The organism is Caulobacter sp. GW821-FHT10A06 (genome assembly GCF_059415805.1).
Genome location: NZ_JBWKNY010000002.1, coordinates 1 through 52961 on the forward strand (window position 1 = coordinate 1; position 52961 = coordinate 52961).

General features: G+C 66.9%; 67 protein-coding genes and 1 pseudogene (1 of these 68 running past the window's edge). 54 read left to right on the forward strand and 14 right to left on the reverse strand.

Annotated features, from left to right (window positions below; translation table 11 throughout):
* The 3 genes from AC07NF_RS03955 to AC07NF_RS03965 all read left to right on the forward strand — a co-directional run.
* Positions 1-75: EF-Tu C-terminal domain-related protein (locus tag AC07NF_RS03955; protein WP_425991018.1), on the forward strand; the 75-nt coding region annotated here is incomplete at its 5' end.
* Between the two features lie 207 nt (positions 76-282).
* Positions 283-1239, forward strand: coding sequence for a hypothetical protein (locus AC07NF_RS03960; protein ID WP_494628675.1), 957 nt, complete (start codon positions 283-285; stop codon positions 1237-1239).
* Between the two features lie 680 nt (positions 1240-1919).
* On the forward strand, positions 1920-2546 hold the full coding sequence (locus AC07NF_RS03965) for a YdeI/OmpD-associated family protein (protein WP_494628674.1): 627 nt from the start codon (positions 1920-1922) through the stop codon (positions 2544-2546).
* A 1-nt stretch (position 2547) separates the two neighbouring features.
* Here the strand turns inward: AC07NF_RS03965 and AC07NF_RS03970 are convergent, their stop codons facing one another.
* Positions 2548-2853, reverse strand: a complete 306-nt coding sequence (locus tag AC07NF_RS03970; protein ID WP_494628673.1) for a UBP-type zinc finger domain-containing protein — start codon at positions 2851-2853, stop codon at positions 2548-2550.
* A 3-nt stretch (positions 2854-2856) separates the two neighbouring features.
* On the reverse strand, positions 2857-4500 hold the full coding sequence (locus tag AC07NF_RS03975; protein ID WP_494628672.1) for an FAD-dependent oxidoreductase: 1644 nt from the start codon (positions 4498-4500) through the stop codon (positions 2857-2859).
* 120 nt (positions 4501-4620) lie between these two features.
* Here AC07NF_RS03975 and fdhD point away from each other — a divergent pair, with 120 nt between their 5' ends.
* From fdhD to AC07NF_RS03995, 4 genes are all read left to right on the forward strand, one after another.
* Complete coding sequence (fdhD, locus tag AC07NF_RS03980) at positions 4621-5436, forward strand: formate dehydrogenase accessory sulfurtransferase FdhD (protein ID WP_494628671.1); 816 nt, start codon at positions 4621-4623, stop codon at positions 5434-5436.
* Positions 5436-7742: an FdhF/YdeP family oxidoreductase gene (locus AC07NF_RS03985; protein ID WP_494628670.1), complete on the forward strand. Its 2307-nt coding sequence runs from the start codon at positions 5436-5438 to the stop codon at positions 7740-7742. The genes fdhD and AC07NF_RS03985 overlap by 1 nt, the downstream gene beginning before the upstream one ends.
* A gap of 58 nt (positions 7743-7800) precedes the next feature.
* Positions 7801-8955: a GNAT family N-acetyltransferase gene (locus AC07NF_RS03990; protein WP_494628669.1), complete on the forward strand. Its 1155-nt coding sequence runs from the start codon at positions 7801-7803 to the stop codon at positions 8953-8955.
* A gap of 111 nt (positions 8956-9066) precedes the next feature.
* Complete coding sequence (locus AC07NF_RS03995; RefSeq protein WP_494628668.1) at positions 9067-9906, forward strand: GIN domain-containing protein; 840 nt, start codon at positions 9067-9069, stop codon at positions 9904-9906.
* A gap of 94 nt (positions 9907-10000) precedes the next feature.
* Here AC07NF_RS03995 and AC07NF_RS04000 read toward each other — a convergent pair whose 3' ends face one another.
* Positions 10001-10759, reverse strand: coding sequence for an outer membrane protein (locus AC07NF_RS04000; protein WP_454715293.1), 759 nt, complete (start codon positions 10757-10759; stop codon positions 10001-10003).
* Between the two features lie 403 nt (positions 10760-11162).
* Here AC07NF_RS04000 and AC07NF_RS04005 point away from each other — a divergent pair.
* From AC07NF_RS04005 to rplQ, 28 genes and pseudogenes are all read left to right on the forward strand, one after another.
* Positions 11163-11380 (forward strand): annotated as a pseudogene (locus AC07NF_RS04005) (hypothetical protein).
* Positions 11381-11393: 13 nt separating this feature from the next.
* Positions 11394-11702, forward strand: coding sequence for a 30S ribosomal protein S10 (gene rpsJ / locus AC07NF_RS04010; protein ID WP_004616952.1), 309 nt, complete (start codon positions 11394-11396; stop codon positions 11700-11702).
* 13 nt (positions 11703-11715) lie between these two features.
* The gene (rplC, locus tag AC07NF_RS04015) at positions 11716-12483 is read left to right on the forward strand and encodes a 50S ribosomal protein L3 (protein ID WP_492809528.1); all 768 of its coding nucleotides are present in this window, start codon (positions 11716-11718) and stop codon (positions 12481-12483) included.
* Positions 12483-13121 carry a 50S ribosomal protein L4 gene (rplD, locus tag AC07NF_RS04020; protein WP_492809530.1) on the forward strand — a complete coding sequence of 213 codons (639 nt, stop codon included), beginning with the start codon at positions 12483-12485 and terminating at the stop codon, positions 13119-13121. The genes rplC and rplD overlap by 1 nt, the downstream gene beginning before the upstream one ends.
* Positions 13121-13417 carry a 50S ribosomal protein L23 gene (locus AC07NF_RS04025; protein ID WP_172265586.1) on the forward strand — a complete coding sequence of 99 codons (297 nt, stop codon included), beginning with the start codon at positions 13121-13123 and terminating at the stop codon, positions 13415-13417. The genes rplD and AC07NF_RS04025 overlap by 1 nt, the downstream gene beginning before the upstream one ends.
* Positions 13418-13420: 3 nt before the next feature.
* The gene (gene rplB, locus AC07NF_RS04030) at positions 13421-14260 is read left to right on the forward strand and encodes a 50S ribosomal protein L2 (protein ID WP_492809533.1); all 840 of its coding nucleotides are present in this window, start codon (positions 13421-13423) and stop codon (positions 14258-14260) included.
* A gap of 3 nt (positions 14261-14263) precedes the next feature.
* Positions 14264-14542, forward strand: a complete 279-nt coding sequence (gene rpsS / locus AC07NF_RS04035) for a 30S ribosomal protein S19 (RefSeq protein WP_252634387.1) — start codon at positions 14264-14266, stop codon at positions 14540-14542.
* A 2-nt stretch (positions 14543-14544) separates the two neighbouring features.
* Complete coding sequence (rplV, locus tag AC07NF_RS04040) at positions 14545-14925, forward strand: 50S ribosomal protein L22 (RefSeq protein WP_010919132.1); 381 nt, start codon at positions 14545-14547, stop codon at positions 14923-14925.
* Positions 14925-15677, forward strand: a complete 753-nt coding sequence (gene rpsC / locus AC07NF_RS04045) for a 30S ribosomal protein S3 (RefSeq protein WP_223394543.1) — start codon at positions 14925-14927, stop codon at positions 15675-15677. The genes rplV and rpsC overlap by 1 nt, the downstream gene beginning before the upstream one ends.
* A 13-nt stretch (positions 15678-15690) precedes the next feature.
* On the forward strand, positions 15691-16122 hold the full coding sequence (gene rplP, locus AC07NF_RS04050; protein ID WP_172265579.1) for a 50S ribosomal protein L16: 432 nt from the start codon (positions 15691-15693) through the stop codon (positions 16120-16122).
* 2 nt (positions 16123-16124) lie between these two features.
* Positions 16125-16316 carry a 50S ribosomal protein L29 gene (rpmC, locus tag AC07NF_RS04055; RefSeq protein ID WP_047413099.1) on the forward strand — a complete coding sequence of 64 codons (192 nt, stop codon included), beginning with the start codon at positions 16125-16127 and terminating at the stop codon, positions 16314-16316.
* A gap of 10 nt (positions 16317-16326) precedes the next feature.
* Entirely contained in the window at positions 16327-16566 is a 240-nt protein-coding gene (gene rpsQ, locus AC07NF_RS04060; protein WP_354073205.1) for a 30S ribosomal protein S17, read from the forward strand.
* Between the two features lie 17 nt (positions 16567-16583).
* Complete coding sequence (gene rplN, locus AC07NF_RS04065; protein ID WP_125159663.1) at positions 16584-16952, forward strand: 50S ribosomal protein L14; 369 nt, start codon at positions 16584-16586, stop codon at positions 16950-16952.
* Positions 16952-17266 (forward strand): 50S ribosomal protein L24, encoded by a 315-nt coding sequence (gene rplX / locus AC07NF_RS04070; protein ID WP_492809538.1) that lies wholly within the window; start codon positions 16952-16954, stop codon positions 17264-17266. The genes rplN and rplX overlap by 1 nt, the downstream gene beginning before the upstream one ends.
* Complete coding sequence (rplE, locus tag AC07NF_RS04075) at positions 17259-17816, forward strand: 50S ribosomal protein L5 (protein WP_492809540.1); 558 nt, start codon at positions 17259-17261, stop codon at positions 17814-17816. The genes rplX and rplE overlap by 8 nt, the downstream gene beginning before the upstream one ends.
* Positions 17817-17837: 21 nt before the next feature.
* On the forward strand, positions 17838-18143 hold the full coding sequence (gene rpsN, locus AC07NF_RS04080; RefSeq protein ID WP_454715308.1) for a 30S ribosomal protein S14: 306 nt from the start codon (positions 17838-17840) through the stop codon (positions 18141-18143).
* 10 nt (positions 18144-18153) lie between these two features.
* Complete coding sequence (gene rpsH / locus AC07NF_RS04085; protein WP_099579526.1) at positions 18154-18552, forward strand: 30S ribosomal protein S8; 399 nt, start codon at positions 18154-18156, stop codon at positions 18550-18552.
* An 18-nt stretch (positions 18553-18570) separates the two neighbouring features.
* Entirely contained in the window at positions 18571-19104 is a 534-nt protein-coding gene (gene rplF, locus AC07NF_RS04090; protein ID WP_454715310.1) for a 50S ribosomal protein L6, read from the forward strand.
* Positions 19105-19107: 3 nt separating this feature from the next.
* Entirely contained in the window at positions 19108-19458 is a 351-nt protein-coding gene (gene rplR / locus AC07NF_RS04095; protein ID WP_172265558.1) for a 50S ribosomal protein L18, read from the forward strand.
* 10 nt (positions 19459-19468) lie between these two features.
* The gene (gene rpsE, locus AC07NF_RS04100; protein ID WP_096051657.1) at positions 19469-20074 is read left to right on the forward strand and encodes a 30S ribosomal protein S5; all 606 of its coding nucleotides are present in this window, start codon (positions 19469-19471) and stop codon (positions 20072-20074) included.
* A gap of 3 nt (positions 20075-20077) precedes the next feature.
* Positions 20078-20263, forward strand: a complete 186-nt coding sequence (gene rpmD / locus AC07NF_RS04105; RefSeq protein WP_099579521.1) for a 50S ribosomal protein L30 — start codon at positions 20078-20080, stop codon at positions 20261-20263.
* 183 nt (positions 20264-20446) lie between these two features.
* Complete coding sequence (rplO, locus tag AC07NF_RS04110) at positions 20447-20932, forward strand: 50S ribosomal protein L15 (protein ID WP_492809544.1); 486 nt, start codon at positions 20447-20449, stop codon at positions 20930-20932.
* A 222-nt stretch (positions 20933-21154) separates the two neighbouring features.
* Complete coding sequence (gene secY, locus AC07NF_RS04115) at positions 21155-22510, forward strand: preprotein translocase subunit SecY (RefSeq protein ID WP_492809546.1); 1356 nt, start codon at positions 21155-21157, stop codon at positions 22508-22510.
* Positions 22511-22646: 136 nt separating this feature from the next.
* Positions 22647-23216 carry an adenylate kinase gene (locus AC07NF_RS04120; protein ID WP_492809548.1) on the forward strand — a complete coding sequence of 190 codons (570 nt, stop codon included), beginning with the start codon at positions 22647-22649 and terminating at the stop codon, positions 23214-23216.
* Between the two features lie 174 nt (positions 23217-23390).
* Positions 23391-23759, forward strand: a complete 369-nt coding sequence (gene rpsM, locus AC07NF_RS04125) for a 30S ribosomal protein S13 (RefSeq protein ID WP_252634399.1) — start codon at positions 23391-23393, stop codon at positions 23757-23759.
* A 12-nt stretch (positions 23760-23771) separates the two neighbouring features.
* Positions 23772-24161: a 30S ribosomal protein S11 gene (rpsK, locus tag AC07NF_RS04130; protein ID WP_004616890.1), complete on the forward strand. Its 390-nt coding sequence runs from the start codon at positions 23772-23774 to the stop codon at positions 24159-24161.
* 77 nt (positions 24162-24238) lie between these two features.
* Positions 24239-25255, forward strand: coding sequence for a DNA-directed RNA polymerase subunit alpha (locus AC07NF_RS04135; protein ID WP_184720769.1), 1017 nt, complete (start codon positions 24239-24241; stop codon positions 25253-25255).
* 188 nt (positions 25256-25443) lie between these two features.
* A complete protein-coding gene (gene rplQ / locus AC07NF_RS04140; protein ID WP_295106236.1) occupies positions 25444-25857 on the forward strand; it encodes a 50S ribosomal protein L17 in 414 nt (137 codons plus the stop codon).
* Between the two features lie 5 nt (positions 25858-25862).
* Here the strand turns inward: rplQ and AC07NF_RS04145 are convergent, their stop codons facing one another.
* Together AC07NF_RS04145 and AC07NF_RS04150 are read right to left on the reverse strand one after the other, a co-directional pair.
* Positions 25863-26234: a hypothetical protein gene (locus AC07NF_RS04145; protein WP_494628687.1), complete on the reverse strand. Its 372-nt coding sequence runs from the start codon at positions 26232-26234 to the stop codon at positions 25863-25865.
* 74 nt (positions 26235-26308) lie between these two features.
* Positions 26309-27157 carry a DUF6624 domain-containing protein gene (locus AC07NF_RS04150; RefSeq protein ID WP_494628667.1) on the reverse strand — a complete coding sequence of 283 codons (849 nt, stop codon included), beginning with the start codon at positions 27155-27157 and terminating at the stop codon, positions 26309-26311.
* A gap of 191 nt (positions 27158-27348) precedes the next feature.
* Between AC07NF_RS04150 and AC07NF_RS04155 the strand changes: the two genes are divergently transcribed.
* Positions 27349-27999, forward strand: coding sequence for a carbonic anhydrase (locus tag AC07NF_RS04155; RefSeq protein ID WP_494628666.1), 651 nt, complete (start codon positions 27349-27351; stop codon positions 27997-27999).
* 9 nt (positions 28000-28008) lie between these two features.
* Here AC07NF_RS04155 and AC07NF_RS04160 read toward each other — a convergent pair whose 3' ends face one another.
* The 3 genes from AC07NF_RS04160 to AC07NF_RS04170 are packed head-to-tail and all read right to left on the reverse strand — an operon-like array spanning position 28009 to position 30285.
* On the reverse strand, positions 28009-28554 hold the full coding sequence (locus AC07NF_RS04160; RefSeq protein ID WP_494628665.1) for a sugar O-acetyltransferase: 546 nt from the start codon (positions 28552-28554) through the stop codon (positions 28009-28011).
* 7 nt (positions 28555-28561) lie between these two features.
* Positions 28562-29389: a DUF2705 family protein gene (locus AC07NF_RS04165; protein ID WP_492809555.1), complete on the reverse strand. Its 828-nt coding sequence runs from the start codon at positions 29387-29389 to the stop codon at positions 28562-28564.
* Positions 29389-30285: an ABC transporter ATP-binding protein gene (locus tag AC07NF_RS04170; RefSeq protein ID WP_494628664.1), complete on the reverse strand. Its 897-nt coding sequence runs from the start codon at positions 30283-30285 to the stop codon at positions 29389-29391. The genes AC07NF_RS04165 and AC07NF_RS04170 overlap by 1 nt, the downstream gene beginning before the upstream one ends.
* Before the next feature lie 169 nt (positions 30286-30454).
* On the opposite strand from AC07NF_RS04170, the gene AC07NF_RS04175 reads away from it, so the two are divergent.
* Positions 30455-31693 (forward strand): alkaline phosphatase family protein, encoded by a 1239-nt coding sequence (locus AC07NF_RS04175; protein ID WP_494628663.1) that lies wholly within the window; start codon positions 30455-30457, stop codon positions 31691-31693.
* Here the strand turns inward: AC07NF_RS04175 and AC07NF_RS04180 are convergent.
* Positions 31690-32346 (reverse strand): class I SAM-dependent methyltransferase, encoded by a 657-nt coding sequence (locus AC07NF_RS04180; protein WP_494628662.1) that lies wholly within the window; start codon positions 32344-32346, stop codon positions 31690-31692. The genes AC07NF_RS04175 and AC07NF_RS04180 overlap by 4 nt on opposite strands.
* Positions 32347-32418: 72 nt before the next feature.
* Here AC07NF_RS04180 and AC07NF_RS04185 point away from each other — a divergent pair, with 72 nt between their 5' ends.
* Genes AC07NF_RS04185 through AC07NF_RS04215 form a run of 7 tightly spaced genes read left to right on the forward strand, consistent with a single transcriptional unit; the run spans position 32419 to position 37514 of the window.
* Complete coding sequence (locus AC07NF_RS04185; RefSeq protein ID WP_494628661.1) at positions 32419-33102, forward strand: helix-turn-helix domain-containing protein; 684 nt, start codon at positions 32419-32421, stop codon at positions 33100-33102.
* A 50-nt stretch (positions 33103-33152) separates the two neighbouring features.
* A complete protein-coding gene (locus AC07NF_RS04190) occupies positions 33153-33611 on the forward strand; it encodes a VOC family protein (protein ID WP_494628660.1) in 459 nt (152 codons plus the stop codon).
* On the forward strand, positions 33608-33931 hold the full coding sequence (locus tag AC07NF_RS04195; protein WP_494628659.1) for an MmcQ/YjbR family DNA-binding protein: 324 nt from the start codon (positions 33608-33610) through the stop codon (positions 33929-33931). Before AC07NF_RS04190 ends, AC07NF_RS04195 begins: the two co-directional genes overlap by 4 nt.
* Entirely contained in the window at positions 33928-34269 is a 342-nt protein-coding gene (locus AC07NF_RS04200) for an ArsR/SmtB family transcription factor (RefSeq protein ID WP_494628658.1), read from the forward strand. Before AC07NF_RS04195 ends, AC07NF_RS04200 begins: the two co-directional genes overlap by 4 nt.
* Positions 34266-34760, forward strand: a complete 495-nt coding sequence (locus AC07NF_RS04205) for an SRPBCC domain-containing protein (protein WP_494628657.1) — start codon at positions 34266-34268, stop codon at positions 34758-34760. The genes AC07NF_RS04200 and AC07NF_RS04205 overlap by 4 nt, the downstream gene beginning before the upstream one ends.
* Complete coding sequence (locus tag AC07NF_RS04210) at positions 34757-36010, forward strand: TCR/Tet family MFS transporter (RefSeq protein ID WP_494628656.1); 1254 nt, start codon at positions 34757-34759, stop codon at positions 36008-36010. Before AC07NF_RS04205 ends, AC07NF_RS04210 begins: the two co-directional genes overlap by 4 nt.
* A 58-nt stretch (positions 36011-36068) precedes the next feature.
* Positions 36069-37514, forward strand: a complete 1446-nt coding sequence (locus AC07NF_RS04215) for a Do family serine endopeptidase (protein WP_494628655.1) — start codon at positions 36069-36071, stop codon at positions 37512-37514.
* Here the strand turns inward: AC07NF_RS04215 and AC07NF_RS04220 are convergent.
* The gene (locus AC07NF_RS04220) at positions 37492-38691 is read right to left on the reverse strand and encodes a glycosyltransferase family 87 protein (RefSeq protein ID WP_494628654.1); all 1200 of its coding nucleotides are present in this window, start codon (positions 38689-38691) and stop codon (positions 37492-37494) included. The two genes, AC07NF_RS04215 and AC07NF_RS04220, sit on opposite strands and share 23 nt — an antisense overlap.
* A gap of 81 nt (positions 38692-38772) precedes the next feature.
* Between AC07NF_RS04220 and AC07NF_RS04225 the strand changes: the two genes are divergently transcribed.
* Genes AC07NF_RS04225 through AC07NF_RS04235 form a run of 3 tightly spaced genes read left to right on the forward strand, consistent with a single transcriptional unit; the run spans position 38773 to position 41409 of the window.
* Positions 38773-40074 carry a replication-associated recombination protein A gene (locus AC07NF_RS04225; protein ID WP_494628653.1) on the forward strand — a complete coding sequence of 434 codons (1302 nt, stop codon included), beginning with the start codon at positions 38773-38775 and terminating at the stop codon, positions 40072-40074.
* Positions 40071-40886, forward strand: coding sequence for an RluA family pseudouridine synthase (locus tag AC07NF_RS04230; protein WP_494628652.1), 816 nt, complete (start codon positions 40071-40073; stop codon positions 40884-40886). Before AC07NF_RS04225 ends, AC07NF_RS04230 begins: the two co-directional genes overlap by 4 nt.
* A 13-nt stretch (positions 40887-40899) precedes the next feature.
* Positions 40900-41409, forward strand: coding sequence for a CC0125/CC1285 family lipoprotein (locus AC07NF_RS04235; protein WP_494628651.1), 510 nt, complete (start codon positions 40900-40902; stop codon positions 41407-41409).
* A gap of 2 nt (positions 41410-41411) precedes the next feature.
* On the opposite strand, the gene AC07NF_RS04240 is transcribed toward AC07NF_RS04235, so the two are convergent.
* Complete coding sequence (locus tag AC07NF_RS04240) at positions 41412-42644, reverse strand: hypothetical protein (protein ID WP_492809581.1); 1233 nt, start codon at positions 42642-42644, stop codon at positions 41412-41414.
* Between the two features lie 163 nt (positions 42645-42807).
* Here AC07NF_RS04240 and crcB point away from each other — a divergent pair, with 163 nt between their 5' ends.
* Together crcB and AC07NF_RS04250 are read left to right on the forward strand one after the other, a co-directional pair.
* Entirely contained in the window at positions 42808-43191 is a 384-nt protein-coding gene (gene crcB / locus AC07NF_RS04245; protein ID WP_291875291.1) for a fluoride efflux transporter CrcB, read from the forward strand.
* The gene (locus tag AC07NF_RS04250; RefSeq protein WP_494628650.1) at positions 43188-44186 is read left to right on the forward strand and encodes an RluA family pseudouridine synthase; all 999 of its coding nucleotides are present in this window, start codon (positions 43188-43190) and stop codon (positions 44184-44186) included. Before crcB ends, AC07NF_RS04250 begins: the two co-directional genes overlap by 4 nt.
* Before the next feature lie 2 nt (positions 44187-44188).
* Here AC07NF_RS04250 and AC07NF_RS04255 read toward each other — a convergent pair whose 3' ends face one another.
* Both AC07NF_RS04255 and AC07NF_RS04260 read right to left on the reverse strand, forming a co-directional pair.
* The gene (locus AC07NF_RS04255) at positions 44189-45451 is read right to left on the reverse strand and encodes a DUF1501 domain-containing protein (protein WP_494628649.1); all 1263 of its coding nucleotides are present in this window, start codon (positions 45449-45451) and stop codon (positions 44189-44191) included.
* Positions 45448-46881 carry a DUF1800 domain-containing protein gene (locus AC07NF_RS04260; RefSeq protein WP_494628648.1) on the reverse strand — a complete coding sequence of 478 codons (1434 nt, stop codon included), beginning with the start codon at positions 46879-46881 and terminating at the stop codon, positions 45448-45450. Before AC07NF_RS04260 ends, AC07NF_RS04255 begins: the two co-directional genes overlap by 4 nt.
* Positions 46882-46936: 55 nt before the next feature.
* Here AC07NF_RS04260 and AC07NF_RS04265 point away from each other — a divergent pair, with 55 nt between their 5' ends.
* The 5 genes from AC07NF_RS04265 (at position 46937) to AC07NF_RS04285 (ending at position 52766) form a co-directional block, all read left to right on the forward strand.
* Positions 46937-47659 (forward strand): ATP12 family chaperone protein, encoded by a 723-nt coding sequence (locus AC07NF_RS04265; RefSeq protein ID WP_494628647.1) that lies wholly within the window; start codon positions 46937-46939, stop codon positions 47657-47659.
* Positions 47659-47988 carry a YnfA family protein gene (locus tag AC07NF_RS04270; RefSeq protein WP_494628646.1) on the forward strand — a complete coding sequence of 110 codons (330 nt, stop codon included), beginning with the start codon at positions 47659-47661 and terminating at the stop codon, positions 47986-47988. The genes AC07NF_RS04265 and AC07NF_RS04270 overlap by 1 nt, the downstream gene beginning before the upstream one ends.
* A gap of 119 nt (positions 47989-48107) precedes the next feature.
* Entirely contained in the window at positions 48108-49640 is a 1533-nt protein-coding gene (locus AC07NF_RS04275) for an acyl-CoA carboxylase subunit beta (protein ID WP_494628645.1), read from the forward strand.
* 215 nt (positions 49641-49855) lie between these two features.
* Complete coding sequence (gene metG, locus AC07NF_RS04280) at positions 49856-51565, forward strand: methionine--tRNA ligase (protein ID WP_494628644.1); 1710 nt, start codon at positions 49856-49858, stop codon at positions 51563-51565.
* 1 nt (position 51566) lies between these two features.
* The gene (locus AC07NF_RS04285) at positions 51567-52766 is read left to right on the forward strand and encodes an MFS transporter (protein ID WP_494628643.1); all 1200 of its coding nucleotides are present in this window, start codon (positions 51567-51569) and stop codon (positions 52764-52766) included.
* On the opposite strand, the gene cysN is transcribed toward AC07NF_RS04285, so the two are convergent.
* A protein-coding gene (cysN, locus tag AC07NF_RS04290; RefSeq protein ID WP_494628642.1) for a sulfate adenylyltransferase subunit CysN crosses the window boundary here: on the reverse strand, positions 52754-52961 show its end. Its footprint extends 1700 nt past the window's final position; 208 of the gene's 1908 nt are visible here — the last part of the coding sequence; its start codon lies beyond the right edge, outside the window — the gene reads right to left on this strand; its stop codon occupies positions 52754-52756. The two genes, AC07NF_RS04285 and cysN, sit on opposite strands and share 13 nt — an antisense overlap.

A 52961-nucleotide genomic window follows, 5' to 3' on the forward strand; every position in this document is an offset into this window, starting at 1 on the left:
CAAGGCCTGCGCTTCGCCATCCGCGAAGGCGGCCGCACCGTCGGCGCCGGCGTCGTGGCCAAGATCGTCGAGTAATCTCGACCGGTCTTAGCGACAGCTGAACTAAGCGAAGGCCCCGGAGGAAACTCCGGGGCCTTTTGCTTTGCGGGCGTCTTCGATGTCCGTGGAGGGTGGTTATGCGACGTCCGAACTTGAAGGGGCGAAGGCTTCCAGTATGCGTGAGAGAGCCCTCACGAGGAGCAGGCTGGTTGCAAAACTACCGCGCTTGGCCATCTTGCCGGGATGGCAGTTAATGTTGCGGACCTCGCTGAAGAGAAATTCCCGCCCAAGTTCACCATCGAAAGCGAGAAGCTTGGGCAGCTTGGCTTTCGAGCGGTGTACGGGATCGATTCACCGTACCTAATCCATCGTACCAGCACGGGCTCGGACGAGGAGTTCACCGGCAAACTCATGGTGGCTATGGGCTGGACAATGGATGGGCCTGCAAAGCTCACTGACGGGCAGCGGTCCGTTCTAGTCCGTGCTGACATGGAAGCCTTCTGCGAAGCTCTCGTTCAAAGCGAGACCTCCATCTTTGGCGAGACACCCCAGAATGAAGGCGAGGACTGGCTAGCCTACGTGCGCCGGGTTGGGGGCGATGCAGTAGATAAGCGTCGCGGGCCTTTCAAGCACAGCGCGCTCCTTGACATGGAGGGGAGCATCAACCGGCACCTCAAATTGGCTGGGTTGGACCCGAGCTCTTCGGCGTTGTCGCGCAACCTCGGTGCATCTTCGCATTTGAAATCTATTCTAGAGGCCCGCTCGCCTAGGTTTGAGCTGCCGCCTATCCCGCGTAATCCAATCGTGGATACGAACGCGATCCTGCACCGGGTGGAGGAACAGATCAGCCGAATGGCTGAGGTGAGTGAGGCGAGCGCTGCGATGCAGACTACGCTCAATGACTATGCCCAGAGCGCCATCACGGAAATGAAGGCCGGTTCTATCCAGACGAACCGAAATTCCAATCTGGCCCTCGGCGTTGGTGTCGTCGGTGTTTTGGTGGCGGTCGTTACCATTGTCATTTCCGCTCACCAGCAGAGCAATGCGGACGCAGTGCGAAAAGAGGAAGCACGTGTCGCCTCTCAGGAGCGTCAGGCTGATCGTAGGCTGATAGAGCAGCAGCTCGAAGCCACGCGTCGGAACACCACGGTTTTGGAGAAGCTGGTCGTACGTGACGCGCCCGCCAAGGGGGCGAAATAGTCAATCTGCATGTCAAGATCACTCATCGCGTAGTGCACGTGAGCCCGCTCGGGGTGGCAACGTTCGCAGCGGGCTGAAAGCTGACCTATCCCGTCGCGACACGAGAGTAAGGCCGCCAAATCCAAGCAAACCCAACAACTTGTGCTGCCGACCCACGAGCCCATCCAAAATCGACGCATCACCCTGAAAACCTCGTCCATACTTCTCCTCGCCCCGTCGCGGGGGAGGGCGTTCAGCTGGCGACCGAAGGCGCGGCGGGGGTGGTCGAGCGGGAAGCGCTGGTCTTGGCCTTCGGGCCGCCTTCGCGACGGATCCGGACGGGCTCCCTGAAACATCGGGACGAAAGCCGGGCGGCGAAGGGGATCGGCGCGGCAGGCGCGGGCTGAAATCGCTCGCGTGGTCCGGAGGGAACGCATCTTCCTCCGCCCGTCCTGGGCCTCTTTCGGAAGCGGGTTAAGACCCCGCGCGTCGAGGGCTCATGCACAACGGTCACGCGGAGCGCTCCGGCCTCGGCCGAAACGGTGTTCCTCTACCCCATCATCCGGGCCCTGCCCGGACGCTCCGCCGCCTCCCCAAACCCGCCGGCCCTCGCCGGCGGAAGGGCGCCGCCGCGCGCGTCCACGAACGCGTCCCGCACGCGTCCCTTTCGCTTCGTCTGAAAAAGGTGGCAGGAGAAGGCCATGGCGATGATCACCGATCCCGATGACTTCTTCACCCTGGGCTGTGGCCGGTGCGCCCGGTTCGCAACGCCGGACTGTTCGACCCGGCCGTGGATCGACGGCCTGAATGCCCTGCGCCAGATCTGCCTGGACGTCGGACTGGAGGAGACGGTGAAGTGGGCCCACCCGTGCTACATGCACGCCGGGCGCAACATCGCGATCTTCGGGGCGTTCCGAGGCGACTTCCGGCTCAGCTTCCTGAACCCCAGCCTGCTGGTCGACAGCGAGGGCGTGGTGGAGCCGCAGGGGCCCAACAGCCAGACGCCGGGCATGATCCGCTTCACCGCCAATGCGCGGGTCGCCGAGATGGAGCCGGTGATCCGGGGCTATCTGCGCCAGCTGATGGACCACGCCGAGGCCGGAACCAAGCCGGCCAAGACCGAGCGCGAGATCGACGTGCCCGACGAGCTAACCGAGGCGCTGGACGGCGATCCGGAGCTGGCCGAGGCCTTCCACGCGCTGACGCCAGGACGCCAGAAGAGCTACCTGTTCGCGCTGAACCAGGCCAAGCAGTCGGCGACGCGTGTGGCGCGGATCGAGAAGTTCCGCGACAAGATCATCGCGGGCAAGGGCGCGCTCGAGCGCTAGCCTAGCCCTGAACGAAGCGCGGGATCGGCCCGACCTGCGGCGTCTGGTCGGGCAGCTCGACGAACTCCTCATCGACGAAGCACCAGCCCCAGCCTTCGGGCGGGTCGTAGCCCTCGATGATCGGGTGCTTGGTCGCCCGGAAGTGGGCGGTGGCGTGTTTGCTGGGGCTATCGTCGCAGCAGCCGACATGGCCGCAGGTGCGGCACAGGCGCAGATGCACCCACCAGCCGCCGGCCTTGAGGCATTCCTCGCAGCCCTTCGTGCCGGGCGTGACCATCTGGATCGAGTCGCCGTGGCTGCAGGTCATGGTTCAAGCTTCCGCGAGATAGGCGTGGATGGCGGCGACGGCCTGGGCGCCTTCGCCGATGGCGGCGCCGACGCGCTTGACCGAGCCAGCCCGGACGTCGCCGATCGCGAACACGCCCTTGCGGCTGGTCTGCAGCAGCGGATGGCCGGGCGCGAGATCCGTCCCGGTGCGGACGAAACCGTGATTGTCCAGCTCGACATGGCAGTGGGTCAGCCACGAGGTGTTGGGCGCGGCGCCGATGAACAGGAAGAGGTGGCTGATGTCCTGGACGGTCTCGACGCCGTTCGGACCACGCCAGCGGATGGCTGACAGCTTGCCGTCCTCGCCCTCCAGATCGACGATCGCGCTCTTCACCACGACCTCGATATTGGGCGTGCTCTCGATGCGGTCGATCAGGTAGCGCGACATGGTCGCCGCCAGGCTTTCGCCGCGCACGATCATCCAGACCTTCTTGACCTGGCTGGCCAGGTAGACGGCCGCCTGGCCCGCCGAATTGCCGGCGCCGACCAGGGCGACCTCCTGGCCGGCGCACAGCTTGGCCTCCAGCGGCGAGGCCCAATAGTGGACGCAGGCGCCTTCGAAGTTGTCGAGGTTGTCGACGTCCAGACGGCGATAGCGGGCGCCGCTGGCGATCACCACGGTCTTGGCTTGCGCGGTCTCGCCGCTGGCGAGGGCCAGGCGGTAACGATGCCGGCCATCGTCCTCGCAGACCAACGAGGCGACCTCGTCGGGAATGGCCAGCTCGGCTCCGAACTTCTGCGCCTGGCCATAGGCGCGGCCCATCAGGGCCATGCCGGTGATCCCCGTGGGGAAGCCCAGATAGTTCTCGATCCGCGCCGAGGCCCCGGCCTGGCCGCCGAAGGCGCGGGTGTCCAGCACCAGCACCGACAGGCCCTCGGACGCGGCATAGACGGCGGTGGCCAGGCCCGCCGGACCCGCGCCGACGATGGCGACGTCATAGAGCTTGTCGGCGTCGATCGGGCCGACCAGGCCGATGCAGCGGCCCAGCTGGTGGTTGGTCGGCTGGCGCAGGATCTCGCCGTTGGGGCACAGCACGATCGGCAGTTCGCTGTCGTCGACCTGGAAGCGCTGGATCAGCACCTTGGCGCAGTCCATCTGGTCCGGGTCGAGGTTCTGATAGGGGTGGCCGTTGCGGGCCAGGAAGCCCGACAGGCGGATGACCTGGGCGTCGGCTTCGCGGCCGATGATGATCGGGCCGCCGGCGCCGGTCTCGATCAGGCTGACCCGGCGCAGGATCAGGGCCCGCATGATCCGCTCACCCAGCTCGGCCTCGGCGACCAGCACGGCGCGCAGGCGTTCGGGCTCGATCAGCAGCGCCTCGACGGGGGTGATGGCGGTGACGTCCACGAGAGAGGGGCGGCCCGACAGCTGGGCGATCTCGCCGACGAACTGGCCGGCGGCGTGCTCGACGATCGGCTGGCTCTCGTCGTGGGCGTCGCGGCGGCTGATGGCCACGCGGCCGGCCAGCACCACGAACAGGCCGGGCGAGGCGACGCCGGCCGTGGCCAGGGCCGAACCGGCCTCGGCGTGGATCACTTTGCCGAAGCGGCGAAGGCGATCGATCTCGTCCGGCTCCAGCCGGGGAAACATCTGGGCGCGTCGGGTGTCGAAGGTAGAGCCTGCCATGGCCCTATGTTTGCTCCAGGATCGGCGTTCGGTCACGCGCCGAACGATGACGGTTTTGAACAAACCCGTCGTGACGTCATCGACTGTACCGTTGGGCGCCTGCGGAGTAGGCTCAAGGGCATGTCGCGTTCCCCATCCTCCCGCCGGCCCGGCGCGCAATGGCGTCCCGGAAAGGCCCTCGAGCCGCTCGCGCGGGTCCTGCCGCAAGAGACCGCCATCGGCCTGTCGTTCGACGGTCGTCCGCACACGGTGCTGATGGCCACGCCCGAGCAGGTCGAGGAGCTGGCCCTGGGCTTCGTGGTCACCGAGGCGATCGCCCGGGCCGAGGACGTGCTGGAGATCGTCGCCAAGGAAGAAGAGCAGGGGATCCTGGTCGATGTCCGCCTGACGCCCGGCGCGCTGATCAAGAAGGCTCGGCCGCGCAATCTGGAAGGCCGCTCCAGTTGCGGGCTGTGCGGTGTGCAGCGCCTGGCCGACGCGGTGCGGCCGCTGCCGGTGCTGGGGCAGGGCGCTCTCATCCGGCACGAAGCGATCCCGCGCGCCCTGGCGGCTCTGGAAGAGCAGCAGGCCTTGGGCCGTCTGACCCGCGCTACCCATGCGGCCGCCTTCTTCGATATTGAGGGCTCGCTGATCCTGGTTCGCGAGGACGTCGGTCGCCACAACGCCTTGGACAAGCTGGCCGGGGCCATGGCGCGCGGCGGCGTCGATGCGGCGGCGGGTTTCGTGGTCGTCACCAGCCGCTGCTCGTTCGAGATGGTCGAGAAGGTCGCGCGGATCGGCTGTCCGATCCTGGTCGCGGTCTCGGCCCCGACCGAGCTGGCGATCGCCAAGGCCGAGGAGGCGAACCTGACCCTCGTCGCCCTGGCCCGCGCCGACGGCCATGCGGTGTTCGCCGGCGGCGAGCGCCTTGTTGAATCCGAGCTGGAGCCGGCCTGATGTCCGATAAGAAGGTCGATGGCGTCCGCCCGTACCACCAGCCCGCTGGCGGCTGGGGCGCGCTGAAGGCGGTAGCCGGGGCGCTGGCCGGCCAGGAGACGATCGTCGAGGGCGGCAAGACGCTGATGCGGGCCAACCAGCCGGAGGGCTTTGACTGCCCCGGCTGCGCCTGGCCCGACCCCAAGCACACCTCGTCGTTCGAGTTCTGCGAGAACGGCGCCAAGGCCGTGGCCTGGGAGGCGACCTCCAAGCGCGCCACGCCCGAGGTCTTTGCCCAGCATACGGTCAGCGAGCTGCTGACCTGGACCGACCATGCGATCGAGGACCTGGGCCGGTTGACCGAGCCGATGGCCTACGACCCAGCCGACGACCGCTACAAGCCGATCACCTGGGAGGCCGCCTTCGCTCGGACCGCCGAGGGGCTGAAGGCGCTGGCCGATCCGAATGAGGCCGAGTTCTACGCCTCGGGCCGGGCCAGCAACGAAGCGGCGTTCCTGTACCAGCTGATGGTCCGGCGGTTCGGGACCAACAATTTCCCCGACTGCTCCAACATGTGCCACGAGCCGACCAGCGTCGGCCTGCCGGACTCGATCGGCCTGGGCAAGGGCTCGGTGACGCTGGAGGACTTCGACCACGCCGACCTGATCCTGTGCTTCGGCCACAACCCCGGCACCAACCATCCGCGGATGATGACCACGTTGCGCGACGCCAGCCGGCGCGGCGCGACGATCCTGGCCTTCAACCCGCTGAAGGAACGGTCGCTGGAGAAGTTCGCCTCGCCGCAGGACCCGGTCGAGATGGCGACTCTGAGCTCGACCCCGATCGCTTCGGCCTATTTCCAGCTGAAGATCGGCGGCGACGCCTTGCTGGTGCAGGGGATGATGAAGGCCCTGCTGGCTATGGAGGCCCGCGATGGCGGCGTCCTGGATCATGACTTTATACTGGAGCACACCGCCGGCTACGAAGCGCTCTTCGCCTCGGTCGAAGCCCAGGACTGGGAGACCATCGAGGCCGGCAGCGGCCTGCCGCGCGCCCGGATCGAAGAAGCGGCGGCGATCTACGCCAAGGCCAAGGCGACCATCCTCTGCTACGGCATGGGCCTGACCCAGCACCGCGACAGCTCCGGCACGGTGCAGCAGCTCGTCAATCTGCTGCTGCTGAAGGGCAATATCGGCCGAGAAGGCGCGGGGATCTGTCCGCTGCGGGGGCACTCCAATGTCCAGGGCAATCGCACGGTCGGCATCTGGGAGAAGCCGACGGCGGCGTTCTCGGACGCGATCCGCGACGTCTTCGGCTTCGAACCGCCGCGCGAGCACGGTCACACGGTCGTCGAGTCGATTGAGGCCATCGAGCGGGGCGAGAGCAAGGTGTTCATCGGCCTGGGCGGCAACTTCGCGGTGGCCGCGCCCGATCCGGTGCGAACCTTCGCGGCCATGCGCAAGCTCGATCTGGCCGTCCACGTCGCCACCAAGCCCAACCGCACGCACCTGCTGATCGGCAAGGAAGCCATCCTGCTGCCGTGCCTGGGCCGCACCGAGTTGGACGTCCGCGCCGGGGTGCGCCAGTCGGTGACGGTCGAGGACTCGATGTCGATGGTCCACGCCTCGCGCGGCCTGAACCCACCGGCGTCCGAGCACCTGATGTCCGAGCCGGCCATCGTCTGCGGCTTCGCGACGGCGCTGTTTGGCGAGGATCCGCTGGTGGACTGGCCGGGCCTGGCAGACGACTATGACGCCGTCCGAGACCTGATCGCCCGCGTCTTCCCGGCGGCGTTCGAGGATTATAACGACAAGGTCCGCATTCCCGGCGGCTTCCGCCTGCCAGTCGGGCCGTCTAACCGGGTGTGGAAGACGGCGACGGGCAAGGCCAACTTCATGGTCCATGATCCCAAGGGCGGCGATCCACGCCGGGGCGACCCGGACGTGATGATCCTGACCACCCTGCGCAGCCACGACCAGTACAACACGACCATCTATGGCTACGACGATCGTTATCGCGGCGTGTTCGGCCGGCGCGACGTGATCTTCGCCAATCCCGACGACATGGCGCGAATGGGTCTGGCCCAAGGCGACCTGGTCGATCTGGGCGCGGCCTTCGACGAGACCGGTGAGCGGATCGTGCGGGCCTTCACCGTGGTCGCGCGCGAGATCCCGGCCGGCTGCCTGGCGGCCTATTATCCCGAGACCAATGTCGTGGTGTCGCTGGACGATCACGACCAGCGCTCGGGCACGCCGGCCTACAAGTCCGCGCCGGTTCGTCTGCGTAAACACCAGGCGCCGTGGCCCGCAGACACACTTCGCAACTAAAGCGATTGTTAGGAGCCTTTAGGCTTAATGCCCCCAACCCGGACGGGAGTGGGGTGGCGTGAAACGCGAGGGTGTCGTCGTAGAGGCTGTCGAAGCCTCGCAGCTGGGAGCGGCCGAGCTGGAGCTCTGGCGCGCCTTCCGCGCGGCTGACCCGATCCTGGCCAGCCCCTATTTCGATCCCCGTTTCGTCCAGGTGGCCGCCCAGATCGCGCCCGGCGCTCGCGTCGCCGTGATCCGCGAGGGCGGGACGGTGCGGGGCTTCCTGCCGTTCCAGCAGCGGGGCGGGCTGATCCAGCCTCTGGCCGCGCCGCTCAGCGACTTCCACGGTCTGGTCGCCGAACCAGGCTTCGACATCGCCCATCTGCTGCCCCAGCTGGAAGGCGTGCACCGCGCGCGTTTCAGCGGCCTGGTCGCGGCGGGGGAGGCGGATCGCCCGGACTTGACGCCGCGCCGCGCCATGGCGGCCGATCTCTCAAAAGGCTTCGACGCCTATCTCGCTGGTCGCGACGCGCGGTTCCTGAAGGACAAGCGCCGCCGCCGCCGCGCGCTGGAACGGGACCACGGTGCGCTGACCTTCAGCTTCGAGCGCCCGACCCTGGCGCAGGTCGACTACGTCATCGACCACAAGCGGGCTCAGATTATCCGCACCCATCAGTATGACGTCTTCGCCTGTGGCTGGACGGTCGAGCTGATCCGCAAGCTGGCGGAGATCGACGCGCCGGACTTCGGGCTGCGCCTAGCCGTGCTGAAGGCCGGCGACAAGCTGGTCGCCGCCGAGCTGGGCCTGACCTCGGGCGCGCGGCATCACCTGTGGTTACCGATCTATGATCCCGCCTACGCCAAGTACTCGCCGGGCGGGCTGATGACCCTGGACACGCTGGAGACCGCCGCGGCGCGCGGCATCACCCGCGTGGACTTCGGTGTCGACGCCGACGCCTACAAGCACGACTTCGCGGATCCGGCCGAGGTCGTGTTCGAGGGCCTGATCGAGCGCCGGCTGGGCGCGCGCGGCCATTCCATGCGGATCGCTGGCGCCTCACGCCTGGCCCGCCGCTTCGACCGTATCGTCGCCTGTGAGCCCAGCCTGGTCGGCCAGCTGCGGGGCGGGGCCAGCTTCATGGCCGCCATGAACCGCCGCCATCCCAAGCTAGGCGCGGGGGTCGGTGTTGGCCTCGGTCTAGGGCTTGGCCTCGTCGCCCTGATGGTCGACTAGCCGACCGGTGTTAGATGACTTCGGCGTCATGACCTCGATTTAAGTCGAAGCGGTGACAAACCGCCGCTAGCTTCCCCTCATCGAATTCAACGCATCCGAGGGGAATGACCGATGCGCGCTCTGACGACCCTGGCCGTACTGGCCGCCGCTGTTTCCGCTGCTGGCGTGGCCCAGGCCCAGCCCTCCATCAAGATCAAGGACGCCGTCGCCCGCGTCGTGGTGATCCCCGAGAACCGCACGGACGTGAAGGTCGAGTTCCTGACCACCAACGCCGCCCTACCGCTGGAAGTCAGCAAGAACGGCGACGAGGTGATCGTCGACGGCAATCTGCGCATGAACCGGATCAACGGCTGCAACAGCCGCGACGGCAAGGTCTGGGTGAAGGTGCGCGGCGTCGGCCAGGTGTCCTACGACAACTTCCCGCAGATCGCCGTCCGCGTGCCGATGAACGTCAAGGTGCGGGCCGGCGGCGCGGTGTTCGGCAGCATCGGCCGCTCGGACAGCGTCGAGCTGGGCAACGCCGGCTGCGGCGACTGGACGATCGCCAACACCAAGGGCGAGCTGAAGCTTGACCAGGCCGGCTCGGGTGACGCCAAGGCCGGTACGGCCAGCTCGGTCGAGATCAACCTGGCGGGTTCGGGCGACATCAGCACCCAAGCCATCGCTGGCGATCTCGAGGTCAACATCGCCGGCTCGGGCAACGTCTCCAGCGCCAGCATCGCCGGCAAGCTGGACGGCAATATCATGGGCTCGGGCAACATCACGGTCGCCGGCGGCCGCGCGCGTTCGGTGGACGTCAATGTCGCCGGCTCGGGCGATGTGGACTTCCGGGGCGAGGCCGACACGGTCGACGTCTCGGTGGCCGGCTCGGGCGACGTGCGCATCGCCAAGGTCAACGGCCCGGTCAAGAAGCACGTGGCCGGTTCGGGCGACGTGATCATCGGGCAATAAGCTGCCCCAAAAACTTTAGAGCACCACACTCTATATATAGCGAAGGCCCCGGGATCGCTCCCGGGGCCTTCTTCATGCACGGTGTGCGGTGTCCTTAGCGGACGCCGAAGCCGAACAGATCGCCGGCCGTGGCCAGGTCGGCGCCGGCGCGGTCACGATCCTTCAGGCTGCCGCCGAAGGTGTAGCGGAAGCCGAACTTGACGGCGTCCGAGTTCAGCTTGGCCAGGTCCTTCGATTCCGCGTGGGTGTACTTGGCGAAGGTCGACCAGCCGGTGTTGGCGAACTTGTATTCGCCGCCGGCATTCACGTCCCACAGGTCGGCGTTGACGTTGGTGTCGATGCGCGACCAGCCAGCGCCCGCGTTCAGACGGAAGTTGTCCGAGACGAAGTAACGGGCTTCACCGCGGACGGTGTACAGGTCGGCGTCCAGGTCGTTCGATTGACCGTAGGCGACCAGGCCCGTCAGCGTGACGTTGTTCAGGTACTTCTGAGCTTCGGCGCCGACGGCCCACAGGGTGTCGTTCGACGGACGCGACAGGGCGGTGAAGCCGCCGACGCGGACGGTGTCGCCCAGCTTGGTGGTCAGGTGCACGGCGCCCGAGGCGACGGTTTCGTCCGACAGGTCGTTGTCCGAGATCGAGACGTCGCCGTTGGCGGTCACGGTCCAGGCGCCTTGCAGCGGGATGGCGACCGACCCGTCGATGACGACCGAGGTGCCGTCATTGCCGCCGAAGCGGGTGTTCAGGTCCGTGTAGTTCACGGCGGCGCCGACCGAGCCGACGTTTTGAGCGAAGGCCGGGGCCGAGACGGCGGCGGCGATCAGGGCGGCGGTGGCGAAAAGCTTCGTATTCATAGTGGGGTATCCCCTTACACAAGAGTGGCTCCCCGACTGGCTGGACGGTCGTTGTTGGGGGGAGGGCCGCCCAGTCCGTCGAGGAGGGCCGGCATCTATGGAGGTTCGGACTCCGCCTCAAGGCCACCGGCGGCGCTTGCGGGCCGAATAATGCATTTTTGTGACACTTGCGGAGGTGGCCATTTCGCCTACGCGCGAGCGGGCGCACGTTCTTGCTACCTAGGTCGCTGAAAGCGTTAAATGCGGACCGGTGTTATGTTTTCGAGGGGCTTGCGCAGGCAGGGCAGGGCGCCTATCCAGAACCCGCCCGACGACTCGAGTCCTTATCGGACGAGACGAACCGGACAGAGCGCTTGACGAAACCGATTCCGGAACGTACAAGCGCGCCTCTGTTGGACCGGCTGTGAACTTTCGAGTTCAAACGCGGTTCGCGAGACGCCCGGACATAGCGCCGCCAACCTCTTTCGAGAGGGTCCTCTCTCGGGAGGGGCGCAATTCTGGTCATCACCCCCGGCAGGTAACTGTTGGGGATATTTGTTTTGCGGACGCTGCGTACGGACTCCCATCTGGGGGTTCGGGTTGGTCTTTGAAATGGTTCGAGACGCGGGCGCAGCCCACTAGGAAACCGAGCGATATGGATCGTCAGAACATCCGCATCCGGCTCAAGGCCTTCGATCACCGCGTGTTGGATCATTCCACGCGCGAGATCGTCAATACGGCCAAGCGCACGGGTGCGACGGTGCGGGGCCCCATCCCCCTGCCCACGCTTATCGAGAAATTCACCGTCAACCGTTCGCCGCACGTCGACAAGAAGTCGCGCGAGCAGTTCGAGATCCGTACGCACAAGCGCGTTCTCGATATCGTTGACCCGACTCCGCAGACCGTGGACGCGCTGATGAAGCTCGACCTGTCGGCCGGCGTTGACGTCGAAATCAAGCTGTAAGGAGGGCCGATCCATGACTCTCCCCACCCAACGCACTGGCATCATCGCCAAGAAGCTCGGCATGACCCGCTTCTTCGACGAAGCTGGTCAGCACGTGCCGGTCACCGTCCTGTCGCTCGACGGTTGCCAGGTCACGGGCCAGCGCACGGTTGAGAAGGACGGTTACACCGCCCTGCAACTGGGCGCCGGCGCCAAGAAAGCCAAGAACACCTCGAAGGCCCTGCGCGGTCACTTCGCCAAGGCGGCCGTTGAGCCGAAGCGCGTCGTCGCGGAATTCCGCGTCGAAGAAAGCGCCCTGATCGAAGTTGGCGCCGAGCTGACCGCTGACCACTTCGTTGCCGGCCAGAAGGTCGACATCCAAGGCGTCACCGTCGGTAAGGGTTTCGCCGGCGCCATGAAGCGCTGGAACTTCGGTGGTCTGCGCGCCACCCACGGTGTCTCGGTCTCGCACCGCTCGCACGGTTCGACCGGTAACCGCCAGGACCCGGGTCGTACGTTCCCGGGCAAGAAGATGGCTGGTCACCTGGGTCAAGAAACCGTCACGACGCTGAACGTCACGATCTGGAAGGTCGACGTTGAGCGTGGCCTGCTCCTGGTCAAGGGCGCTGTCCCGGGCCACGAAGGCAGCTACGTGAAGGTTCGCGACGCCGTGAAGAAGGCCATCCCCGCCGATGCTCCGCGTCCGGGCGCCTTCCGCAAGGCTGGTGAGGCTGCTCCGGTGGCCGCTGAAACCCCCGCTGAGGAAGCCCCCGCGGCGACGACCGAAGAGGGCGAAGGCTAATGAAACTCGACGTCATCAAACTGGACGGCGGCAAGGCCGGTTCCGTTGATCTCGACGACGCCATCTTCGGCATCGACGACATCCGCGGCGACATCCTGCAGCGCGTCGTGACCTGGCAGCTGGCCAAGCGCCGCTCGGGTAACCACAAGATTCAAGTTCGTAACGAGGTCTCTCGTACGAGCAAGAAGATGTACAAGCAAAAGGGCACCGGCGGCGCTCGTCACGGCTCGCGTCGTGCGGCTCAGTTCGTCGGCGGCGCCAAGGCCCACGGCCCTGTCGTCCGCAGCCACGCTTTCGACCTGCCGAAGAAGATCCGGGCCCTGGCTCTGCGCCATGCCCTGTCCTCGAAGGCCAAGGCCGGTTCGCTGGTCGTGGTGGACAGCGTTGCTCTGACCGAAGCGAAGACGGCCGCCCTGCGCGCCACCTTCGACAAGATCGGTCTGAAGAACGCCCTGGTCATCGCCGGTCCGGAAGTGGACGCGAACTTCAAGCTCGCCGCCCGCAACATCCCGAACGTGGATGTCCTGCCGAACGCCGGCCTGAACGTCTACGACGTGCTGCGTCGCCAAACCCTCGTCCTGACCAAGGACGCGGTTGAAGCGATCTCGGCCCGTTTCGCTGAGAAGGAAGCCGCCTAATGGCCGCCACCGCTCGCCACTACGACACGATCCTGTCGCCGGTGATCACCGAAAAGACGACCCTGCTCTCGGAGCAGAACAAGGTTGTCTTCAAGGTGGCCAACGATGCGTCGAAGGACGAAATCGCCGCCGCCGTTGAAGAGCTGTTCAAGGTCAAGGTCACGAAGGTCAACACCATCGTCACCAAGGGCAAGACCAAGCGCTTCCGTGGCATCGTCGGGCGTCGCAACGACGTCAAAAAAGCGATCGTGACCCTGGCCGAAGGCCAGTCGATCGACATCACGACGGGGCTCTAAGACATGGCCTTGAAGAAATTTAATCCGACCAGCCCCGGCCAGCGCGGCCTGGTGCTGATCGACCGCAGCGAACTTCACAAGGGCAAGCCCGAGAAGAAGCTCGTTGAAGGTCTGACGAAGTCGGGCGGTCGTGGCGGCAATGGCCGTATCGCGGTCCGTTTCCGCGGCGGCGGCGCCAAGCGCCTGTACCGTCTGGTCGACTTCAAGCGTCGTAAGCAAGGCACGGCCACGGTCGTTCGTCTTGAATACGATCCGAACCGCACCGCCTTCATCGCCCTGATCAAGTATCAGGCCGACGGCGAGCTGTCGTACATCCTGGCCCCGCAACGCCTGAAGGTCGGCGACGAAGTCGTCACGGCTGAAAAGGTCGACGTGAAGCCGGGCAACGCCTCGCCGCTGCGCACGCTGCCGATCGGTACGATCATCCACAACATCGAGCTGAAGCCCGCCAAGGGTGGTCAGATCGCCCGTTCGGCTGGCGCCTACGCCCAGCTGGTCGGTCGTGACGCCGGCTACGCCCAGATCCGCCTGAACTCGGGCGAACTGCGCATGGTGCTCGACTCGTGCCTGGCCACCGTCGGCGCCGTTTCGAACCCCGACCATATGAACCAGAACCTCGGCAAGGCCGGTCGTTCGCGTCATATGGGCCGTCGCCCGCACGTTCGCGGCGTCGCCATGAACCCGGTCGACCACCCCCACGGTGGTGGTGAAGGTCGCACCTCGGGCGGCCGCCACCCGGTGACCCCGGCTGGTAAGCCGACCAAGGGCGCCAAGACCCGCGTCAACAAGGCGACGGACAAGTTCATCATCCGTTCGCGCCACAAAGCGAAGAAGGGCCGCTAAGCCATGACCCGCTCCGTCTGGAAAGGCCCGTTTGTCGACGGGTACCTCCTGAAGAAGGCCGACGCCGCACTGTCGTCGGGCCGCAAGGACGTCATCAAGACCTGGTCGCGTCGTTCGACCATCATGCCGCAGTTCGTCGGCCTGGTGTTCGGCGTGCACAACGGCCACAAGCACATCCCGGTCTCCGTGTCGGAAGACATGGTCGGCATGAAGTTCGGTGAATTTGCGCCCACGCGCAGCTTCCCCGGCCACGCTGCCGACAAGAAGGCCAAGAGGAAGTAATCATGGCCAAGCAGAAGCAAGAACGCCGCCTGCCGGCCGCCGAAGCGATGTGCAAGGTGCGCACCCTGCGCACCAGCCCGCGCAAGCTGAACCTGGTCGCTCAGTCCATCCGTGGCCTGAACGTCCAACGCGCTCTCAACGAGCTCGAGTTCAGCCACAAGCGCATCGCCCAGGACGTCCGCAAGGCGCTGTACTCGGCGATTTCGAACGCCGAGAACAACCACAACCTCGACATCGACTCGCTGGTCGTCGCCGAGGCCTATGTGGGCAAGAACCTGATCATGAAGCGTTTCTCGCCCCGCGCTCGCGGTCGCGCGACGCGCGTTGAGAAGCCGTTCTCCGAGATCACGATCGTGGTCCGCGAACTGGGTGAGGCCGCCTAATGGGTCAGAAAGTCAATCCGGTCGGGCTGCGGCTCGGCGTAAACCGCACCTGGGACAGCCGTTGGTTCGCCGACGGCGCCCAGTACGGCAAGATGCTGCACCAGGATCTCGCGATCCGCGCCGCCCTGAAGAAGCGCCTGTACCAAGCTGGTGTCTCGCGCATCATCATCGAGCGTCCGCACAAGAAGTGCCGCATCACGATCTATGCCGCTCGTCCGGGCGTCATCATCGGCAAGAAGGGCGCTGACATCGACAAGCTCCGCAAGGACCTGTCGATCAAGACCGAAGGCGAAGTTCACCTGAACATCGTCGAGATCCGCAAGCCGGAGACCGACGCTCAGCTGGTGGCCGAGTCGATCGCTCAACAACTCGAGCGTCGTATCGCTTTCCGTCGCGCCATGAAGCGTTCGATCCAGTCGGCCGTGCGTCTCGGCGCCAAGGGCATCCGGATCAACGTCTCGGGCCGTCTGGGCGGTGCTGAAATCGCTCGTATGGAGTGGTATCGCGAAGGCCGCGTGCCGCTGCACACCCTCCGTGCGGACATTGACTTCGGTTTCGCCGAAGCCAAGACCACCTACGGCATCATCGGCGTGAAGACCTGGATCTTCAAGGGCGAGGTGCTGGAGCATGATCCGATGGCGCTCGACAAGCGTCTCGCCACTGAGTCCGGCCCGGCCGGCGAAGGTGGTGGCCGTGAGCGCGGCGACCGTCCCGACCGGGGCGACCGTCGTGACCGTCGCGATCGCGCCTAAGGATTAGATCGCCATGCTGTCTCCGAAAAAGACCAAATTCCGCAAGCAGTTCAAGGGCCGCATCCACGGCACTTCGAAGGGCGGCACCCTGCTGAACTTCGGTTCGTACGGCCTGAAGGCCGTCGAGCCGGAGCGCATCACGGCCCGTCAGATCGAAGCCGCCCGTCGCGCCATTACCCGCCAGATGAAGCGTCAAGGCCGCGTCTGGATCCGTATCTTCCCGGACGTGCCGGTCACCGGCAAGCCGGCGGAAGTCCGGATGGGTAAGGGTAAGGGCGCCGTGGATTACTGGGCCGCTCGCGTGGCTCCGGGCCGCATCATGTTCGAAATCGACGGCGTGCCGGACGATGTCGCGCGTGAAGCTCTCCGCCTGGGCGCCGCCAAGCTGCCGATCCGCACCCGTGTTGTCACCCGCATCGATGCGGGCGTGGCTCAGGAAGCATGATCATGAAAATCGCTGACATCCGGGGCCTGACCCCCGACCAGCTGGCCGACACCCTGATCAGCCTGAAGAAAGAGCAGTTCAACCTGCGCTTCCAGGCCGCCACGGGCCAGGTCGAGAAGACCCACCGCGTCAACGAGATCCGCAAGGATATCGCGCGGATCAAGACCGTGCTGCGCGCCAAGGCCGCGGCTTAAGGAGAACGATATGCCCAAGCGTATCCTCGAAGGGGTCGTCGTCTCCGACAAGGGCGATAAGACCGTCGTGGTGAAGGTTGAACGTACCATCGTTCACCCGATCCTGAAGAAGATCGTGCGTCAGTCGAAGAAGTACCACGCGCACGACGAATCCAACGCGTACAAGGCCGGCGAAGCAATTCGCATTGTCGAATGCGCTCCGAAGTCCAAGCTGAAGACCTGGGAAGCACTTCCCAAGGCTTCCGCTTAATCTGGAAGGTTTAGACCATGATCCAGATGCAAACTAACCTGGAAGTCGCCGACAACTCTGGCGCTCGCCGGGTCATGTGCATCAAGGTGTTGGGCGGCGCAGGCCGTCGCTACGCCAGCGTTGGCGACGTTATTGTCGTCTCCGTGAAGGAAGCCATCCCGCGTGGTCGCGTGAAGAAGGGTGACGTGCTTCGTGCCGTCGTCGTTCGCGTGAACCAAAACCTGAAGCGCAAGGATGGCTCGGTCATCCGCTTCGACAAGAACGCCGCGGTGATCGTGAACAAAGCCAGCGAGCCGGTCGGCACGCGGATCTTCGGCCCGGTTCCTCGTGAACTGCGCGCCAAGAACCACATGAAGATCATCTCCCTCGCTCCGGAGGTGCTGTAATGGCCGCTAAGATCAAGAAGGGCGACCGCGTCGTCGTTCTGGCCGGCAAGGACAAGGGCAAGCAAGGCGCTGTGACCCAAGTCCTTCCGAAGGACAACCGCGTTGTCGTGGAAGGCGTGAACATGGTTTCGCGTCACACCAAGGCCACGCAAGCCGACCCGCAAGGCGGCATCAAGCACAAGGAAGCCGCGCTGCACGTCTCGAACGTCGCCATCGTGGACTCCAACGGCAAGCCCACCCGCGTCGGCTTCAAGATCGAAGGCGACAAGAAGGTGCGCGTCGCCAAGACGACCGGCGAGGTGATCAATGGCTGATCAAGCTTACGAGCCCCGGCTGAAGACCGTTTATCGCGAGCGCATCCGCGCCGCGCTGAAGGAACAGTTCGGCTACACCAACGAGATGCAGATCCCCAAGCTGGACAAGATCGTCCTGAACATGGGTATCGGCGAGGCCGTGGCCGACTCCAAGAAGGCCCAGACCGCTCTGAAGGACCTGCAGGCGATCGCCGGCCAAAAGCCCGTCGCCACCAAGGCCCGCAAGTCGATCGCCGGCTTCAAGCTGCGCGAAGGCATGGTGGTCGGTGGTAAGGTCACCCTGCGCAAGGACCGGATGTACGAATTCCTGGACCGCCTGGTCACGATCGCGCTGCCGCGCGTGAAGGACTTCCGTGGTCTGAACGGCAAGAGCTTCGACGGCCGTGGCAACTACGCCATGGGCCTGAAGGAGCACCTGGTGTTCCCGGAAATCAACTATGACCAGATCGAGCAGATCTGGGGCATGGACATCATCGTCTGCACCACTGCGAATACCGATCAGGAAGCCAAGGCTCTCCTGAAGGAATTCCAGTTCCCGTTCACGAATTAAGAGCGGGCAGGGAAAAGAACCATGGCAAAGAAAAGCGCCGTCAACCGCAACGAGGCCGTCAAGGCCCTCGTCAAGAAGTTCGCCGAGAAGCGCGCGTCGCTGAAGGCGATCGCCAACGACGAAAGCCTGCCGCTCGAGGAGCGTTTCGACGCTCGCCTCAAGCTCGCCAAGCTGCCGCGTAACAGCGCCGCGATCCGCATCCGCAATCGCTGCGAAGTCACGGGCCGTCCGCGCGCCTACTACCGCAAGCTGAAGATGAGCCGGATTGCGCTCCGCGAACTGGGTTCGCAGGGTCAGATCCCCGGCCTCGTCAAGTCGAGCTGGTAAGGACGATCAGATGTCGATGAACGATCCCCTGAGCGACCTGATCGCTCGCATCAAGAACGCCGCCACGCGCAAGCGCAACAAGGTCTCGACGCCGGCTTCCAAGCTGCGCGCCCGCGTCCTCGACGTGCTGGCCGATGAAGGCTACATCCGTGGCTACTCGCTGATCGAGAAGCCCGGTGCGTTCCCCGAATTCGAGATCGAGCTCAAGTACTTTGACGGTGAGCCCGTGATCGCCGAAATCAGCCGCGTGTCCAAGCCTGGCCGTCGCGTCTATTCGTCGATCAAGGACCTGAAGCCGATCAAGAACGGCCTGGGCATCTCGATCCTTTCGACGCCGAAGGGCGTCATGTCGGACACCGCTGCACGCGACGCTAACGTCGGCGGCGAAGTCCTCTGCCGCGTCTACTAGGCGCGGGAGGGAAAGAGCATGTCACGTATCGGTAAGAAAGCCGTCGCAATCCCCTCGGGCGTGCAAGTCACGCTCGCGGGTCAGACGGTCACGGTGAAGGGCCCCAAGGGTCAGTTGTCGTGGACCATCGCCGACGAAGTCGAAGTCAAGCAAGAGGGCGCTGAGCTCCTTCTGACTCCGCGCGTCGACACGAAGCGCGCCAAGGGCATGTGGGGCCTGTCCCGCACGCTGGTGGCCAACATGGTGCACGGTGTCACCGCCGGGTTCGAGGAAAGCCTCGAACTGGTCGGCGTTGGTTACCGCGCGGCCCTGAAGGGCACCGCCCTGAGCCTCCAGCTCGGTTTCAGCCACGATGTGGACGTTGAGGCTCCGGCCGGCGTCACCTTCGCTGTGCCGAAGCAGACCGAAATCAAGATCGCCGGCATTGATAAGCAGGTGGTCGGCGAGATTGCCGCGAAGATCCGCCGCATTCGTCCGCCCGAGCCGTACAAAGGCAAGGGTGTGCGTTATGCTGGCGAGAAGGTTCGCCGCAAGGAAGGCAAGAAGAAGTAAGCCATGGCGCTCTCTCCTCGTGAATCCGCGGCCAAGCGCGCGCAACGCACGCGTACCCGCCTCAAGAGCCTCGCCAATGGGCGTCCGCGCCTGTCGGTCTTCCGCTCGTCCAAGAACATCTACGCCCAGGTCATCGATGATGAACGCGGCGTGACCCTGGCGTCGGCTTCCACTCTGGAAGCCGAAGGCAAGGGCGCGGACAAGGATGCCGCTGCCGCTGTCGGCAAGCTCGTCGCCGAGCGCGCCATCGAAAAGGGCGTCAAGGACGTCGTCTTCGATCGTGGTGGTTACATCTTCCACGGCCGGGTGAAAGCCCTGGCCGACGCCGCGCGCGAAGCCGGCCTGAACTTCTAAGGGAACAGAAATGGCTCGTGGTGAACAACAGCGCGGTGAAGGCGGTCAACGCCGTGACCGTCGCGACCGCAACGCCCCCGAAGAGCGGGTCGACAGCGACATCGTCGAAAAGCTCGTCCACATCAACCGCGTCGCCGCCACCGTGAAGGGTGGCCGTCGCTTCAGCTTCGCTGCTCTGATGGTCGTTGGCGACCAAAAGGGCCGCGTCGGCTTCGGTCATGGCAAGGCGCGTGAAGTGCCGGAAGCCATCCGCAAGGCGACCGAAGAAGCCAAGAAGACGATGATCCGCGTCCCGCTGCGCGAATCCCGCACCCTGCACCACGATGGCGCTGGCCGTTGGGGCGCTGGCAAGGTGATGATGCGCGCGGCGCCTCCCGGCACCGGCGTCATCGCCGGCGGTCCGATGCGCGCGGTTCTCGAAACCCTGGGCGTCCAGGACGTCGTGGCCAAGTCGACGGGTTCCTCGAACCCGTACAACATGGTTCGCGCCACGTTCGAGGCCCTGAAGGTCCAGTCGTCGCCCCGCCAGATCGCCGCCAAGCGCGGCAAGAAGGTTGGCGACATCCTCGGCCGTCGCGCCGACGGCGCTTCGTCGCCGGAAGCCATCGAGGGCTAAGTCATGGCTGAAGCTAAGCAAGTCACGGTCCGCCAAACGGGCAGCCCGATCCGTCGTGAAAAGGACCAGCGCGCCACGCTCGCCGGTCTGGGTCTCAACAAGCTGGGCCGTACGTCCACGCTGGAAGACACCCCGTCGGTCCGCGGCATGATCCGCAAGGTCGCGCACCTGCTGGAAATCGTCGAGTAGTCCTTCTACACGACGACGGAATACGCCACCCCGGAGCAATCCGGGGTGGTTTTCGTTTGAAATCCCCCGATCGCTCGCTTTCGCCATTGAATTGCGAGCGGTTTTAGGGTTTTAAGCGCGCTCTATTTTTCAAAAGCCGAGTCCAGCCGCTGGCTGGGCGCAGATCTCCAAGGAGAGGCACATATGACCAAGCTGAACGAACTGGCCCCGCAGGAAGGCTCGACCAAGAACCGCATGCGCGTTGGCCGCGGTCCGGGTTCGGGCAAGGGCAAGACCGCCGGTCGCGGTGTGAAGGGCCAGAAGGCGCGCTCGGGCGTCGCCATCGCCGGCTTCGAAGGCGGTCAAATGCCGCTGCACATGCGTATGCCTAAGCGCGGCTTCAACAACCCCTTCCGCCTGGAGTTCGCCGAAGTGAACCTGTGGCGCCTGGAACAAGCCGTCGCCGCTGGCAAGTTCAAGGCCGGCGCCGAGCTGGGCGCTGCCGAACTGATCGCTGCTGGCGTGCTGCGTCGTGAACTGGACGGCGTGAAGCTGCTGGGCAAGGGCGAGATCAAGACCGCCCTGAAGCTGACCGTCTACTCGGCCACCGAAGCCGCCATCAAGGCCGTCGAGGCCGCTGGTGGTTCGGTCACCGTGACCAAGAAGGCCAAGGCGCAAGCCGAAGCCTAAGACCATATGTCATCCCGGTGAGCGCCAGGCGCTCGGCCGGGACTTTGTTTCGACCGGGATGACAGAAATAGGGGGCTCGCCGTGACAACACGGCGGGCCTCACCTATTTGTGGCGCTCTCCTCGGATCAGTCTGGTCCGAGAATCCAATTTCAGAGCGTGGTCGCCGCTTGAAAGCGGTTATCCATTTCCGGCAATCGCGCTCCTGAGTCGTGGGGATCTGAATGGCCTCGGCCGCCGAACAACTCGCAGCCAATATGAATTTCGCGTCGTTCCAAAAGGCGACCGAACTTCACAAGCGTATCTGGTTCACGATCATCGCGCTGGTGGTCTACCGCCTGGGTTCCTACGTCCCGATTCCGGGCGTCGACGTGAATGCGTTCTCGCGCCTGTTCAGCAACAATTCCGAGGGCATCCTCGGCATGTTCAACATGTTCTCGGGCGGCGCCGTCTCGCGGATGGCGATCTTCTCGCTGAACGTGATGCCGTACATCAGCGCCTCGATCATCGTGCAGCTGATGGGCTCGGTGTATCCGCCGTGGGAAAAGCTGAAGAAGGAAGGCGGGGAGGCGGGTCGCAAGACCCTCAACCAATACACCCGCTATCTGGCCGTCGTTCTGGCCATCGTGCAGTCGGCGTCGATCGCCATGGGCCTGCAGGCCCAACCCGGCGTGGTCGCCGGCGGCATCAGCCCGGCCTTCTTCGTCGTCTCGACGGTCGTCGTCCTGACGGGCGGCACCCTGTTCGTGATGTGGCTGGGTGAGCAGATCACCAGCCGCGGCGTTGGCAACGGCGTGTCCTTGATCATCTTCGCCGGCATCGTGGCCCACCTGCCGATCGCCATCGGCCAGCTGCTGGTCCAGTCGCAGACCTCGGGTAACTACACCCCGCTGTTCCTGATCCTGGTCGGTTGTATCGCCGCGATCCTGGCCATCGTGTTCATGGAGCGCTCGCAGCGCCGCCTGCTGGTCCACTATCCCAAGCGCCAGCAGGGCAACCGCATGATCGGCGGCGAAAGCTCGTTCATGCCGCTGAAGATCAACACCGCGGGCGTCATCCCGCCGATCTTCGCCTCGTCCCTGCTGCTGCTGCCGACGACCGCCCTGCAGTTCATCAACACCGCGACGCTGCCGCAGTGGGCCTCGTGGGTGCCCGGCGTGGCCGGCACGCTGCAGCACGGCCACCCGATGTTCCTGGTGTTCTACGCCCTGCTGATCATCTTCTTCTCGTTCTTCTACACCTCGGTGGTGTTCAATCCCGAGGAGACGGCCGAGAACCTGCGCAAGTACGGCGGCTTCCTGCCGGGCATCCGTCCGGGCAAGCGCACCGCCGAGTATCTGGACTACGTGCTGACCCGCCTGACCGTGATCGGCGCGGGCTACATCACCGCCGTCTGTATCGCGCCGGAATTCGTGATGATGGCGATCAAGTCGAACCAGTTCGCCCTGGGCGGCACCTCGATCCTGATCGTCGTGACGGTGACCATGGACACCGTGGCGCAGATCCAGTCGCACCTGCTGGCCCACCAGTACGAGGGTCTGATCAAGAAGTCGAAACTGCGCGGCGGTCGTAACCGCTAAGCGGGACTTCAATTTAATTAGAAGCGTCGGAAGCCGGTTTGTCACAAAACCGGCTTCCGTTTTCTTTCCCGGGGCTCTAGGTCTGCTTCGGGAGATCAGCCGGGCGTAGACTCGGCAGATGCGCGAAGGGGCTTAAATGAACTTGATCCTGTTCGGTCCGCCGGCGGCGGGGAAGGGCACCCAGGCTAAGCGCCTGGTCACCGAACGCGGCATGGTCCAGCTGTCGACCGGCGACATGCTGCGGGCCGCCATTGCCTCGGGCTCCGAGCTCGGTCAGCGCGTCAAGGGCGTGCTGGACCGCGGTGAGCTGGTCACCGACGAGATTGTCATCGCCCTGATCGAAGAACGCCTGCCTGAAGCCGAAGCGGCTGGCGGCGCGATCTTCGATGGTTTCCCGCGCACGGTCGCTCAGGCCGAAGCTCTGGATAAGATGTTGGCGGCCCGTGGACAGAAGATCGACTCTGTTCTCCGACTCAAGGTAGACGAGCCAGCCCTGATTGAGCGGATCAAGAAGCGATTCGAAGAACAGGGACGGCCGGACGACAATCCCGAAGTCTTCGTGACTCGCCTGGCCCAGTACAATGCCCAGACCGCGCCGCTGCTGCCTTACTATGAAGGGCAGGGGAAGCTTACGGAGCTGGACGGAATGGGTTCGGTCGAAGCCGTCGCCAGTTCCATCGACGAGGCCTTGAGCGTCGTCGCTTAAAGAAGCCCTGATTTACCGGATGTCCGGTGGATTCAGTTGTTGACGGAAGCGAAACGATCCCTATAACGGGGCGCTTCCGCGAAAGGGCGCGATCCGTGCGCGCCGGTTTGGTTCTCTGGACCTGGCCGGGCGCGCCGTTCGCGTCTTTAGTGCGTGACTAGGAGAACATTAGACGTGGCCCGTATCGCAGGCGTCAACATCCCGACGAACAAGCGCGTTCTGATCGCGCTTCAGTACATTCACGGCATCGGCCAGCGGTCGGCTCGTGAAATCATCACCAAGGTGGGCATCGAGGATGCGCGTCGGGTCAATCAACTGACCGACGCCGAAGTCCTGCAGATCCGCGAAACGATCGACCGCGACTATACCGTCGAGGGCGATCTGCGTCGCGAGAACTCGATGAACATCAAGCGTCTGATGGACCTGGCCTGCTATCGCGGTCTGCGTCACCGTAAGGGCCTGCCGGTCCGCGGTCAGCGCACCCACACGAACGCTCGTACCCGCAAGGGTCCGGCCAAGCCGATCGCCGGCAAGAAGAAATAAGGTAGCCTGACGATGGCCAAGGAACCGGGTCGCGTTAAAAAGCGCGAACGCAAGAACATCACCTCGGGCGTGGCGCACGTGAACGCCTCGTTCAACAACACCATGATCACCATCACCGACGCCCAGGGCAACACGATCTCGTGGTCCTCGGCCGGCATGATGGGCTTCAAGGGTTCGCGCAAGTCGACCCCGTACGCCGCTCAAATGGCTGCGGAAGACGCGGGCAAGAAGGCTGCTGAGCACGGCGTGAAGACCCTCGAGGTCAACGTGTCGGGTCCGGGTTCGGGCCGTGAATCGGCTCTGCGCGCGCTGCAAGCCGCGGGCATGACCATCACGACCATCCGCGACGTCACGCCGATCCCGCACAACGGCTGCCGTCCGCCCAAGCGTCGTCGCGTCTAGTACTTTTTAGACCACTAATCTCTTCGCCGGCTGCGCAAAAACGCGGCCGGCGAGCCGCGTTCAAGGGACCCGACCACGTGATCGAAAGAAACTGGAACGAACTGATCCGTCCTGAGAAGCCGCAAATCGAAACCGGCGCCGATGCGACCCGCAAGGCCCGTATCGTCGCTGAACCGCTCGAACGCGGTTTCGGCGTGACGCTGGGCAACGCCCTGCGCCGCGTTCTCCTCTCGTCGCTGCAAGGCGCCGCCGTCACCGCCATCCAGATCGATGGCGTGGTGCACGAATTCTCTTCGCTCGAAGGCGTTCGTGAGGACGTCGTCGACATCGTTCTGAACATCAAGCAACTGGCCGTGCGCATGCACGCCGAAGGTCCGAAGCGCATGACCCTGCGCGCCACGGGCCCCGGCCCGGTGACGGCTGGTCAGATCGAGACCCCGGCCGACATCGAAATCCTGAACCCCGACCACGTGCTCTGCACGCTGGACGACGGCGCTTCGGTGCGCATGGAGTTCACGGTCAACACCGGCAAGGGCTACGTCCCGGCCGACCGCAACCGTCCGGAAGACGCGCCGATCGGCCTCATCGCCGTCGACGCCCTGTACTCGCCGGTCAAGCGCGTCGCCTATCGCGTCGAGCCGACCCGTCAGGGCCAGTCGCTGGACTACGACAAGCTGATCCTGGAAGTGGAAACCAACGGCGCCGTCACTCCGGTGGACGCCGTGGCCTACGCCGCCCGGATCCTGCAGGACCAACTGCAGATCTTCATCACCTTCGAGGAACCGAAGGCCAAGTCGGCCGACGAGTCCAAGCCGGAACTGCCGTTCAACCCGGCCCTGCTGAAGAAGGTCGACGAGCTGGAACTGTCGGTCCGTTCGGCCAACTGCCTGAAGAACGACAACATCGTCTACATCGGCGACCTGATCCAGAAGACCGAAGCCGAGATGCTCCGCACCCCGAACTTCGGCCGCAAGTCGCTGAACGAGATCAAGGAAGTTCTCGCCGGCATGGGCCTGCACCTCGGCATGGACGTGCCGAACTGGCCGCCGGAGAACATCGAAGACCTGGCCAAGAAGTTCGAAGACCAAATCTAAGACTTCTTCGCTACCGCGCTTAATCCGGGCCGCTTCTTTTACGGAAGCGGCCTGGGCCTTTTGAAGCCGCATCCGCGGTGGAGGGCCCCGGCGCCTCGCTCTGACCCGGTCGGGAAAGACCAGGATTGGTGACAATCAGGCGCTCCTTGTCAGGACGCCGCTCGGGCTAGATGCCCAGGAGATAGAAAATGCGTCACGGTAAGGCTCACCGTAAACTCGGCCGCACCTCGGCTCACCGCACCGCCATGTTCGCTAACATGTCGGCCTCGTTGATCAAGCACGAGCAGATCGTCACCACCCTGCCCAAGGCCAAGGAACTGCGTCCGATCGTCGAAAAGCTGGTCACCCTGGCCAAGCGCGGCGACCTGCACGCGCGTCGTCAGGCCATCAGCTCGGTTCGCGACGTCGAACAAGTCGGCAAGCTCTTCGCGGTTCTCGGCCCGCGCTACAAGGACCGTCAGGGCGGCTACATCCGCGTCCTGAAGGCCGGCTTCCGCTACGGCGACAACGCCCCGCTGGCCGTCATCGAGTTCGTCGAGCGCGACGTCTCGGAAAAGGGCAAGGACTCGGGTCCGGTCTTCACGAACGACGCCGAAGACTAAGATTTTCAGGTTCGCCTGAACGCAGAGGCCCCGGAGCGATCCGGGGCCTTTTTCGTTGCGTCGAGCACGATGAGAAGTCCTTGGGCCAGGAGCCCGACCAGGACTCCCATCACGATCAGGGTCGAGACCTCCAGGATCCCGGGGGCGATCTGTTTGGCGGTGAGATCTTGGGGCAGCTTCAGGATCGTGCGCGCCATGTGGAAGCTGTTCATGCCGCCCATTAGCAGGCCCAGCAGCGGTCCGGCCAGGCGCAGCTCGGCCAGCGCTCGGCGTTGCGCGAGAACAGCCAGGGCAGGGGCCAGCAGCAAGGCGGCGGCCAGGACGATGAAGACACATTTCTGGGGCGTCGCCGCGCTGGCGAATACCGACTGGAGCACTGGGATCAAGTTTCATCCGCCGCCTGGGATGTGAAACTACGCGCGTAATCCTTATGGTCAAATACCTCGGACGTCTAAGGCCGCTTGCACGCCCGTGTGGAAATCGACGCGACATAGTCGGCCGCCGGCTGCAGGCCCGTGGACGCGCGGCGCTGGTCCAGGTGGGCGGGGTCCTCGGTCTCGAAGGCCGTCCAGACGTTCCCGCCGTTGCAGCTTCCCTGGCTGCCGTAGCGCTGCGGGCGCTTCTGGGCGACGGCGACGCGGTCGTAGAGCATGGCGTAGCCTGCTGGTCGCGTCTCGCCCTTCAAGGCCAGCTTCTCCAGCAGAGGCAGGACCTCGGCCTGGAAGTCGGGATCGCGGTCGGCGTGCTGCACCAACAGAAACGCGGCGCTGTCAGCTTCCTTGCCGTACTCGCCGATGGTGAACCAGCCGTGGGTCTTGAGCCGCGCCTTCAGCCAGGCGGTGTTGCCTTCGTCCACCCCGCAGCCGTCCCGCAAGACCACCACATAGGCATAGTTCAGGGCGAGGTCGGACAGGCCCGTCGCCCAGTCCTTGCCGGTCATGCGAGCGATGCCTTGATAGCGGATCAGCTGATCCTTGGCGACGCGCCGGTAAAGTTCCGCCACGTCCGGCGACGAAGCTTGGCTGGCCAACCTGGCCAAGCGCGAAGGCCCGTCATACGGCGCGGGAACTTCGCGGCCGGCCAGGGTGTCGTCGCGCGTCTTGGCGGCCGAAGCGATCGCCGCCTGGGCCGCCGCGAGGTCGGCGTCGGGCGTGGCCGAGGACTGCTTGAGCTTGAGCAACGCATTCTCGCGCAGTTCGGCGCCACAAGGATCGAACCGCGCCACGCCTTGGGCGTGGGCCGACGTCGCGCCGAGGACGCAGGCGAGGGCGGCGGCGAGGAACAATGGCGAAGCTTTCATGCCGCCAAGCTTGTCCGCTTTTACGGCGAAGTTGTGTTCCTGGCGGCCTGGATCCTGAGGTGGAGTATTGGCCTTTCGCACCCGGTGCAGCCACACTTGCTAACATTTGCGTATGTCACGAAAGCGCTGCGAGAACGTCGTTCTTCCGTGGCTGGATGCGGACCTCTTCCACGAGCCGGGACGGGGGAAACGTGCTCCAGTTTGGAAAGAAGGCGGCCAAGGCCGCGCCGCTGCCAGCGTTCGTCGCGGACGCTCCCGAGCCAGATCAGGCGCTTTGGCGGCTGATCGAGGGCAATGCGGCCTTCGTCGAGGGGCGGGGCGCGCCCGTCAACACCCGCGATCACCTGAAGAAGCTGGCCGAGGCTCAGCACCCGTTCGCGATCATCGTGGGCTGCGCCGACAGCCGGGTTTCGGCGCAACTGCTGTTCAATCAGCGGCTGGGTGAACTGTTCGTGGTGCGGCTGGCGGGCAACACCGTGGACCGCGTGGCCCTGGGCTCGATCGCCTACGGGGCCTCGGTCCTGGGGTGCAGCCTGATCGTCGTGCTGGGTCACGCCAAGTGCGGGGCGGTCACCGCGGCGGTCGAGATGGTCGAGCGTGGCGCGAACTATTCCGGCGCGATCGCCGAGATGGTCCTGCCGATCGTGCCGGCCGTGATCGCCGCCAAGACCACCAAGCCCCGTGATCTCGTCGACGCCTCGGTGCGCGAGAACGTTCGGCGGGTCGCCGACGGCCTGCGCCGGTCCGACCTCGCCATCGTCGAGGCGCTGGAGGAAGGGCGGCTTAAGATCGTCGGCGCCCACTACGAGCTGACGACGGGCGAGGTGGAGTTCTTCGCTTAGCTCTTGGGCCTAACCCTTGGGCGCGACAGGCCGCGCCGGGTTGCCGACCACGGTCGCGCCCGGCGCCACGTCGCGGGTGACGACCGCGCCGGCTCCGATCACGGCGTCGTCGCCGATGGTCACGCCGGGCAGGATGATCGCCCCACCGCCGATCCAGACATTGGCGCCGATGTGGATTGGCTTGCCCGACTCCTGGCCCGTGCGGCGCAGGGCCGGATCACGCGGGTGGTCGGCGGTCAGGATCTGGACGCCCGGACCGATGGCCGTGGCCTCGCCGATCGTGACCTCGGCGACGTCCAGGATCACGCAGTTGAAGTTCATGAACACGCGGTCGCCGAGCCGGATATTGTAGCCGTAGTCGACGAAGAACGGCGCGCGGACGGCGACGTTCTCGCCCACCGCGCCCAGGCCTTGGGCCAGCAGCAGCGGGCGCTCGTCCAGGCCTGAGGCGTTGTAGCGGTCCATCCAGGTCTGGGCCACGCGCTGGTCGGCCTGCAGCTCGGCGTCGACGACATAAAGTTCGCCGGCCAGCATCCGTTGCTTCTGGGTCTTCACGCGACAACTACTCCTTGGTCAGGTCCTGGCGGCGGAACAGGAACACCGCCGCGGCGGCCAGGGCTATGGTCCATGCAACCAGGGCCGCCAGGGCCGCGCCGGCCGAGCCGCTGGCGGCGCCCAGCTGGGTGGGATCCAGCAGGCTGGCGCGCAGCAGGTCGGCGTCGAACACCGGCAGGGTCAAAAGCTTCCAGCTGGGCTGGCCCTGTTCCATCAGGCGCAGGGTGCTGGCCAGGATGGTCTGGATGAACCGCGCGCCCAGGCAGACGATCACCACGCCCATGGTCGAGCGCGAGATGACGCCAACCAGGGCCGCCAGCGCCGCCAGGGTCATAGCCTCCAGCCAGGTGATGGCCAGCACACCCAGCACGTCGAAGCCGTTGGCCCCGAACATCGAGCCGGTGAAGGTCTTGCCGTTGATGGCCGCGCCGATCACGGCGGCGAAGACCGACAGGATGGCGGTCAGGACGAGGCTCCAGAACACCGCCTCGCCGACGACCAGCAGCTTGGCCAGCAGCAGGTTCTGACGGGTGTTGCGCGGGGTCAGCAGCCGCCAGGTCTCCCAGCGATAGTCGCCGGCCAGCACGGCCGCCGCGCCGATCATCAGGAACAGGGCGTCGAAGGTGCCCGCGCCGCTGGACAGCGCCTTGATGACCTGGTCGACCAGGCCGATCCCCAGGCCGGGCATCGGCTTCTTGATCATGAAGCGCAGGAAGAGGTCGCCCCCCACGCTCATCATGAAGCCCACGATGGGGGCGAAACAGAAGCCCCAGAACAGGGCCGAGCGGTCGCGCAGCAGGCGGAAGCGTTCGGCGGCGATGGCGTCGGTGAGCATCAGGCGGCTCCCTGCTGGTCGAGAGTCCTGAGGTAGACGCCCTCGAGGTCGGCGTCGCGCCAGCGGGCCTCGGTGATCTCGACCCCGGCCTCGACCAGGGCGCGGATCAGGGCGGGAGCTTCCTCGCGGCGGATGTCGGCCAGGGCCGCGTCGGCGCCGTCGGCCACGCCCTTGGCGCCTAGCACGGCCAGAACCTGGGCGATGGGCGAGGCGGCGGTAATGCGCAGGCGGGCTTCGCCGGCGGTGAGGTCGGCCACGGCCCCTTCGGCCACGACCTTGCCCTTGGAGAGGATGGCGACCCGGTCGCAGACACGGCGCACCTCGTCCAGCTGATGGCTGGCCAGGATGACCGTGACGCCCTCGCGCTGGGCCAGGTCGACGATCAGGGCGCGGATCTCCTGGATGCCGGCCGGGTCCATGCCGCTGGTCGGCTCGTCCAGGATGACCAGTTCGGGCTTGGTGAAGAAGGCCGCGGCCAGGCCCAGGCGCTGCTTCATGCCGACCGAGTAGCCGCTGGTCGAGCGGTCGGCGGCGTGGGCGATGCCGACCCGCTCCAGCCAGCCGTCGATGTTGGGGTCCTTGAGCCCGCTCTCCAGAGCCAGCATCTTCAAGGTGTCGCGGCCGGTCAGATAGGCCGGGTAACGCGGCGTCTCGATCATCGAGCCGACCTTGCGTAGGGCGGTGATGTCGCCGGGGGCGGCGCCGGACAGGCGCACCGCGCCGCTGGTCGGACGGACCAGGCCCAGGGCGATGCGGAAGAGGGTGCTCTTGCCCGCGCCGTTGGGGCCCAGCACCCCGAACACGCCGCCGGCGGGAATGGCCAGGGAAAAGTCGTCGAGGGCGCGCACCGCCCCGTAGGTCTTGGTGAGGCGGTCGGCCTCGAGGGCGATCGACATGCGGGATTCCCGTGCGCCGAACGAGTCGGCTCGACGCGGGGACTATGGCGGCCCAGCGGGAATGCGCCAAGTTAAGAGCCGGTCATGCTCTAGCTGAACGCTGGTCGTCATATGGCTGCAATGTTGGACGCCGATCAGGGGTGAAATTCTGGTTTCCGCGAGTGCATCGATGTTCGTCCGCCGCGTCCTGTCCCTGGTTCTGGCCGCCGGCCTGGCGCTATCGGCGGGTATCGCCCAGGCGCGGGAGAAGGCTCCGCACCTGACCATCCTGCTGTCGATGGACGGTTTCCGCGCTGACTATCTGGATCGCGGCGTGACGCCGAACCTGAAGGCCCTGGCCGACGATGGCGCGCGCGGCGCCATGCGGCCCTCGTTCCCGACCCTGACCTATCCGAACCACTACACTCTGGTGACCGGCAAGCGCCCGGACCGCAACGGCGTCGTTGGCAATGTGATGGAGGACGCCGTCATCGGCGGCCCCAAGTTCACGATGAGCGCGCCGACGGCCAGCGATCCGCGCTGGTGGAACCAGGCCAAGCCGTTCTGGTGGTCGGTCGAGCGCCAGGGCAAAAAGTCCGCCGCCATGTTCTGGCCGGGCTCGGAGATCGCCATCGACGGCGTCCGTCCGACCCACTGGCTGAAGTACGACCACAAGCTGGCCTATGACGCCCGCGTCGATCAGGTCTTTGCCTGGATGGATAGCGGCGATGGTCCGCCGCTGGCCTTTGCGACCCTCTATTTCGACGCCGCCGACACCGAGGGCCATCACTACGGCCCGAACTCGCCGGAACTGAACGCCGCCTTGGTCGACCTGGATCGCAATATCGGCCGCCTGGTCGAGGGGCTGAAGGCGCGGGGCCGGTTCGAGAACACCGACCTCGTCATCGTTGCCGATCACGGCATGGCCCCGCTGCCGGCCGCCAACCGCATCGTGATGGACGACCTGATCGACGTCTCCAAGATCCACTTGGTGACCACGGGCGCGGTGACCAGCTTCTCGCCCGAGCCGGGCCAGGCCAAGGCGGTCGAGGCGGTGTTTCTGGGCAAGGCCCCGCCGCACATGACCTGCTGGAAGAAGGCCAAGATCCCGGCCCGCTATCACTACGGCCGCAATCCGCGCGTGCCGGCCATCGTCTGCCTGTCGGAGACCGGTTGGTACACGACCACCGCCGAGGCCCGGAAGAAGCCCGGCAAGTGGGACGGTCTGGACGGCGGCGCGCACGGCTTCGACCCTTACGACCCGGTGATGCGCGCGGTGTTCGTGGCCCACGGCCCGTCGTTCAAGCCCGGCGTCGTGCTGCCGGCCTTCGACAATGTCGATGTCTACCCGCTGCTGGCCAAGATCACCGGCGTGAAGCCCGAGAAGGGCGATGGCTCGCTGAAGGTCGTGGGCCAGGCGCTGCGTTAGCCGGCGCGCGTCTCGTAGATCGAGATCGACCCGCTGGGCGTGCCGATGCGGTCGCGCTCGGACACCGCTGAGAGGCCGCTGGACCGCATCAGGCCGGGCAGGGCGCCGACGGCGTTGAATTCGGTGCGCTCGAAGCCGTCCACGGCCTGGACGAAGAGGAACAGCAACCGCATCAGCCCGCGCTGGCGGCCGTAGTCGGCGATCAGCACCCGGCCGCCGGGACGCACCAGCCGCGCCATGGCCTGAAGAATCGCGCCCTTCACCGGCGCGTCGCACTGGTGCAGCACCAGGCTGGAGATCACCGCGTCGGCGACCTGACGGCCCACCAGGGCGTCGGCCTGGTCGCCCAGCCCCTGGCGCCACTCGATCTCGACCCCGGCCCGCAGGGCCTTGGCGCGAGCGATGGCCAGCACGGTCGGGTCGGGGTCTATTCCGACCATCCGCACGCCGGGCCGCGCGCGCTTGATGGCGATGGCCTGCGAGCCGGTGCCGCAGCCGATGTCGACGATCAGCTCACCATCGCGCGGGTCCAGAGCCTTCAGCAGCGCCTTGCGCCAGCGCCCCTCGCGGCTGACGAGCGCCAGGACGAGATCGTAGGCGCGTGTTAGTTCGGGGCGTCCCAGGGCGGGGACGTAGTGGGCTTGTTCGGTCATCGAGATCCTCCTGGCCGCCAAGATGGCGGATCGCGCCGGAGGGTCTTGGACCGAACGCTTGGAGGGGCTTGGGTGACCGGAAACGCCGGATGGTCCGGGAAGATCTGGATCGGCAGAGACTGGTGGTGCTTCGAGGGCGCGAGCGGCGACTCGAAGGCCCATGGCCACCTCTGCGCCCAGGTCGTGGTCGGGCTGGACGGGCCTGCTAGGGTCGAGGGCGAGGCGGGCGTCATCGAGGCTCCCGTGGTGCTCATTCCGCCAGGCGTGCGCCATCGGCTGTTGGGCGGTCCGATCCGAGCGATCTATCCGCGACCGCTCGGGCGGTTGGCGAGGCGCTGGGGTGTCGCGCGCTGGTCAGCGGTGTCGCCCGCGCCGGCTGACTGGACACCGCTGGATGGCGACCTGGTCGAGACGTTGAACGCCGAGGCCGCCCTGGGCGAGGCCACGGCAATCGATCCGCGTCTGAAACTGGCCCTGCACGCGCTGGATGGCGAGCTCAGCCTCGCGGATCTCGCTGCGCGGGCGGGCCTGTCGGCGCCGCGTCTGCGGGCCCTGGCCCAGGCCGAGCTGGGCGCGCCCCTGGCGCACTGGCGGCTGTGGCTGCGGCTGGAGACGGCGCTGCTGCGCCTGCGGGCCGGCGAGGGGCTGGCCATCGCCGCCGCCGAGGCGGGCTTCGCCGACCAGTCGCACCTGAACCGCGCCATGAGCCGGTTCTTCGGCATCACCCCGCTGACGGTAGCGCGCCTACTTGCGTAGATAGTTTCGATATGCGTTAAATATTGTCGTTCATCGAAAGGATAAGCGACATGCCTCAGAACCCGCGAAACCTGGTCGCCGCCCTGATCTATCGCGACCCCAAGGCCGCCATGCTGTGGCTGGAGCAGGCTTTCGGTTTCGAGCTGACCTTCCTGATCGAGGACGACAAGGGCGGTCCGGCGCACATCCAGATGAGCTACGGCGCGGCCAGCATCATGATCGGCCACGAATGGAGCCAGAACCATGCCAGCCCGGCGTCGGTGGGTGGCAAGAACACTCAAGCGATCCACATCTTCATCGACGCCGATGTCGACGCCCATTGCGAGCGGGCTCGCGCCGCTGGGGCTGAGATCCTGGAAGAGCCGGCCACTCAGTTCTACGGCGACCGCACCTATCGCTGCCGCGATCCGGAAGGCCACATCTGGACCATCGCCGCCAAGGTCGAGACCGTGTCGATCGCCGACATGGAGGCCCGCAGCGGCCTGAAGATCGCGGTGGCGAAAGAATGATCTCTCAGGAGGACTTCCGCCGCCTGGCCCTGTCGATGCCGCAGGCGATCGAGAGCTCGCACATGGGCACGGTGGATTTCCGGTGCGGCAGGATCTTCGCGACCCTGGGCAATCCCGACGCCGACTGGGCGATGGTCAAGCTGACGCCGGACCAGCAGGAGATGCGCGTGGCCGCCGAGCCTGAGGTCTTCGTCCCCGTGCCGGGCGGCTGGGGCAAGGGCGGGGCGACCCGCCTGCGCCTGGCCGCCTGCGACGAGACCACCGCGCGCGGGGCGGTGCTCGACGCCTGGCGCAACGTCGCGCCCAAGAAGCTGCTGTGAGCGAGGCCCTGGACCGCACCCTGGCCGCGCTCGCCGACCCGCACCGGCGGCGCACGGTCGACCTGCTGCGCGAACGGCCTCGGCGCGCGGGCGAACTGGCCGAGAGCCTGGGCCTGACGCCGCCGGCGATGAGCCGCCATCTGCGGGCCCTGCGCCAGTCGGGTCTGGTCGAGGAGAGCCATCCGGAGTTCGACGCCCGCGTCCGAGTCTACCGCCTGCGGCCCGAGCCGATGGCGCAGCTGAAGGCCTGGCTGGAAGCGGCCGAGGATCACTGGGTCGACCAGCTGTCGGCCCTGAAGGCGCATGTGGAGGCCAAGGCCCAAGGGGAAGGCGAGTGAGTTCCAAGATCCTAGTCGCCCTGCGCATCGCCGCGCCGCCGGAGGTGGTGTTTGACGCCTTCACTGACGACATCGCCCTGTGGTGGCGGCCCAACACCCTGTTCTCGTTCACCCCGCGCTCGCCGGGCGTCATGGCGTTCGAGGATGGCCGGCTGGTCGAGCGCCTGGCCTCGGGCAAGGTGTTCGAGGTCGGCAAGGTCAGCGTCTGGGAGCGCGGCGCGCGGCTGGTGTTCGGCTGGCGGCAGGCCAGCTTCGAGCCCGGCATGGACACCGAGGTCGAGGTCCGCTTCGACCCGGTCGATGACGGCACCCGCGTGACCGTCGAGCATCGGGGCTGGGACACCGTGCCCGCCGAGAATGTCGCGCGCCACACCTTCCCGAACGCCATCTTCCTGCAACGGCATGGAGAGTGGTGGCGGGTCCTGCTGGCGGGGCTTGCGAGCCAGGCGAACAGCGTCCAACTAGGGACCGCCGGGGAGGGCGACCAATGAACCAACCGATCACGGGCGTGAAACGACAGGCCGCCCTGGGCTTCATCTTCGTCACCGCGACCCTGGACGTCCTGTCCCTGGGCGTGATGATCCCCGTCCTGCCCAATCTGGTGAAGTCGTTCGGCGGCGGCGATACCGCCGTGGCCGCCGACTGGACGGTGCTGTTCGCCACCACCTGGGGCGTGATGCAGTTCTTCTGCTCGCCGATCCTGGGCCTGATGTCCGACCGCTGGGGCCGTCGCCCGGTGATCCTGACCTCGATCTTCGGCCTGGGGATCGACTTCCTGTTCATGGCCTTCGCGCCGACCCTGTGGTGGCTGTTCGTCGGGCGGATCCTGAACGGCATGACGGCGGCCAGCTTCTCGACCGCCGGGGCCTATGTCGCCGACGTCACCACGCCCGAGAACCGCGCCAAGGGTTTTGGCCTGATGGGCGCGGCGTTCGGCGTCGGCTTCACCTTCGGCCCGGCCCTGGGCGGCTGGCTGTGGAAGTTCGATCACCACGCGCCGTTCCTGGTCTGCGCGGGCCTGGCCTTGCTGAACTGGCTGTACGGCTTCTTCGTCCTGCCGGAATCCTTGCCGCCCGAGCGCCGCCAGCCGCGCTTCGACTGGAAGAAGGCCAATCCGGTCGGCTCGCTGCGCCTGCTGCGCGGCCATCCGGGCCTTCTGGGCCTGGCCGGTGTCGGCTTCCTGTTCCAGCTGGCTCATAACGTGCTGCCCAGCGTCTTCGTGCTGTACATGGGCTTCCGCTACGGCTGGAGCCCGGACGTCATCGGCCTGACGCTGATGGCCAGCGGCATCTCCGGGATCGTGGTCCAGGCCCTGATCGTCGGCCGGGTGGTCAAGGCGGTGGGCGAGCGCGGGGCGCTGCTGATCGGCCTGTTCTCGGGCTTTGCCGGCTTCATGATCTACGGCCTGGCGCCGACCGGCTTCCTCTATCTGTGCGGCCTGCCGCTGTTTGCGCTGACCGGCCTGATCCAGCCCGGCCTGATGGGCCTGATGACCCGCCGCGTGCTGCCAAACGAGCAGGGACAGCTGCAAGGCGCCAACTCGGCCATGATGGGCATCGCCTCGATCATCGGCCCGCCGCTGTTCCTGCTGCCGTTCGCCTTCGCCATCCGTCACGACGCGACCCTGCACCTGCCGGGCCTGCCCGTGCTGATCGCCGCGGCGCTGATGCTGGCCTCGACGCTCTTGGCCTACGCCAAGGCCCGTCCGGCGCCGGCGGCAGCGGAACCGCAAGCGGCCTGACGCCTTAGAGTCGCCCGAAAGCTCGGCTGAGGTCGCGGACAAGATTTAGGAGCTATTCTTGAAGACCACCCTTCGCGCCCTGTTGCCCGTCGTCGTCCTGCTGGCCGCCTGCTCCAACCCGACCGGCCAGACCCAGGCCCAGTCGGTCTCTGGGGCGATCCCGGACATGCCCGCGCCGACCAAGCGCGCGCCCGCCGATTCCGCGTCGATGAAGCTGTCGTTCTCGCCGGTGGTGAAGCGGGCCGCCCCGGCCGTGGTCAATGTCGCCAGTCGCAGGGTGGTGCGCCAGCGCGTCGATCCGTTCTGGGACTTCTTCATGGGCGGCGGCGCGCCGCGCGAGCAGGTGCAGGGCTCGCTGGGGTCGGGCGCCATCGTCCGCGCCGACGGGGTGATCATCACCAACCACCACAACATCGAAGGCATCGTCGAGGGCAAGGGCGACATCACCGTCCAGCTGGCCGACCGTCGTGAGTTCCCGGCCACCGTGCTGCTGGACGATCCGCGCGCCGACCTCGCCGTGCTGAAGATCGACACCAAGGGCGAGAAGCTGCCCGTCATGGCCATCGACGACCAGGAACAGCTGGAAGTCGGCGACCTGGTCCTGGCCATGGGCAATCCGTTCGGCGTCGGCCAGACCGTGACCAACGGCATCGTCTCGGCCCTGGCCCGGACGGACGTCGGCGCGGCCGACTTCGGCAGCTACATCCAGACCGACGCGGCCATCAATCCCGGCAACTCAGGCGGTCCGCTGGTCGACATGGACGGCGACCTGGTCGGCATCAACACCTTCATCATTTCGCGTTCGGGCTCGTCCTCGGGCGTCGGCTTCGCCATTCCGGCCAATGTCGTGCGCCAGGTGGTCGGCGCGGCGCTGGGCGGCGCCCACGTGGTGGTGCGGCCCTGGTTGGGCGTGAAGGGCCAGCCGGTGACCGGCGATATCGCCAAGAGCCTGGGCATGACCGCCCCGCGCGGCGTGCTGATCGCCCAGGTCTATCCCGGCTCGTCGGCCGATCGCGCCGGCCTGAAGGAAGGCGACGTCATCCTGTCGATCGACGGCCGCTCGGTGAACGACGAGGGCGGCGGCGCTTTCGCCATCGGGGCCCACAAGGTCGGCGACCGCGTGCCGATGCAGATCCAGCGCAACGACAAGGAGCAGACCATCACGGTCCGCGCCGACGCCGCGCCCGAGACCCCGGCCAAGGACGAGCGGGCCATCAAGGGCAACAACCCGTTCAGCGGCGCGACCCTGGTCAACCTGTCCCCGGCCGTGGCCCAGGAGCTGGGCGTGGATCCGTTCCTGGGGCGCGGGGTGCTGGTCACCCAGATCGGCCAGGGCTACGCGATGAGCGCGGGCCTGCGTCCGGGCGACTTCGTCCGCGAGATCAACGGGCGTCCGATCAACACCGTCGCCGATGTGGCCGCCGCGACGACGGGGCAGGGGCGCAACTGGACCGTGACGATCGAGCGTCAGGGCCAGCGGATCACCGCGCGTCTGACGATCTGACGTCCCAGGCCGCGCGGGCAATCACGGCGAACATGGCGGCCAGCACGATCGGCCCCAGCGGGATCGCCTTGAAGGCCTCGGAGAAGATGATCAGCGGCAGGCAATAGGCGGCCAGGGCGATGACACGTTCGCCCGGTCGCCAACTCTCGCCCGGCGCCATGCGCGCCATGGCCAGGGTGACGGCGGCGGCCGACACCATCGGCATGTCGTAGATGAAGGCGTAGGGGCTGGTCAGGAACAGGCCGACCTGCAGCGCGGCCGCGTCCAGGGCCGTGGGCGCAGGCTTGTTCCGGCTACTGTGGAACAGCGCCAGCAGCACCGCGACGACCACGGCCGCCACGACCAGCTGGATGGCGCCGAAGACCGGTGCGCTGACGCCCGCGCCACGCAGGCTGGCCGTCACGGTCGGCATCAGCCAGCCCAGCGCGTCCCAGTTGCTCTCGAGCGCTCGCGAGAACCTGGGCAGGGTCTTCAACCAGGTCAGCCAGGCCTCGAAGCCGAAAACCAGCAGGCTGATCACGGTCAGGGCCAGGACCGTCAGCACCGTGGCGGCCAGCGGACGCCAGCGCCGTCCCACCAACAGGACGAGCGGCACGAGGACGAAGATCTGCGGCTTGCACGACAACAGGCCCAACAGCACGCCGGCCAGCCAGGGGCGCTTTTCCATCAGGCGGAAGCCGCCGATCAGCAGGGCCGCGGTGATCAGGCCGTTCTGGCCGAAGATGATGGTCAGGATCGTCGTCGGCGCCAGCACCGCCAGCCAGGGCAGGCGCGCGCCACGCTCGGTCGCCCCGACCGCCAGGGCGAAACCGACCAGCCCCACGGCCGTCCAGACGACGAAGGCGGGCATGTAGCCCAGCAGGCTCAAGGGACCCAGGAACAGCAGCAGCGTCGGCGGGTAGATGCACGGATAGAACTTGTGGAACCCCGGCAGCAGCGCGTGCTGGACGCTCTCCAGCAGCTTGAAGTCGTAGATCTGCGCGGCCGGGTGGGCGTGCAGGAAGCGGCCGAAGCTCCAGAAGGCGTAGAAGTCCGCGAACAGCGGATCGCCGTCCGCCTGGTGCGTGGTCACGTATCGGAAGATGGCCAGCGCCTGGTAGAGCACCAGGGCCGCCGCGACGATCGCCAGCATCAGGCCGCCGCGGCGCGTTCCCTGCTTGTCGACCTGATCGTCCATGTCCGTCCTCATCGTTAACGCGGGCACTTTGAGGGCAAGGTGATAATGGGACTTGAACGGGCGGGCCTGCTAGAAGAGGGCATGTCCGATCTCTTCCAGGCCGCCGGCCTGACGCCTCACGCTCCGGCCCCGCTGGCCGACCGGTTGCGCCCCCAGAGCCTCGACGAGGTGGTGGGCCAGCAGCACTTGCTGGGTCCTGAAGGCCCGATTGGCCGCATGGCCGCCGCCCATCGCCTGGCGTCCATGATCCTGTGGGGCCCGCCCGGCACCGGCAAGACCACCATCGCCCGCCTGCTGGCCAAGGCCGGCGGCTACGAGTTTCACCAGATCTCGGCGGTGTTCTCCGGCGTCGCGGATCTGAAGAAGGCCTTCGAACAGGCGCGCGTCCGCCGGGCGGCGGGTCAAAGCACGCTGCTGTTCGTCGACGAGATCCACCGCTTCAACCGCGCCCAGCAGGACGGTTTCCTGCCGTTCGTGGAGGAGGGGATCGTCACCCTGGTCGGGGCCACCACCGAGAACCCCTCGTTCGAGCTGAACGGCGCTCTGCTGTCGCGTTGCCAGGTGTTCGTGCTCAAGCGCCTGGGTGAAGACTCGCTGGACCAGCTGCTGCAACGGGCCGAGGTCGCCGAGAACCGCCCGCTGCCGATCGACGCCGAGGCCCGCTCGAGCCTGGTGGCCATGGCCGACGGCGATGGCCGTTACCTGCTGACGCTGGCCGAGACCCTGTTCTCGATCGGCACCGACAGCCCGCTGAACCCGACCCAACTGGGCCAGTTCCTGCAAAAGCGCCGCCCGGCCTACGACAAGGACCGCGAGGAGCACTACAACCTCATCTCGGCCTTGCATAAGTCGGTGCGCGGCAGCGATCCCGACGCGGCGCTGTACTGGCTGGCGCGGATGCTGGAGGGCGGCGAGGATCCGCTGTTCATCGCCCGCCGCCTGGTGCGGATGGCGTCCGAGGACATCGGCGCGGCCGATCCGCTGAGCCTGCTGCTGACCACGGCCGCCAAGGACGCCTACGACTTCCTCGGCAGCCCCGAAGGCGAACTGGCCCTGGCCCAGGCCGTGGTCCACATGGCCAGCGCCCCCAAGTCGAACGCCGTCTACAACGCCTACAAGGCCGCCCGCCGCGCCGCCAAGGAGACCGGCAGCCTGATGCCGCCGTCGCACATCCTCAACGCTCCGACCAAGCTGATGAAGTCGCTGGGCTATGGCGACGGCTATGCCTACGACCACGATGTCGAGGGCGGCGTGTCGGGCCAGAACTACTTCCCGGACGGCATGGAACGCAGGCGGTTCTATGAACCCAAGCCGGTCGGGGCCGAGGCCAAGGTACGAGAGCGCTTGGAAGCCTGGGGCAAGGTGCGTAAGGACGGCAAATGAGCAGTCCGAAATTCCGCCGCCCGCCCGGTGTCGCCAAGCCCAAGGCCATCGAGTGCCCCATCACCCTGGCACAAGAGGAGATCGACGCGGCCAAGTCGTGGGTGCTGTACGAGGACGAGGCGATCATCGTGCTGGACAAGCCTTCGGGCCTCTCCAGCCAGGGTGGCCGGATCAAGGCTCATACGCTGGACGACCTGCTGTGGGCGTTCGCCAAGCCGGGCAAGGCGCGGCCGCGTCTGATCCACCGCCTGGACCGCGACACCTCGGGCGTGATCCTGACGGCTAAGACCAAGCCGGGCGCGGCCTTCCTGGGCGAGGCCATGATGGCCAAGCGCTTCCGCAAGAGCTACCTGGCCATCGTCGCGCCGGGCGCGCCCGAGCCCAAGGGCGGCATGATCGACAGCCCGCTGCGCCGCGAGTCGATCGGCCGCGAGGCCTATATGCGGGTCTGCGAACCCGACCATCCGGACGCCGAGACCGCCCGCAGCCGTTATCGTACCCTGGCCAGCAACGGCGTGGCCGCGCTGGTCGAGCTGTCGCCGGACACCGGCCGCATGCACCAGCTGCGGGTCCATATGGGCTCGATCGGCCGGCCGTTGGCGGGGGATAGCCGCTACGGCGGGGCGCTGATGCTGGGCGGCGTGGCCGTGCCGCGCCTGATGCTGCACGCCGCGCGCCTGACCTTCCCGCATCCGCTGGGGGGCGAGCGCAAGATCACGGCCCCGCTTCCGTCCGATTTCACGGCCATGCTTGCCGCCCTCGAACTGTCAGTCCCGGAACAGCCAGGTTCCGAGGCCGTTGATCAGGTCTGAAGAGGCAAACGCCATGAAGATCGCAAAACCGCTTATCGCCGCTGCTCTGTCGGGCCTGCTGTTGGCCGCCTGCGCCAGCGTCCCGACCGTCTATCGCGCCCAGGCTGGCGCGCCGAACGACGTCGGCTATTCCGAATATCGGCTGGAGGCCGGTCGCTACCGCGTCACCTTCCAGGGCGGCCCCGGCGCGCCGGAGGCCCAGATCGCCGACTACGCCCTGCTGCGCGCGGCCGAGCTGGCCCTGCGTGATGGCTATGACTGGTTCCGGATCGCCGACCGCTCGACCACGTCCAGCGGCTATGATCGCGGGCCTCGGATGTCGGTCGGCGGCGGTTCGGCCAGCTTCGGGCGCCGTTCCAGCGTCGGCATCGGCCTGGGCACCAGCTTCGACCTGGGCCCGGGTCCGGCCTTCTCGCGCTCGATCGAGGTGGTGTTCGGCAAGGGCGCGGTCCCGAAAGACCGCGACGCCTATGACGCGCGTGACGTCGTCAAGAACGTCGGCTACGGCCGCCAGCGGACTTAGGTTTAAGCCGCGGCCTGCTTGGCCAGCGGATAGTTGGCGCGCAGCGAGGCGTGGGTGAGGCCGGCTGTGTCGGCGGCGGCGAAATAGCCTTCCTGCGGCAGGCCCTGCAGGATGGTCATCGGCGCCAGGCCGCGCGAGTCTCGACCGAAGGCCATGATGTCCATGGCGATCTTGGCCGCTTCGCCCGACAGGTCCGAACCGTCCAAAGCCAGGCCGGCCAGGCGAGCGTCGCGTAGCACGCGCAGGGCTTCCTTGTCCGGCGGCACGCGGGCGATGACGCCACGGGTCAGGGCGCGCAGCAGGCCGACCACTTCCAACAGACGACCGGCGGGCGTGCCGCGGGTGACGTCGACCAGCTCGATCTGGACGCCGCCGCGCAGCAGGGCCAGCGACAGACCGGCCGTGCCGGTCAGCAGGTCGCGACCGCGCTGGGTGCCCAGCGTGCGGAACGAGGCCGGCAGGATCAGTTCGGGCGTATTGGGGCCTTGGGCCGAGCGGGCGAAGACCGCCGCGTATTTCAGCGTCGACTCGTCGATGAAGGCGACGTCGCGGTCCGACAGCTTGGTCAGGGCGCGGGCCGAGGCCTGCCGGCCGCTGGCCAGATGGGTGACCATCGGCTCGATGCGCACGGCGGTGGTGACGTTGCGGCGCAGGCTGACCACGTGTTCCAGCGTGAAGTCGACCCGCAGGGCCGCGCCGCCGGCGGTGGTGAAGGCCACCGGGGTGCGGCGGGACTCATCGGCCGGGTCCACGGCGACGCGGACCGGCGAACGGGCGCTGTCGCGGCGAGCGCGGGCTGCCAGGACGACCGAGGCGTCGATCGGCTTGCAGACCGCTTCGCCGCCTTCGATGCCGATGACCGAGCGGATGCCCAGGTCCATCGGCGAGGCGGCGCCCAGCAGGTGGGTCAGCACGTCCTCGAGGATCTTGACGCTGGTCGCCTGGGCCGCCAGGCCCTGGTCGTGGTTCATGGCGATCAGGAATTCGCTGTCCGAGATGCGGGCGCGCATGTCCTGGCGATCCAGGTGCTCGTTCAGCTTCAGCTCGACATACGTCCAGACGTCGCCGCGCTTCTGGCTCCACCACTCGCCAGCCCACTGGCGGATGGCCTTGATGCTGATGACGTTGACGGAGCCGCGCGACACCAGGTCATTGCCCGTCAGGCGCTGAAGCACCGGGCCCGGCAAGGCCACGCGTTCGGTCGCGTCTGAAGGAGGGGGGGTGTCGAAGGGCATGGGTCTGGCGCTGTTTAAGACACGTGCAGAGTGCGGTCCCGCGCTTAACCGTGGGTTTTGAAAGAGGGTTTACAACCGCGTTTACCTTGAAAGAAATCGGGGAAAAACAAGGGAACTGCGGTGGGTGCTTGGCGTTCACGCCCGCTCGGCGCATAAGGCGTTTATGAACAAGCTGCTTCTGGTGGCCGCTGGCGGAGCCGTCGGTTCGGTCGCGCGCTATCTGGTCGGCGTCGGGGCCATGCGGGTCATGGGACCTGGCTGGCCCTATGGCACCTTCACCGTCAATGTCGTGGGCGGCTTCCTGATGGGATGCCTGGCCTCGTGGCTGGCCCATCGTGGCAGTTCGTCGAGCGAACAGTGGCGTGTGCTGCTGGGCGTGGGCGCGCTGGGCGGCTTCACGACGTTCTCGTCGTTCTCCCTGGAAACCGCGCTGATGATCCAGAAGCGCGCGTATGGCCAGGCTTTCTCCTATACGGCCGCGAGCGTCCTGCTTTCGATCGCCGCCCTGTTCGCGGGCCTTCTGGTCGCCCGCAAGGTTTTCGCATGAGCACTAAAGAAGTCCGCACCCTTTACGTCGACGCCGGCGAGGACGGGGTCCGCCTGGATCGCTGGTTCAAGCGCCGCTGGCCGCACCTGAACCACATCCAGCTGAACAAGCTGTTCCGCTCGGGCCAGGTCCGGGTGGACGGTTCGCGCGCCAAGGCCGACACCAAGCTGGCGGCCGGCAGTCAGATCCGCGTGCCGCCGCTGCCCGACGCGCCCGATCCGACCGACAAGAACAAGCTGTCGGCCCGCGACATCGCCTACGCCAAGTCGCTGGTGCTGTACGAGGACGAGGAAGTCCTGGCCCTGAACAAGCCCGCCGGCCTGGCCGTGCAGGGCGGCACCAAGACTACCAAGCACGTCGACAAGCTGCTCAGCGCCTGGGGTGAGGGCGTCGACCGTCCGCGCCTGGTCCACCGCCTGGACCGCGACACCTCGGGCGTGCTGCTGCTGGGCAAGACCCCGGCGGCCGCCGCGCGCCTGTCGGGCGCCTTCGCCAAGCGCAAGGCGCAGAAGACCTACTGGGCCATCGTTGCCGGCAACCCGCACCCGACCGAGGGCGTGATGGAGCTGCACCTGGCCAAGCGCGGGGTCGGTGACCGCGAGCTGGTCGTGCCCGCCCAACCCAAGGATCCGGACGCCCAGCCGGCCGAGACGGAATTCGTCACCATCAGCCGCGCCGGTCCGCGCGTGACCTGGATGGCGCTGCGTCCGCATACCGGCCGAACGCACCAGCTGCGCGCCCACATGAAGGCCATGGGCCACCCGATCCTGGGCGATCCCAAGTACGGCGACGAGAAGTCCGACCCGCTGTCGGAAGGGCTGAAGCTGCAGCTGCACGCCCGCTCGATCATGCTGCCGCACCCGTCGGCCGGCATGCTGCATGTCGAGGCTCCGCTGAGCCCCGAGATGAAGGAAGGCTTCCGCAAGTTCGGCTTCTCGGAAGACGAGGCGGACGCCGAGCCCTTCGGCCGGCGCAGCGCCAAGATTCGTCGATAGGCCTAGACGAGACCGGTCACCGGTTTGACGGCCGCGCTGTCGGGGAACACCTTGCTCTCCAGGACCGCGCGGTCGACGCCGATGTGGTCGGCCAGCACGCCCTTGAACAGGCCGCGCATGTCGAGGGTCGGAGCCGTGTCGCGGTTCTCGAACAGGGCGTTCTGGGCCAGGCCAGGCCAGTCGCCGACGATACCGCCTTTCTTCAACGCACCGCCCAGGATCAGGCCGGTCGAGGCCGTGCCGTGGTCGGTGCCGCCGGTGCCGTTGACGCGGGCGGTGCGGCCGAACTCGGTGACGGCGATGACCACCGTGTTCTTCCACTCCGCCCCCAGCCCGGTGTGCAGGCCGTCCAGCACCGCGTCCATGTAGGTCAGGCGCGTGGCGATCTGGCCCAGCTGGCCGGCGTGGGTGTCGAAGCCGTCCAGCGAGATGGCGGCGATCTGCGGGCCGCCGGCCTGGGTCATGAAGCCGCCCAGGGTCGAGCCCAGCTTGCGCGCGGCCTCGCTGCCGGCGCGGTTCTGGCGGTCATTGGCCATGGTCGGGGACATGGACGCGGGCTGCATCATGCTCGGCGTCGAAGCGGCTGCGACGTTCATGGCCGGGGTGGCGGCCAGGGCGGTCATGGCCTGCTGGGCCATGGTCTCGGTCTCGAGCCCGCGCGCGAAGGCCGGGCCCAGCATCGGGTCGTTGCGATAGAGGTCCTGCAGCAAGGTGGGCAGGCGGGCGGTCTCGTCGACGCCCTTGCCGGGCGACCAGCTGGCCGCCTGGACCTTGCCGCGCAGGATCAGCGGGGCGGTGGTCCCGACCGACAGCCCCTCGACCTTGCGGACGGGCGCCAGGGCCTCCAGCGTGCGGTTCAGCCAGCCGGTCTCGGTCCCGTAGACATGGGCGGCGCCGGTCTCCAGCACGTCCTGGGCCTCGAAGTGCGAGCGGGCGCGGTCGGGGCTGGCGATGGCGGGCGCAATGCGGGCCTGGCCAGCTTGCGCCAAGGCGTGGACGGTCTTCAGGGCAGGGTGCAGGCCGAAGGTCTCGTCCAGCTTCAGCACCTGGTCGGACTTGAGGGCGATCGAGCCGCGCAGGGCGGCGTAGTTCGCATCCCCCACCGGCGGCGAGACGGACAGGCCGTCCATGCCGCCCCGGCAGATGACGACGACCAGCTTCTTCTTGGCCAGGTCGCCCTCGGAGGCGGCGAAGGCCTGTGAGCCCAGGAAGCTGACGGAGATGCCAAGGCCCAACAGGGCGCGGCGGTTCAGGTGAGCGGTCATCGGCGTTGGAACTCCGGGCTCATCACGAGAAGGGCGAAGGCTTCGCGGCGGGTCTCGGCCCGCGACACGGCCTTGGCGACGGGCGGCGTGAGGCGTTCGCCCAAGGCCGAGACGGCCAGGGCGTTGGGATCGGTGCGGTCGGCGACGACGGCGGCGAAGCCTTGCGCCCATTGCATCCGCTTGATCAGCCCGTCGGGCGAGGCCCAGGTCTGGGCGTCCTCGGCCCAGCCCTTGGGGGAGGGGGCTGAGAAGGGCTTCTGGCCAAGCCCCGTGAGGATCGGCGCCAGGCGCTCGATCGCCGACGGCTCGGCGCCGATCAGCCGCCAGGTCGACAGGGTGTATTCGTAGGGCGTCTTGAACTTGGCGGGCGTCGGGTCCCAGGCCTCGGGGCTCTCGACCAAAGCCTTGGCGACGGCGGCCAGGTCGCCGCCGGTGTCCATCCAGCGCTTCTCCAGCCGCTCGGTCAGCGACTTGGGCGGCGTGTCCGAGACGAAGTGGCGGGCGATCTTGCCGCAGACGTGACGGGCGGTGCGCGGATCGGCGGACAGGTCCTTCAGCACCGCCAGGCCCTGCTTGATGTCGGCCTGGCCGTAGTGGCGGGCCAGGATCGTGCGGGCGCCGGGCTCGTGGGCGTTGTCACGGAACACGAACTGGCCGGCGCGGTCTTCCATGTCGCGGCCGACCGAGAAGCCGGTCAGGGCGCGGGCGAACTCGGTGACGTCGGCCTGCTTATAGCCGGCGTCGACGCCGACCGTGTGCAGCTCCAGGATCTCGCGCGCCAGGTTCTCGTTCAGGCCGGCCTTGCCGCCCCGGCGTCCGGCCGCGCGGCTATTCGGGCCAATCGACTGGGCCTGGTCCAGATAGGTCAGCATGGCCGGATGGGTCGAGGAGGCGACCAGCAGGTTCTCGAAGCTGTTGAACACATAGGGCCTGATCGCCTCGCGCTCGAACGGGCCGATCAGCACCGAGGTGATCTGCTTAGTCGACGAGACTGTGAAGTGGTTGGCCCAGAACAGCGCCCAGCGTTCGCGGAAGCTGGCCGGCGTGCTGGCCCCCAGGCGCGCGCGGGCCAGGAAGTCGGCGCCGACCTTCTCGCGCAGGTCCCGCTGGGCGTCCTTGAAGGTCTGGGCGTTGGCGGCGGTCTTGTCGGCCTCGCCGTCCTTCTGCTGGCGCTCCATGCGGCGCTGCTGCTGGTAGTCGCGCATCTGCTCGAAGCGGACCGAGGCGCTTTCGCCGCCATCCTGCGGGATGTCGGCGCCCTCGCGGCGGATCTGGGCGGTGAGGTAGCCCTGCGGATCGGACTTGGCCGCCTCGATCTCGCCCGGGCGGGCGCCCAGGCCGAAGCGGGTGACGGCGATGGCGGCCATCATGTCCTTGGACGGTAAGCTCAAGCGGCGCTCTCCCTTGCGCTGACACGCGATCTTGCTCATTCAACGCGGGAGTTTCGCCGTTCCGTCGCGAACGGCCCGAAAAATGAGATCGCCTGTGTCCGACAAGTCCGAGCTGCTGCTGAAACCCAAGCGCTTCTACAAGGCCGCCGCCGCGGCCCCGGTGGAGGGCGGCTTCGCGATTCAGCTGGACGGCCGCACGCCCAAGTCGCCGGCCAGGAAGCCGCTGGTCGCGCCGACCAAACTGCTGGCCGACACCATCGCCGCCGAATGGGAAGCTCAGGTCGAATATATCGACAACAGCCTGATGCCGGCCACGCGCCTAGCCTTCACAGCTATCGACCGCATCGCCGAGACCCGCGCCGAGGTGGCTCGCGAGATCACCGCCTACGCGTCTTCCGACCACCTGTGCTACCGCGCCGAGCATCCGACGCCGCTGGTCGAGCGCCAGGACCGCGAGTGGGGCGCGATCCTGGACTGGGCCAAGGCTGAGTTCGGTTTCGTCTTCACGCCGGTGGCCGGGATCATCCACCAACCGCAGCCGCCGGCCACCCTGGCTGCCGTCGAGGCCTTGGCACTGACGCTGGACGACTTCGCCCTGGCGGGCGTGGCCTTCGCCTCGGGCCTGTTCGGCTCGACCGTGCTGGCCCTGGCCGTGCGCGCCGGCCGTCTGACCGGCCGCAAGGCGCTGGATCTGTCGCGGCTGGAAGAGGTGTTTCAGGCCGAGCAGTGGGGCCAGGACGAAGAGGCCGCCGCCCGCGCCGCGTTCCTGGCTGTCGAGGCCGACATGATCGACCGCTGGTTCGCAGCGCTGCGCTGATGTTCAAGACCGGCGCCGTCTACGCCCTGGCGGCGCTTTGTGAGATCGGCGGGTGCTTCGCCTTCTGGGCCTGGCTGCGGCTGGGCAAGACGCCGTGGTGGGCCGGGGCGGGGACACTGTCGCTGATCGCCTTCGCCCTGCTGCTGACGCGGATCGACGCCAGCGTCGCCGGCCGCGCCTACGCGGCCTATGGCGGGATCTACATCGTCGCCTCGATCGCCTGGATGCGTCTGGTTGAGAACGCCCGGCCCGACCGCTGGGACCTGATCGGCGGCGCGGTGTGCCTGGTCGGGGCGGCGATCATCCTGTTCGGACCGCGCACGAACTAATCTGCCCTCTGCTGCGCTGCCGCAAGGTCCGCCTTGCCTGCGCCTTCTGGCGTCGCTAGGGCTGGCTGCCTAAGGTGGGCGAACCGCCAGCATAACTATCCGGGCAGGGGAGTACGCGCGTGCAGCACATTCTCGAGGAACTCGACCGTCGTCGCGAACAGGCCAAGGCCGGCGGTGGCGAGGCGCGCGTCGCCGCCCAGCACGCCAAGGGCAAGCTGACCGCCCGCGAGCGCATCGACCTGCTGCTGGACGAAGGCTCGTTCGAGGAGTTCGACATGTTCGTCGAGCACCGCTGCGCCGACTTCGGCATGGAGAACCAGAAGATCCCCGGCGACGGCGTTGTCACGGGCTGGGGCACGATCAACGGCAAGGTCGTCTACGTCTTCTCCAAGGACTTCACGGTGTTCGGCGGCAGCCTGTCGAATGCTCACGCCCAGAAGATCATCAAGGTCCAGCGCCAGGCCATGAAGGTCGGCGCGCCGATCATCGGCCTGTTCGACGCCGGCGGCGCGCGCATCCAGGAAGGCGTCGACAGCCTGGCCGGCTATGCCGACATCTTCCTCGAGAACACCCTGGCGAGCGGCGTCATCCCACAGATCAGCGTGATCATGGGCCCGTGCGCCGGCGGCGACGTCTATTCGCCCGCGATCACCGACTTCATCTTCATGGTCAAGGACACGAGCTACATGTTCGTGACCGGCCCCGACGTCGTGAAGACCGTGACCAATGAGGTCGTCACCGCCGAGGAGCTGGGCGGGGCTCGCGTCCACGCCGCCAAGTCCGGCGTGGCCGAGGGCGCGTTCGAGAACGACCTGGAAGCCCTGACCCAGGTGCGCCGTCTGGTCGACTTCCTGCCTTCGTCCAACCGCGAGCCCGCCCCGGAGCGCGAGAGCTTCGACGAGCCCTATCGCGAGGAGGCCAGCCTCGACACCTTGGTGCCGGCCGATCCGACCAAGCCCTACGACATCAAGGAGCTGATCCTGAAGATGGTCGACGAGGCCGACTTCTTCGAGATCAGCAGCGAGTGGGCCAAGAACATCGTCTGCGGCTTCGCCCGCATGGACGGCGAGAGCGTCGGCATTGTCGCCAACCAGCCGCAGGTGCTGGCCGGGGTGCTGGACATCGACAGCTCGCGCAAGGCCGCCCGCTTCGTGCGCTTCTGCGACGCCTTCAACATCCCGATCATCACCCTGGTCGACGTCCCAGGCTTCATGCCGGGGACAAAGCAGGAGTACGGCGGCCTGATCAAGCACGGCGCCAAGCTGCTGTTCGCCTATGCCGAAGCCACGGTGCCGAAGATCACGGTCATCACCCGCAAGGCCTATGGCGGCGCCTATGACGTGATGAGCTCCAAGCACCTGCGCGGCGACCTCAACTACGCCTGGCCGACCGCCGAGATCGCGGTGATGGGCGCCAAGGGGGCGGTGGAGATCATCTTCCGCCAGGAAGCCAAGGATCCCGAGGTGCTGGCCGTGCGCGAGGCCGAGTACAAGGACCGCTTCGCCAACCCGTTCGTGGCGGCGCAGCGCGGCTATGTGGATGACGTGATCATGCCGCACGGCACGCGGCGGCGGATCGTGCGCGGGCTGAAGAGCCTGAAGGGGAAGGAACTGTCCAACCCCTGGAAGAAGCACGACAACATTCCGTTGTAGCTTCACGCACTCTGCTCCCCCTCTGGGGGAGCTGTCGCGGAGCGACTGAGGGGGCATCGCCGGCATAGGCCGAGCTGCCCCCTCCGGCCCTCTGGGCCACCTCCCCCAGCGGGGGAGGAGAAGGCGTATTGCGCCAAACCTTTCCCTCGCCGCCCGACCCTTCTATATGCGGACGCTTCTACGCTTCCCGTGACTCCCCGAAAGGCCGCGCCCGCATGGCTCGCATCCTGATCACCTCGGCTCTGCCGTACATCAACGGCATCAAGCACCTGGGCAACCTGGCGGGGTCGATGCTGCCGGCGGACGTCTATGCGCGGTTCAAGCGGGCCCAGGGCCACGAGACGCTGTACATCTGCGCCACCGACGAGCACGGCACCCCGGCTGAACTCGCGGCCGCCGCCGCCAACCAGGACGTCGCCACCTACTGCGCCGAGCAGCACATCCTCCAGCACGATGTGGGTCGCGCCTTCGGCCTGTCGTGGGACCATTTCGGTCGCTCGTCCTCGCCGCAAAACCATCGCCTGACCCAGCACTTCTGCCAGGCCCTGGAAGACCACGGCCTGATCGAGGAACGCGTCGACCAGATGGTCTATTCGGTCGACGACAAGCGCTTCCTGCCCGACCGCTATGTCGAAGGCACCTGCCCACACTGCGGTTTCGAGAAGGCGCGCGGCGACCAGTGCGACAACTGCGGCAACCTGCTGGACCCGACCGACCTGAAGGACCCGTACTCGGTGATCTCGGGCTCGCGGAACATCGAGGTGCGCGACACCCGCCACCTGTACCTGCTGCAGACCAAGATGCAGGACAAGATCCGCGCCTGGGTCGACAGCCACGGCGACTGGCCGCAGCTGGCCCGCTCGATCGCCTACAAGCACCTGGACGAGGGGCTGATCGATCGCGGCATCACCCGTGACCTGGCCTGGGGCATCCCGGTGGCCCAGGACGGCCTGCCGCGCCCGGGCTTCGAGGACAAGGTCTTCTACGTCTGGTTCGACGCCCCGATCGAATATATCGCCGCGACCCAGGAGTGGGCCGAGGGCTCGCCCGACCGTGACTGGAAGCGTTGGTGGCGCACCGACGAAGGCGCGGAAGACGTCCGATACGTCCAGTTCATGGGCAAGGACAACGTCGCGTTCCACACCGTCAGCTTCCCCGCGACGATCCTAGGCTCGGAAGAGCCGTGGAAGAGCGTCGACATGCTCAAGGCCTTCAACTGGCTGAACTGGTACGGCGGCAAGTTCTCGACCTCGTCCAAGCGCGGCGTGTTCATGGACGCGGCCCTGGAGATCCTGCCGCCCGACCTGTGGCGCTGGTACCTGACGGCCAATTCGCCGGAGAGCAGCGACACGGCCTTCACCTGGGAGCAGTTCGCCAGCGCCGTGAACCGCGACCTGGCCGACGTGCTGGGCAACTTCGTCAACCGCATCCTGAAGTTCAACGAGAGCAAGTTCGAGGGCGTGGTCCCCGGGGGCGGCGAACCGGGGCCGCTGGAAGAGAAGCTGTTCGCCGACGTCTCGGCGCGCCTGGCCGATCTGGCCGAACAGATGGACACCATCGAGATCCGCAAGAGCGCCCAGGCGCTGCGGGCCCTGTGGGTGGTCGGCAACGAATATCTGCAGGAGGCGGCGCCGTGGACCGCGATCAAGACCGATCGTGATCGCGCCGCCGTCATCGTCCGCACGGCCCTGAACCTGGTCGCCCTGTACGCCAAGCTCTCGGCCCCGTTCATCCCGTTCGCGGCCGAGACGATCGGCGACGCCTTCGGCCTGGAGTTCCCGGCCCAATGGCCGTCGAACGACGCCAAGGCCGAGCTGGACAAGCTGGCGGTCGGCTCGAAGGTGACGGTGCCGGACGTCCTGTTCAAGAAGATCGAGGACGAGCAGATCGCCGAATGGACGGCCCGCTTCGGCGGCGCCGAGTAACATGCTCCCGGAGGCGGACAAGACGAAGGAGCCGGGGCTCCCGACCCTTGTCCGCCTCTGCCTGTTCTACGCCGCGATCTATCTGAGCTCGGGCGTCAGCCTGCCGTATATCGGCACCTATCTGCGCTCGCGCGGCATGAGTGGCGGTGAGATCGGCCTGATCCTGGCCGTGCCGCTGCTGCTGAAACCCTTCACCGGCGCCTCGCTGGCGGTGTGGGCCGACGGCTTCACCCTGCGGCGCACGCCGATGATCCTGCTGCTGGTCGGGGCGGGGCTGGGTTATGCGGGCCTGCTGGCCGCCCCGAACCTGTGGTGGTTCATCCTGGCCTGGTTCATCGGCCAAACCTTGCTGTCGACCGTCTCGCCGCTGATCGACGTGATCACCCTGCGCCGGGCGCGGCTGGAGAACTTCAACTACGGCATCCCGCGTGGCACCGGTTCGTCGGCATTCATCGCCGCCAACCTGGCGATGGGCGCGATCCTGACCTTCGCCGCGCCGACGATCATCGCCATCTGGATCGCGGCGGCCTGCTTCGTCGGCGCGGTGGCGGCGGCCCTGGCCGTGCCGCCCGAGCGGGTCCATGCCGAGGGCGCCAAGCCCGACCGGTCCGAACGCTGGAAGGGGCTGAGCGACCTGCTGAGCAACCGCACCTTCGTGCTGGCTGTGGTCACGGCGGGTCTTATCCAGGGGGCGCACGCCTTCTACTACGGCTTCTCGGCCATCCTCTGGCGCAAGCAGGGGATCAGCGAGCCGATGATCGGCATCCTGTGGGGCGTCGGCGTCGCGGCCGAGGTCGGCTTCATGTGGTTCCTGGAGCCGCTGCGCCGTCGCTGGGGTCCAGAACGGTTCCTGATCCTGGGTGCGAGCGCCGCCGTCATCCGCTGGAGCTGCTACGCGTTCGAGCCGCCGCTGTGGGCGCTGTTCCCGCTGCAGATGCTGCACGCCATGACCTTCGCGGCGAGCTTCCTGGCTTCGCTGCGCCTGATCGAGAAGCTGGCCCCGCCGGCGGCGGCGTCACCCGCCCAGGCGATCAATTCGGCGCTGTCCTCGGGTTTCACGCTGGGCATCGCGACCCTGGCGTCAGGGCCGCTGTTCGACGCCCTGGGCGCGAAAGGCTACCTGGCCACCGCCTTCATGGCCCTGTTGGGCCTCGGCGGCGCGATACTGCTATCGCGCCGCTCCAGACATCAGATCGTGTAGTCGATCTCCTGGCCTTCCAGCCAGGCGACGATCTTTTCGGCCGCTTCCACCGGATCGATCGCGGTGGTGTCGATCCGCAGTTCCGGCGCTTCCGGCGCCTCGTACGGGCTGTCGACGCCCGTGAAGTTCCTCAGCTGACCCGAGCGGGCCTTCTTGTAGAGGCCCTTCACGTCGCGGGCCTCGGCCACGGCCAGG

What these genes read in the sequence shown, in the direction of transcription:
- AC07NF_RS03960 (WP_494628675.1), top strand. Translation starts at nt 283, where the DNA reads ATGGCAGTTAATGTTGCGGACCTCGCTGAAGAGAAATTCCCGCCCAAG.
- AC07NF_RS03965 (WP_494628674.1), top strand. Translation starts at nt 1,920, where the DNA reads ATGGCGATGATCACCGATCCCGATGACTTCTTCACCCTGGGCTGTGGC.
- AC07NF_RS03970 (WP_494628673.1), bottom strand. Translation starts at nt 2,853, where the DNA reads ATGACCTGCAGCCACGGCGACTCGATCCAGATGGTCACGCCCGGCACG.
- AC07NF_RS03975 (WP_494628672.1), bottom strand. Translation starts at nt 4,500, where the DNA reads ATGGCAGGCTCTACCTTCGACACCCGACGCGCCCAGATGTTTCCCCGG.
- fdhD (WP_494628671.1), top strand. Translation starts at nt 4,621, where the DNA reads ATGTCGCGTTCCCCATCCTCCCGCCGGCCCGGCGCGCAATGGCGTCCC.
- AC07NF_RS03985 (WP_494628670.1), top strand. Translation starts at nt 5,436, where the DNA reads ATGTCCGATAAGAAGGTCGATGGCGTCCGCCCGTACCACCAGCCCGCT.
- AC07NF_RS03995 (WP_494628668.1), top strand. Translation starts at nt 9,067, where the DNA reads ATGCGCGCTCTGACGACCCTGGCCGTACTGGCCGCCGCTGTTTCCGCT.
- AC07NF_RS04000 (WP_454715293.1), bottom strand. Translation starts at nt 10,759, where the DNA reads ATGAATACGAAGCTTTTCGCCACCGCCGCCCTGATCGCCGCCGCCGTC.
- rpsJ (WP_004616952.1), top strand. Translation starts at nt 11,394, where the DNA reads ATGGATCGTCAGAACATCCGCATCCGGCTCAAGGCCTTCGATCACCGC.
- rplC (WP_492809528.1), top strand. Translation starts at nt 11,716, where the DNA reads ATGACTCTCCCCACCCAACGCACTGGCATCATCGCCAAGAAGCTCGGC.
- rplD (WP_492809530.1), top strand. Translation starts at nt 12,483, where the DNA reads ATGAAACTCGACGTCATCAAACTGGACGGCGGCAAGGCCGGTTCCGTT.
- AC07NF_RS04025 (WP_172265586.1), top strand. Translation starts at nt 13,121, where the DNA reads ATGGCCGCCACCGCTCGCCACTACGACACGATCCTGTCGCCGGTGATC.
- rplB (WP_492809533.1), top strand. Translation starts at nt 13,421, where the DNA reads ATGGCCTTGAAGAAATTTAATCCGACCAGCCCCGGCCAGCGCGGCCTG.
- rpsS (WP_252634387.1), top strand. Translation starts at nt 14,264, where the DNA reads ATGACCCGCTCCGTCTGGAAAGGCCCGTTTGTCGACGGGTACCTCCTG.
- rplV (WP_010919132.1), top strand. Translation starts at nt 14,545, where the DNA reads ATGGCCAAGCAGAAGCAAGAACGCCGCCTGCCGGCCGCCGAAGCGATG.
- rpsC (WP_223394543.1), top strand. Translation starts at nt 14,925, where the DNA reads ATGGGTCAGAAAGTCAATCCGGTCGGGCTGCGGCTCGGCGTAAACCGC.
- rplP (WP_172265579.1), top strand. Translation starts at nt 15,691, where the DNA reads ATGCTGTCTCCGAAAAAGACCAAATTCCGCAAGCAGTTCAAGGGCCGC.
- rpmC (WP_047413099.1), top strand. Translation starts at nt 16,125, where the DNA reads ATGAAAATCGCTGACATCCGGGGCCTGACCCCCGACCAGCTGGCCGAC.
- rpsQ (WP_354073205.1), top strand. Translation starts at nt 16,327, where the DNA reads ATGCCCAAGCGTATCCTCGAAGGGGTCGTCGTCTCCGACAAGGGCGAT.
- rplN (WP_125159663.1), top strand. Translation starts at nt 16,584, where the DNA reads ATGATCCAGATGCAAACTAACCTGGAAGTCGCCGACAACTCTGGCGCT.
- rplX (WP_492809538.1), top strand. Translation starts at nt 16,952, where the DNA reads ATGGCCGCTAAGATCAAGAAGGGCGACCGCGTCGTCGTTCTGGCCGGC.
- rplE (WP_492809540.1), top strand. Translation starts at nt 17,259, where the DNA reads ATGGCTGATCAAGCTTACGAGCCCCGGCTGAAGACCGTTTATCGCGAG.
- rpsN (WP_454715308.1), top strand. Translation starts at nt 17,838, where the DNA reads ATGGCAAAGAAAAGCGCCGTCAACCGCAACGAGGCCGTCAAGGCCCTC.
- rpsH (WP_099579526.1), top strand. Translation starts at nt 18,154, where the DNA reads ATGTCGATGAACGATCCCCTGAGCGACCTGATCGCTCGCATCAAGAAC.
- rplF (WP_454715310.1), top strand. Translation starts at nt 18,571, where the DNA reads ATGTCACGTATCGGTAAGAAAGCCGTCGCAATCCCCTCGGGCGTGCAA.
- rplR (WP_172265558.1), top strand. Translation starts at nt 19,108, where the DNA reads ATGGCGCTCTCTCCTCGTGAATCCGCGGCCAAGCGCGCGCAACGCACG.
- rpsE (WP_096051657.1), top strand. Translation starts at nt 19,469, where the DNA reads ATGGCTCGTGGTGAACAACAGCGCGGTGAAGGCGGTCAACGCCGTGAC.
- rpmD (WP_099579521.1), top strand. Translation starts at nt 20,078, where the DNA reads ATGGCTGAAGCTAAGCAAGTCACGGTCCGCCAAACGGGCAGCCCGATC.
- rplO (WP_492809544.1), top strand. Translation starts at nt 20,447, where the DNA reads ATGACCAAGCTGAACGAACTGGCCCCGCAGGAAGGCTCGACCAAGAAC.
- secY (WP_492809546.1), top strand. Translation starts at nt 21,155, where the DNA reads ATGGCCTCGGCCGCCGAACAACTCGCAGCCAATATGAATTTCGCGTCG.
- AC07NF_RS04120 (WP_492809548.1), top strand. Translation starts at nt 22,647, where the DNA reads ATGAACTTGATCCTGTTCGGTCCGCCGGCGGCGGGGAAGGGCACCCAG.
- rpsK (WP_004616890.1), top strand. Translation starts at nt 23,772, where the DNA reads ATGGCCAAGGAACCGGGTCGCGTTAAAAAGCGCGAACGCAAGAACATC.
- rplQ (WP_295106236.1), top strand. Translation starts at nt 25,444, where the DNA reads ATGCGTCACGGTAAGGCTCACCGTAAACTCGGCCGCACCTCGGCTCAC.
- AC07NF_RS04150 (WP_494628667.1), bottom strand. Translation starts at nt 27,157, where the DNA reads ATGAAAGCTTCGCCATTGTTCCTCGCCGCCGCCCTCGCCTGCGTCCTC.
- AC07NF_RS04165 (WP_492809555.1), bottom strand. Translation starts at nt 29,389, where the DNA reads ATGCTCACCGACGCCATCGCCGCCGAACGCTTCCGCCTGCTGCGCGAC.
- AC07NF_RS04170 (WP_494628664.1), bottom strand. Translation starts at nt 30,285, where the DNA reads ATGTCGATCGCCCTCGAGGCCGACCGCCTCACCAAGACCTACGGGGCG.
- AC07NF_RS04175 (WP_494628663.1), top strand. Translation starts at nt 30,455, where the DNA reads ATGTTCGTCCGCCGCGTCCTGTCCCTGGTTCTGGCCGCCGGCCTGGCG.
- AC07NF_RS04180 (WP_494628662.1), bottom strand. Translation starts at nt 32,346, where the DNA reads ATGACCGAACAAGCCCACTACGTCCCCGCCCTGGGACGCCCCGAACTA.
- AC07NF_RS04190 (WP_494628660.1), top strand. Translation starts at nt 33,153, where the DNA reads ATGCCTCAGAACCCGCGAAACCTGGTCGCCGCCCTGATCTATCGCGAC.
- AC07NF_RS04195 (WP_494628659.1), top strand. Translation starts at nt 33,608, where the DNA reads ATGATCTCTCAGGAGGACTTCCGCCGCCTGGCCCTGTCGATGCCGCAG.
- AC07NF_RS04210 (WP_494628656.1), top strand. Translation starts at nt 34,757, where the DNA reads ATGAACCAACCGATCACGGGCGTGAAACGACAGGCCGCCCTGGGCTTC.
- AC07NF_RS04220 (WP_494628654.1), bottom strand. Translation starts at nt 38,691, where the DNA reads ATGGACGATCAGGTCGACAAGCAGGGAACGCGCCGCGGCGGCCTGATG.
- AC07NF_RS04225 (WP_494628653.1), top strand. Translation starts at nt 38,773, where the DNA reads ATGTCCGATCTCTTCCAGGCCGCCGGCCTGACGCCTCACGCTCCGGCC.
- AC07NF_RS04230 (WP_494628652.1), top strand. Translation starts at nt 40,071, where the DNA reads ATGAGCAGTCCGAAATTCCGCCGCCCGCCCGGTGTCGCCAAGCCCAAG.
- AC07NF_RS04235 (WP_494628651.1), top strand. Translation starts at nt 40,900, where the DNA reads ATGAAGATCGCAAAACCGCTTATCGCCGCTGCTCTGTCGGGCCTGCTG.
- AC07NF_RS04240 (WP_492809581.1), bottom strand. Translation starts at nt 42,644, where the DNA reads ATGCCCTTCGACACCCCCCCTCCTTCAGACGCGACCGAACGCGTGGCC.
- crcB (WP_291875291.1), top strand. Translation starts at nt 42,808, where the DNA reads ATGAACAAGCTGCTTCTGGTGGCCGCTGGCGGAGCCGTCGGTTCGGTC.
- AC07NF_RS04250 (WP_494628650.1), top strand. Translation starts at nt 43,188, where the DNA reads ATGAGCACTAAAGAAGTCCGCACCCTTTACGTCGACGCCGGCGAGGAC.
- AC07NF_RS04255 (WP_494628649.1), bottom strand. Translation starts at nt 45,451, where the DNA reads ATGACCGCTCACCTGAACCGCCGCGCCCTGTTGGGCCTTGGCATCTCC.
- AC07NF_RS04260 (WP_494628648.1), bottom strand. Translation starts at nt 46,881, where the DNA reads ATGAGCAAGATCGCGTGTCAGCGCAAGGGAGAGCGCCGCTTGAGCTTA.
- AC07NF_RS04270 (WP_494628646.1), top strand. Translation starts at nt 47,659, where the DNA reads ATGTTCAAGACCGGCGCCGTCTACGCCCTGGCGGCGCTTTGTGAGATC.
- metG (WP_494628644.1), top strand. Translation starts at nt 49,856, where the DNA reads ATGGCTCGCATCCTGATCACCTCGGCTCTGCCGTACATCAACGGCATC.
- AC07NF_RS04285 (WP_494628643.1), top strand. Translation starts at nt 51,567, where the DNA reads ATGCTCCCGGAGGCGGACAAGACGAAGGAGCCGGGGCTCCCGACCCTT.